Below are 57,671 nucleotides of genomic sequence, written 5' to 3'. Positions count from 1 at the left end.
CACTGTGATCTCCGTATAACTAGCAGCTTGGTTTTGGTAGATATATTTCCCAGCAGAAACACTGGCATCTGGGACCAACTCATCGGAATCATAGGTAATGGTTCCTGCTACTGAATACATATAAAGCGTATTAGGGATGGCTTTTTTCCCCTTGATAAAATCGGCTAACATCTCAGATTTGTTTTGAATATTGGTTTCCGTGAAATTATAGGGAGTTCCGATGGTCATGAGGGTCGTGAGATCCACATCATAATCTTCTAGATAATTTTCGATAAAGGCTGTATAAATCAAGCCCCCGTTAGAATGACCCAAGCCCTTGAAATTATTAAAATTGTATTTTTCTTGAAGGGCTTCAAAGGCTTGATTGAATAGTTTAGCCTGCTTTTTAATATTGCTATAGCCATCTTTGTTGTTTTCAAAACCAACCACAATCACTGGTTCATTGTCCTTGGCATCAATACTACCGCTATAGGTGATATGCCCATCATTCCATACCTTGAGCTTGAGAAGACTGTGCTTGGTGCCTTGGCGGCCTTGGTTGAGCTTGGTCACCAAGCCATCAAAGCGGTTCTCTGTTGCTGAGCTTCCTGGAATCATGATGATGGGCGACAGTTTGGAATTATAAAATTTCTCGATTTTTGAAACATTGGTTCGAGTCCAGCTATAAGAAGGAATGGCTAAACCGATCAAGAAAAGACAGACCAAAGTGAGGACGATGGCTGTTTTTTTAGAGACTTTCATCGCTTTCTCCTTTCACTTTTAGATCTTTTCGAATACGATTTCCCATGCGGACAAATGGTAGATAAAGGAGCACGTCTATCGCAAAACAAAGTATACTGACAGCTAAGGCTCTCAGACTTCCTCCCGTTCCAATGAAAGCATAGAGAAGGCTCGGAGTCCCATCTGGCACTGGATAGACGGCTGCTGGCATCAGCTTAAAGCACAAAGCCACAGCAGCGATGGCCATATTGACCAAGGGGATCAATAAGAAGGGAATCACATATAGAAGATTGAGCAGGACCGGAATCCCTACCATGAAGGGGGCACCGTTATTAAAGAGGCCTGGAAAAATACTGAGGAGACTGACTTTCTTGTCCTTTCGACTGTGGGAGACCAGTAAGATCGCTACCAAAAGTGCTAGGACAGCGCCAATTCCAGCTACCATGCCAAAACTCCGATACAAATTGGTCAAAGTATAGAGATGAGGAATCCCCGTCGTTGTATGATGGGTCACAGCGTAATTCAGATTTTCTAAAGCAAAACTGTCATCCACAATTGAGTTTAGGGCAAAAGCCTGACTGTTGCCGACCCAAGCTGATAAGCCACTGAAGAGTCCCATAACAAAAGTGGACAGGAGATGATGACTGCTTATAGTCAGAGAGCTAAAGAATTGACCGATCATTTGAAAAATACGGTACTGATTGCCAAGAAGGAGAAGAATATTCAGGCTAACCCCCAGAACCAAGGACAAGAAAATGGGACGCACAGTCTTGGGCTGATAGATAAAGTCTTTGTCCACAATCTGGTCGTCACTAGCCTTGGATAGTCGAAAGATCTGTCCGATTAGATAGCCTAAAACAATGGCTAAGAGGATATTGGTCGTCGCAGGTAAGTTAATTCTTGTCAGTTGCCCATCATTGAGTGGTCCCACCAACAATTCCTGAGACCCTACAATCAAGCTGACCAAAAGAGCAGTCACGCCGGCTGTCCCCGTACTTCTACCATAGTGCCCAGCTGTATATTTCCCAGCGAAGTAGGTTGCTAAAGGCCCTGCTAGACCTCCTAGAAAGTTGGAAAAATTAATAAGAACCTGGCTGATAGCTTGATTCCATGGCAACCAACTGTCCATCGAAAAGAGCTGATGGATATAGCCTCGATCAGAAAAGACCGATAAGGCAATCACTCGAATGATTCCTGAAAATAAGAAAAAAGGAAATAAGGAAACCAGGGTTTTCTGGGAAATTTGAATCAAACTTTTTTCTCGTAACCAGAAAAACTTCTGGACTAAATACTTGGTCATGGGGCCTCCTGTTCGAGTTGATTGACTTATTCACATTGTTTACTTTTCTATTATTATACCATACTGGCGAGCCTTTCCTTTCGTTTGTAGAGACGTCATCAGTTGAGAATGCTATTATTTTCATAACTTTTCAAAAACTCTTTGACAGGGGTCTTCATTTCCTCTATACTATTTGTTAGCTAACAAAACGATGAATCAGGTTACCGTTGGTCTTGCTATGCTCATAGCGATTGGAGCTGACGGAAAATCAGATCGTAACCATGAATTTTCATCCGATTTTATACCAAATTCCATATCTTTAGGAAGATTTAGGAGGAATCAGACACCGATGTCACAAGAAAAAATTTCAGCCAAGGTCCTGTATGCTATTTTTGCAACAGGGATCCTTTCCTTTTGCGGGGTGGCTGGAGAAACTGCCATGAATATCACCTTCCCAATATTGATGAAGGAATTTGAGATCAATACCGCAACCGTCCAGTGGGTCACCACCATCTATCTTCTAGTGGTTGCCTGTGTGGTCCCCTTGTCTGCTTATCTCAAACGCTCTTTTAAAATGAAGTCCATCTTTTTAGTTGGAAATCTCCTATCTGTTTTAGGTGTTCTCATTGACTTCCTAGCTCCAAGTTTTGGCTTTGTGGTTTTGGGTCGATTGGTCCAAGGAATGGGGGTTGGTTTTGCCCTTCCTCTGATGTTTAATATCATTTTAGAGCAGGTCCCAAAACGCAAGATCGGTCTCATGATGGGAGTGGGTACCCTGATAACAGCCATCGCTCCCGCTATTGGGCCTACTGTCGGTGGTCTCTTGACGGCTAACTTCGGTTGGCGGTCCATCTTTTTGGTTCAATTCCCGATCCTTCTAGCTTCTCTGGTTGCAGGACTTCGCTCCATTAAACAAATCAGTACAGTCAAGCGAGAAAGGCTTGATATCATGAGTCTTCTCGCCATTATTGCTTTATTTTTAGGCTTGATTCTAGGCATTCACGGACTCTCTGACCATGCTTTCTTTAGTTTTTCTGTCCTTGGTTGGCTGGTGATCGGATTCTTGGGACTGGTTCTCTTAGTCTGGCGGTCTAATCGCTTGGAGACTCCCATTATCAACCTTGCCATCTTAAAGAACCATCTCCTCACTGGCCATGTTCTTGCCTTTTTCACCTTCCAATTAGGTTCTCTGGCCATGAGTTTCCTCTTGCCCAATTATGTCCAATTGGTCAACCACTCGAGCACCACGCTTGCGGCCTTGATGCTGCTTCCAGGAGCCATCATTGGAGCAGGTTTTGCTCCTTTCTCCGGTCTCATTCTAGATAAGTTGGGCGCCCGTAAACCGATTCTCCTTGGAGCTGCTTTAATCCTTCTGGCCCATTTCCACTTCACCCTTTTTGCCCTGAAGCTGACAAATGGCTTGATTCTTATCTTTTACATGATCTTTATGACTGGTATGGGACTGGCCTTTGGCAATATCATGACCAACGGACAAAAACAACTCTCTCTGGAAGAGCAACCCGATGCGAACGCGATCTTTAACACCCTGCAACAATTTGCAGGCGCTGTCGGAACAACCCTGGCTTCGCTGATCGTTGCCATGAGCCAAGCTAATCAAAAGATGGACTTTACTCAAGCCACTGCTAAAGGAAGTCGCAACGGTTTTATGGTCTTATTTGCCTTGGGCATCTTCCAACTCCTTCTCTTATTTTGGGTTGTTGGGAAAGAACAAGATACGAATTAATTTTTCTCATCAGAAAACAGCAATTTGCTGTTTTTTTGTTATCCTTTTCTGACCCGTGTGACAATGCCATCAGGATCTTCAATGGTAAGACCACTTCCGCTAAATAAACCTTGCTAGAATAGGCGTATGCCCTATTCTTTCTTTTTTGCTTGCAATGTCAAAGATTATAACTTAAATTTCATTAAATTGTCGAACTTTTATCATTTGAGTTAAAATCCTTGCTTTCTTTTTGTATTTTATTTATAATCATTCTAAATAAGACAAAGGAGATATTGTATGACTGAAATAAAACATGGAGTAGATGAATCATTTAACGACCGATTGAATATCTTGAGAGCTGCTGTTCTCGGGGCCAATGATGGAATCATTTCTATTGCTGGGGTGGTGATCGGGGTGGCCAGTGCCACACCAAACATCTGGATCATTTTCCTATCTGGCTTATCGGCGATTCTGGCAGGTGCCTTTTCGATGGCAGGCGGTGAGTATGTCTCTGTTTCCACACAAAAAGACACGGAAGAAGCCGCTGTGAACCGCGAACAAGCCTTGTTGGATCGCGATCCAAAGTTAGCAAGAGACTCTCTCTACAATGCTTATCTTCAAAATGGAGAATGCGAAACTTCCGCAAAGATTTTGACAGAACGGGCCTTTCTGAAATATCCCCTCAAAGCCCTGGTCGAAGAGAAATATGGTATCGAATACGAGGAGTTTACCAATCCTTGGCATGCTGCTGCATCTAGCTTCCTTGCTTTTTCTGTTGGTTCCCTTCCTCCAATGCTCTCGATCATTCTCTTTCCAACTGCCTATCGCATTCCGGTGACAGTCTTCGTTGTTGGACTATCCTTGATCTTCACTGGCTATACCAGTGCGAAACTGGGAAAAGCACCAACCAAGCCAGCCATGCTTCGCAACCTCATCATTGGCCTTCTCACCATGGGTGTGACATACTTCTTCGGGCAACTCTTTAGTATCTAAAAAGCTGAGACTTCTGTCTCAGCTTTTCTTATGCTTCTAATAAGGCTTGTACTTGTTTTTCCAGTCCTGCGACCGCTTCATCTGTCAAGACTAATTCACCTGTTTCCCAGGCTTCTGGGTTAACGGTTGTTCCAGTAAACTCTCCAACCACTTGAGTCCGAACGAATGGCAAGAGCGCTTGATAAGCCGCAAACATTGGTTCGTGTCCGGCATTAGCTACTGAAGAAACCGTTACGATCTTATCTTGAAGGGCAGATGGACCACGAGTTTCTGACAGGTCAAGGGCACGGCTAAGCCAGTCGATCAGGTTTTTCACTACGCCTGGAATCGCAAAGTTATAAACTGGCGAGAAGATCCAGATGGCATCCGCAGCAAGAACCGCATCACGCGCTGCCTGCACAGCAGGCAGGGTTGGTGTTTCCAAATCTTGGTTCATCATTGGAATGTCCTTGTAGTCCAAGTAAGTCACCGTTGCTTTTCCTTCCAGAAGGCTTTCTGCTTTCTTAGCCATTTGGTGGTTAAAAGATCCTTGACGAAGAGATCCGACGATAAATAAAATGTTTTTCATAGTTGTTTCCTCTTTCTGTTGTAAGATTTTTTGTTACAATAGCTATTATACAAGATCACAATGTAACGTCAAGGATTACAACTCGGACATTTTAAACTTTTATTCCATTTCACTAAGGATGGGCCAATAAGAACGAGAAAAAAGGTTGGACAAAAGTGTCCAACCTTCAATAAATCATAACCGTATAAATCTGTAGAGGATCACCATCCAATAAAAACGAGCCCTAGACGATCTTTACAATCCATTTTAGAACTACTTTTTTCTCAGCAAGGTAATTCTCGAAGTTTCATTGTTCCCAAAATTCTGTTCGTGCTACTACTCCTCATTAGACAAATCAGTAGCCAACATTTTTTTGATGGATTCGCTGGATAAATCCGTCATTTCAGCAATCATCTCGATACTCATCCCCTTCAAAGATAGTTTTTGAATCAGAGACTGCTGACCAGCTTGAACTCCCAACTCCATGCCTTCTTGTCTGCCTTGTTCCAATCCCTGTTCGAGACCACGCTCGAGTCCTTGTTCGAGACCTTGTTCTAAACCTTGTTCTAAACCTTGTTCAAGACCTTGTTCGAGTCCCTGTTCGAGTCCCTGTTCAAGACCTTGTTTCAACCCTTTCTGAAAACCGGCTTCCAGTTGTTCTTTCCGAAAGGTATCCATGCTCATTTCCCAATTTTCTCTGATACGAATCCGTTCATCAATCATTTCTTTTTCCTCCCTTGTCCAATTTGATGGGATCAGGAGCGATTCTGCCTGCTCGATCACTTGATCTGGTTGATGACTGAATGGGCGATTGCCAAAAAATTCAAGCCATTGTCTCCAGTGAGCATTCAACTCCGTATCTCTACTTTCATTATACTTATCCAACTCTAAAAAGGCAACCTTTAACATATTATGAGCTACTCCATCCTTTCGAGGGCTATAAAGAGGTGTCCCATCTACTGTATGGCGCATTTCATAGACATTGACAGGTGAATCTAAATGAGGAAAAATACTTCGCTCCAGGATAGCGATCCCATAGACCGGCTCCAGCTCCTGGTACATAGAATGGGTTGCCCCTTTCTTTCGCTTGCGTTGGACATTTTCTACCAGTTGATTGGCTAAATAATAGTGAAAACGATTCAAGAAATACTCTTGCTTCAAAACTTGAATCTCAATGATGACTTCAAGCCCACTATCTAGTCTTGCTCTCACATCAACAGATGTTTCAAAAGGAAGATCTCCTAAAAACCCCTGCTCATGGATCTGGTCTCCTTCTAAAATCTCAACGGACTCTACTGGCAGATCCAATACTTCGCGGATGAATTTCGCTGTCACATCCGGCAGACTAAAAATCTTTTTCGCCATTAAATCCAAGGTGGGCGATACATACTCGTGTCGTTTCTTCATAGCAACCTCCAATGATTTCGTGTAGGGAATCCCCTCACTTATACCATTCGAAAAAATTGCAGAAAAAGAGGCTGGGACAAAAGTCCTAGCCTCTCAATTATTTTTGGATTGTCGAGCAAGACGCAGTGGTTGAGTGGGCTCTACTACGCTGATTTCATCAGCTTTTACAGCCCTACTCAACTGTGCGGAGGTGGGACGACGAAATCAAATTCTAACGAATTACCGATTTCTGTCCCACTCTCTTTGCTTTTATGCATGCTCCAATCCCTTTCGTGTATTTTCCTTGATGGTTTCGGCTGAATGGAGTAATTTTTCTTTTTCTTCTTCTGTCAAATGCAAGTCCAATCGTTCAATAATTCCTTTTCGACCTACAATCGCCGGGTAGCCAAGATAGGTTCCATATTCTGGACGATAGTTAGACACAGGCATTTCCTCGTGGCTATCATTTATCACAGCTTCTGCTAAGCGTTGGGCTGCTGCTGCAATCCCAAAATTGGTATAGAATTTGCCAAAGAAAACCGTGTGGCCGCCTCGCAAGGACTCGTAGTTGATGGCGTCAAGCTCTTCTTGAGAGAAGAGATCGGTAATGGCATGTCCTTTGACACGGACCTGACTCCAAGCAACAAATTGAGAATTTCCGTGCTCACCGAGGTTGTAGCCTGATACACTAGCAGGAGAAACCTGCAAACGATCAGCGACTGCACGCTTCATTCGAGCTGTGTCCAGTAAGGTCCCTGTCCCAATCACCTGCTCTTTTGGAAGGCCGGTATATTGTTGATAAAGTTGAGTGACCGCATCGACCGGATTGGTCACCACTAGCAAAACACCACTAAAGCCAGAAGCTTTCAAATCACGCGCTACTTGCACCACTTGCTTGCTGGAAAAGGGAAGCTCCGCAAAACGGTCATCTGTGTTATTAGCCTGCAACTCGATATTTCCAAGAGTCGACACTACGACATCCGCATCTTTTAAAGCCGCGTAGTCATTGACCGTGATATGAACCGGATACCCGGTATTGGCAACTGTATCACAGAAATCCAAGGCATCTGCCTTGACCTTCTTCTCATTGGTATCAATCAAAACCAAATGATCACAGGTGTGTTTCAAAATCATGCTGTGGGCCAAGGTCGCACCCACATGCCCCAAACCAATAATACCAATTTTTCTTGTCATCAGAATCCTCTTTTCTAGTATCGATCACACTGTTGGTGAGGATAGCTCTTTGTTGACTCTATTCTACCACAATTCTAGAAAGGCGGATTGAAAAAATGGGAAAATTTTCAAGTTTTTTCAAAAAGAAAAGAGGCAGTGCCTCTTTTAACGACTCAAGAAAGAAGAGTCTCAATCTCTTCCAGCGATAAACCCGTCATATCTGAGATAAGCTCAGGTGTCATTCCTCGTGAGACCATTTCGCATACCAACTGTTTACGACCTTGTTCCAGACCTTCTTCGCGTGCTTCGTCTATCGCTGTCTCCAGGGTCATATCATAATTTTCTTGAATCCGAATCCGCTCGTCTATCATGGTCTTTTCCTCCTTGGTCCAGCTAGATGAATCTAATAATGAATCTGCGTGGGCTACAGCCTGACTGGGAGCTTTTGTGAAGGGAAGATTCCCAAAAAACTCCAACCACTGTCTGCCTGCATCTGTCAGGTTCTCATCTTTATTATACTTGTCTAGCTCTAAAAAGGCAACCTGCAGAAGATTTTGGTGCTTGCCATTTTTATAATAAGCCTTAAGTTGCTTCCCGGACCGGCTATTGGTCAGCCAGTATTTATTGATGGCGGCTTCTTCGTCTAGCAAGAGCGACTTCTCCAAAATTGCAATCCCATAGACGGGCTCCATCTGCTCGTACATCTTATGTGTCTGGCCTTGCTGGCGCAGTTTTTGCACATTTTCCACCAGCTGATTGGCCAAATAGTAATGGAACCGATTCAAGAAATACTGCTGCTTGCGAATCTGGATCTCGATGATCACCTCGGTCCCGTCATGGAGCTTGGCCCTCACATCCACCGCAGTGGAGAACAAATCATCCTCCTCATAGGCCATGCTGTGGGGTTGGTTTCCCTCCACAATCTGAGCATCTGCCACATCTAGCTCTAAAATGTCCCGAATAAATGCTGCCGTCACCTCCGGCAAACTAAAAATCTTCTTGACCATGATGTCCAAGGTCGGCGATACATGTGCATGTCTTTTCTGCATTCCTGCTCCTTTTCGATAAAAAATAGAGGGAAGGCCCCTCTACTTCTATCATTCGAAAAAAATTTGGGAATAGTTGAAATTTAACCTCTACTGTTTTTTCAATCCACTTATTAATAATATCCTTCATTATTAAACCCAAAATTTCTTAATAGTGAATTGATCTTTCTCTTAGGTAATTATTCTTAGTTTCATGATCAAATACCTGAGTATACTTCTACTAATGTTTGAATCTGATGTAGAACTTCTTGTTTCTTACGTTCACGAGCTCCATGTCTACGAGAAGTCGGTGGAATAATCGAATCCAAATCAGCTCCACTATTCTCAGCATAACCACGTTGAATAGAACGATCAATGAATAATTGATAATCTTTTACAAGATTTTCAGATTCTGCCAATTCACGAATAGCGACTGCTTTACGTTCTTTACCATAAGCATAGAATGCATTGATAATTTCATCATGGTCTTTCAGACTCGCTAAATCAGTATCATTGATAAAGCCAATCACCAACTCTTCCTTAGCACGAATATCAATACTTGAGCGGATGACACGGCTAACTTCAGCTTTCATTGCTTCTTTAGACTCAGAGTTCTTCGATTTTTCGACAATCAAAGCAAGTATATAGTCTAGATTAATCTCATCCGTTTTTAAGAGTTCAATCTCAAATTCAATATCTGAAAGGTCAACACCTAAATCTTTTGTTCTTTCATAGTTTTTAAGGTTTAAGAATTCATCTCGAATTTCCACGTAAGAACTTCTTAAATCTTGGAGATATCCTTCCGAGATAGGCTTATCGATTTCCTGAAACTCATCATAATTTCGGAGCACGTTATCAAGTTTCAGAAACTCACCAAATAACTTAACAAACTCTTTTTTATCATGTTCTGTTTCTATTTCTTGTGGATTAGGGAATCTTTCGAGAATTTCCTGACAGACTTCTGTATAACCTTTAACCTTGATACCCGTTATCTGATCCACGAAACCATCCATGTATTCGCTAAAACTTTTTTCTAAGATAATATCAAGTTTATTAGTATCCCCAAAGGTTTTAATAGCTTCTTGAGTAGCTTTTTCTAAATCACGGAAACATACGATATTTCCAAAAGGTTTAACCTTGTTAAAAATTCGATTGGTTCTAGAAAAAGCCTGAATCAAACCATGATAACGTAGGTTTTTATCGACAAAGAGAGTATTCATGGTCGGCGCATCAAAACCTGTCAAGAACATACCCACTACAATCAGCAAATCCACTTCCTTGGACTTAACTCGTTTAGAAAGGTCACGATAGTAATTTTGAAACTCTTTCCCATCAGTCGAAAAGTTGGTCTTGAACATTTGATTATAGTCATAGATTGCTTTAGAAAGAAACTCTTTAGATGAAAGAGGCATAGCTGTATCTTGAGGTTCTAGCTCTTCATCTTGAATTTCTCCATAAGCTGACTGTTCTTCGTTAGGCGCAAAGCTAAAGATAGTTGCGACCTTCAAACGCTTAGCTTCTGGTAATGCTGCTTGTTGTCGCTGAAGTTCTTCATAGTATAATTTCGCAGCTTCAATGCTTTGTACTGCCAGCATGGCATTAAATCCAGACAGTTGTTTTTGTTTATGAGTATAGTGTTGATTTCGGTGCGTCTTATCATTATAAACTCTCAACAGATACTCTGTGATGGTTGCAATCCGTTCTGGATGTAAAAGGAGTTCCTTCTCCATCTTTTTGAGTTTCTTTTCATCAAGCTCTCGGCCGACTGCCTTTTCCGCTTCTCTATACTTATTGATTTCAGGCTTGATATAGTTATAGTCAACCTTGAACTTCAGCACTTTTTTATCTCGAATAGCATCTGTGATAACGTAGTTATGAAGTTGCTCTCCAAAAACCTCTTGTGTTGTTTCTCCAGTCAAGCTATTTTCTGGAAAAATTGGGGTCCCTGTAAATCCAAATAAAGCATACTGCTTAAAGGCTTTTTTGATACGTTTTTGAGCCTTTCCAAACTGGGAACGGTGGCATTCATCAAAGATTAGAACACATTTTTTACTATAGATTTCATGGTTTGGATTTGCTGTTATAAATTTATTTAACTTTTGAATCGTTGTGACAACAATTCGATCATCATTTTCTTCAATACTACGTTGGAGTTCTTTTGTATTGTTGCTACCATTGACTGAATTCGGTTGGAATTTTTGATATTCCTTCATGGTTTGATAGTCTAGGTCTTTTCTATCAACCACAAAAATCACTTTGTCAATATAGTCCAACTCTGTTGCTAAACGAGCAGTCTTAAAACTAGTTAAAGTTTTCCCAGAACCAGTAGTGTGCCAGATATAGCCACAGGCATTGATCGTACCGAAATTCCTCATTTCATTTGTGGAATGAATCTTTCGTAAAATACTCTCTGTTGCAGCTATCTGATATGGGCGCATGATGAGTAATGTATTATCAGCATCAAAGACACAATACTTGGTTAAAACTTCTAAAAGAACTCGTTTGCTCAAAAAGGTAATGGTAAAGTCCTCCAGGTCGTGAATCGTTTTATTTTTTCGGTCTGCCCATTCACAGGTGAACTCATAATGATTTTTATTTTGAGCTGTCGTATTGGCAAAGTAGCGTGTATAAGTCCCATTAGAAATGACAAAAATTTGAATGTATTTGTATAAAGAATTTTCTCTATTGAAGCTTTCCTTGCTATATCTATGGATTTGCTCAAAAGCTTCTTTAAGACTAACCCCTCGTCTCTTTAATTCAATCTGAACTAAAGGAAGTCCATTTACCAAGATGGTGACATCATAACGGTTGGTATGACTACCCACTTGGGTCACCTGGTTGATGACTTGCATGCTGTTGTTGTGAATGTTTTTCTTATCAAGAATGAAAATATTTTTAATCCGTCCATCATCAAAGACAAAATCATAGATATAATTCTCTTGGATTTTTCGAGTTTTTTCAACTAATCCTTCATTGGGGCAGTCTAAATACTCTACTACAAATCGATTCCACTCAGCATTCGTAAACGTTACCTTATTAAGTTTTTCAATTTGCACCTTAGCATTTGCTAAGAGCTCTTCAGGTGTATGAATATTTAAGCGTTCATAGTTGAGATGATTTACCAAATCAGAAATCAACTGATTTTCTAAATCAGCCTCTGACTGATACTCCCTATCTGTACGATACTCTGGTTGATACTCAGCCAAGAGAATCCCTTCATTTGTTTCCGCAATTACTTCATGTATTTTTGAATAATCAACCATAGTATGTTCCTTTTTTATTTTAATTGAGATTCTTTCTCAAAATGATTAAAGACTTTATCTAGTAAAGTTTAATAATTGTTCTCGCCAGTATTCATACTGTTTCTGTCTTAGTTCGATTTCTTTTGGGAGGCCCTCAGAAAGAGAGTTAGTTAAAGTGTTGAAACGGTCAAGAATGGAGACAATTCTTTCTTGTTCTGTAATGGATGGAACTACAATTTGAAATTTTTCCATATCCTTCGAATTGATTCTAACAACTTTTGTCCCAGTCACTTTTCTTTCCTTTTGAGATTGAAACGAAATCGATCTTAGCCAATAATTCAAGTACCGTGAATTTTGACTTGTACGAATGATATAACTATCTCCAGAGATTCCAATCTCTTCTTTTCCTTCCCAAACAATTGCTTTCCCGACATCTTCAACATTCTCAGATGTAGTTGCCATTACCAAATCATTTGGTTGGGCTTTTTTTAACTTTTTAAACACCATTTCACTAGTTTTGGAGAAAGTGTAAACTACTGTAAAATCATATTTAGTGTAAATTTGTCCATAGTGGATAACAGATCTTCCAGCTTGGGTAAAATCTTTCTTCTGAAGACCATTTCCTCTTACAAATTCACAAATACTACCCAACTCCACTCGAATTGGTCCAAATACCCAATTTAAGAGCCTAATGATGTCTTGTCTGTACTGTACTGTACTGTACTGTCAGTGTACTCGCCTTCGGCGACGAATGTCAAGAGTTTTTCTCGGAAATATTCGTACTGTTTTTGACGCAGTTCAATCTCCTTAGGCAGTCCGATATTTAAGTCGTTACAAACCATATCAAAGTTGTCCAGAACTTGAACAATACGAGACTGGATTTCTAGAGAAGGTATTGGGATTTTTACATTTTTCAAACTATTCGCATTAAACTGGGGCTGACCTGCCTTTGAAACCAAATTATTAGCCTGTTTCCAGTACAATTCACTCTTTGAAAAGTGCCAATAGTATCTCGAATTCAATTTATCTGATGGAGTAATTTTTATTAAGAAAGAGGCATACGCGCTAGTTTCATCAGTATCAATAAATAGAGTTTTACCATATGTAGCACCCGTTCTAGCCATCAATAAGTCACCATGTTTTACTAGATAGTTTCTAGATTCTTCGGTTAAAGAAATATATTTTTTATCATTCGACTTGAGATAGCCATTTTCATCAATATCAGTAATTCGAATAAATCTAATATCTCCCGTCTCTTTTGCTTTATCAGTATATCCATAATTAAATTTAGCTACTTCCCCTAGCGTCTTCCACTCAACCTGATAAACTTCATCTTCAAATGATAAGAGTTTATCTCGATAAAAAGAATATTGCTTTTTACGTGAGGTCAATTCTGAGGTCAATTCTGTAACATACTCTGTCATTTTGTCAAGTATTTGCACGATTTTTTCCTGAATTTTTATAGGAGGGACGGGAATTAATAGTTTAGTTAATTTATCAGATTTTAACGCAGGTATACCGGCGCCGTGTTGAAAATCCATAAGATATTTTTGATTCATTTTTAAAAAATGATATACAAATCTATTTTTCACTTGAGTTTCATCGGGAAGTATATAATAGCAGTGAGCATTAGCCCAAAATTTAGTCTCTACAAAATTGACAAAACCTGCAGAAGCACCACCTTGACTTACAATAATTGTATTAGCTTCGACATTGTAATCATTAGTTCTTCCTGAATAAGTTTGTCCTCCATTATACGCAGGATATAATCCATCATCTATCAACAGATTCTTGTTTAGCTGCTTACCTTTATTAACAGAACAAACTACCCCCAACTCTTTCCACTCAACGGGGCAGTTTTGGATTTCTTCTAGGATGTTCATGATTTACCTCCTAGTTCCTCTACAATTTTATCTATCTCTGCACGCAAGTGGTCAATCTTAGCAACAGTCTCAGCGATTTCTTTATTAAGCACATCAATATCAATCTTCTCACGTGTATCTTCTTGCTCAACATAGGTTGAGACAGATAGGTTGTAATCCTGTTCTGAACCAATCACTTCATTATCAACAAGAGTTGCTTTATAGTCTACACTTTGATAATTAGTGAATAATTCAACGATATGGTCGATATTGTCATCCGTCAAGACATTGTTATTGGTCTCTTTTTTGAATTCCTTACTCGCATCGATAAAGAGTGTTTTATTTTCTAGTTTATTCTTCGCCAACACTAAAATCGTAGTCGCGATAGAGGTTCCAAAGAAGAGATTATCAGGTAGAGCAATCACTGCTTCAATAAAGTTATTATCTACTAGATACTGACGAATGGTCTTCTCAGCACCACCACGATAGAAAATACCTGGGAAACAAACAATGGCTGCTCGACCTCTGTTAGACAAATGGTTGAGACTATGCATGATAAAGGCAAAGTCAGCTTTTGACTTAGGAGCTAGCTTCCCTGCTGGCGCAAAACGGTCATCGTTTATGAGAGTTGGGTCTCCATCTCCCACCCATTTGACAGAGTAAGGAGGGTTTGAAACAATCGCATCAAACGGTTTTTCTTCCAAATGTTGAGGATTTAAAAGGGTGTCTCCTCGCTTGATATCGAAGTTATTGTAGTTGATATTGTGCAAGAACATATTCATACGAGCCAAGTTATAGTTAGTCATATTAATTTCTTGACCAAAGAAACCATCTTCTAGGATATGGTCTTCGTATTGTTTTTTCATTTGAAGCAAGAGCGAACCCGAACCACATGTTGGGTCATAGACCTTGTTAATCTTGTCCTTACCAACCATTACCAAACGAGCAAGTAATTTAGAAACTGTCTGTGGAGTGAAAAATTCACCACCACTTTTACCAGCATTACTCGCATAGTTTGAAATCAAGAACTCATAGGCATCCCCAAAGGCATCAATGTCATTTTCCTCAAAGTTGCCAAAGTTAATACTATTGATACCATTAATAATATCAGAAAGACGTTTATTTTTTTCTGGAACAGTTCCACCAAGTATGTTGCTTCGTGTGTCCAAGTTATCAAACAAGCCTTTGATATCATCTTCTGATTTGAACCCAATTGCTGATTTTTCAATATCTTGGAAAATATTGGCTAAATCTTCGTTTAAATTTTCATTTTGTGAAGCATTCTTGACGACATTTTCAAATAGTTGACTAGGAAAAATAAAGAATCCCTTATCCTCAACTGTCCCTGGTTTGAAATCTCGCTCAGCTTCTTGATCACTCAGGTTAGCATAACGAAATTCTAAATCTCCAGCCTCGTGCTCAGCATGATCAAAATAGTCAGCCATGTGCTCAGAAATAAAGCGATAGAATAGGATTCCTAGGATATACTGCTTAAAATCCCAACCGTCAACAGCCCCACGAACATCGTCCGCAATCGCCCAAATTTTACGGTGAAGTTCCTTGCGCTCTGCATTTTCTTTACTTGCCATTTTTACTTTCCTTAATTAATGTATTATCCTTTTTATTTTATCATATTTTAGATACTAAAAACCATTCGTAATAATTGATTACGAATGGTTTAGCTTACATTTTTACTTAATCAATGATTAATCTAAATGAATCCCTTTTTCTGCTAGATTCTCCAGGCATTCTTTCAGGTAACCCGCATGATGTTCTGGATAAATAGGAGTACTCAAGACTTCCTCTTCCAGCTCTGGATAGGCTGGGCAGGTCTTGCCTCGGTAGGTCGGCTCCCACCACTCTGGGCTGACCTTATAGCCACGAGCAGTCATCTCCTCCATGATCAAGCGGTGATAGGCATAGAGACGATAGGGCGAGTATTCAAAGACATAGTTGACCGTCGCGTGCTTCTTGCCCCAGCCATTGCCTCGAAGGGCGCAGCATTCCCGGTGTTGGCCCAGGAGCTGGGGACGAGGGAGTTTGGGAATCAAATCTTGGTGCCAGAGTCTCATCTATTGACCTCCTAGTAGTGTCGAGTCTTGCAAGTAGCGATTCGGGTAGCGCTCTAGGAGCGTCTGGATCCCCTTGATCAGATCTTCTTGGCTAGCTTGGCCATGCTGGTACTTCTCAAGTAGCAACATGAAGTCCGCCTTTTCCTCAGGAGTCGCCTGCTTTTTGAAATAGCCCCAGATATGCTGGAAAGCATTGGAGACCTGGCCACGATTTTCCGGCAAGGCCAGTGCTTGCTGGATCAGGTCCTCGACGTGACTGACCTCCACCTGGTCTCGCTTGAGATATTCCCGGATTTCCTTGTAGAGATTACTGGAATGACTCAGCACCAGGTATTTATTTTTCGCCCATAGGACTTGACATTGATGTTTTTGATCCACTCTTGTCTCCTTTTGATCTTCTCTATGAATAGTCCTTCCATTATACCATGGAAATGATTCATTCCATCAAAAAGAGGCCGGGACAAAAGTCCTGGCCTATCAACTGTCTTTGGATTGTCGAGCAAGACGCAGTGGTTGAGTGGGCTCTACTACGCTGATTTCATCAGCTTTTACAGCCCTACTCAACTGTGCGGAGGTGGGACGACAAAATCGAATTCTAACGAATGACCGATTTCTGTCCCACTCTCTCTTTCATTAATTACAAGGCTGTGATCGCTGTGATCAAACCAAAGATGATCCCTGGTGCATTAGCTGCAGCAAGTGGGATATCGCGTTCTTTTTTGAAGAGTCCATAATAGACCCAAAGACTACAGTTGATGGCTGCCACTAAAGGTTGAATAAAGTTTCCTTTGTGACCAGCGAGATTATCCATGATTTGTGGGAAGTAAGACACATACATCATCACAGACATAAAGGTCGCAACCCAGCCAAGGATTTTCATTTGTTTTTCATTCATTTTTATGACACCTTTCATTTTTTAAGTATGCACTATTCTAACGCTTCCCCTCTTAAAATTCAAGTACTTTTTTCAAATGTTACCGAACTGTAAAGTGTCACAATCTTGTGATTTTGCAGGAAGATGGATTTCTTTTCGAGTGGATTTTCTCTCTAGTTGCCATTTTTTGACACTTTGTCTAATTCTTTTGCAAATGTGATCGTTTTCATTTTGCGTAGCATGCAAATTAATTGCATTTTCTTCCTACTTATGCTATATTGATACACAGAGGTAAAATTTTATGAATAAACAAAAAATCAACCAAATCGTTGGCTCGATCGGTGCCTTTATTGGGATTATCGTTTTCATTGCCTACATCCCACAAATTATTGCTAATTTACAGGGAAATAAGGCCCAACCTTTCCAACCCTTGTCAGCTGCTATTTCTTGCTTGATCTGGGTCATTTATGGTTGGACAAAGGAACCTAAAAAAGACTGGATTTTGATCATTCCGAATTCGGCAGGTGTCATCCTAGGGGGATTGACTTTCCTTACATCACTTTAATAGAAAGTGAACAAAGACTGAACTCTACGGGTTCAGTCTTTTTTGTGTATCCCTTTGAAAAACAAAAACAATCGCAGTCGGTTTTCGTACAAAAAAGCCCGCTATGAGCAAGCTAAAAAAATTGACAATTCTTTTCTTTGAATAACCTATGCTGGATTATTGTGCAAAAATATCCAAATAATATCTGATTATTATTAGAGTATATTGAAACTTTCCGCTGTGAGAAAAGTGCCTGAAATAATCATGTTTCAGGCACTCGGAATTATTGAGACCTTTGGCTCAATAATTAGTCATGGAACTTCTTCGAAGTTCGCTGACGTCCGTTCTCACCTAAGGAAAGTTTCTAATTTGATTTGAGCTTCTCTTTTCTTAAATCTGCACAATCTTGCGGTAGCTCCGAGAGGTGATCCAAAAGACGATCAGGTAGGTGATGAGAAAGACAGCACAGACGCTGAGGGTCACGACGAGGACTTGGCCACTATTGATGACACCGAGGACTTTGAGAATGAGGCGGATCATATGGTAGGCAAAGGCCAGGTGGACAAAGGCAAAGATGAGAGGGAGGAAGAAGACGGTCCGCACTTGACGGTTGATGGTCCGTTTGACCTCATGTTCATCAAGCCCCACCTGTTGGAGGATGACGAAGCGATCACGGTCTTCATAGCCTTCTGAGATTTGCTTGTAGTAGATGACGATAACCGTTCCGACCATAAAGATCAGTGACAAGAAAATTCCGATAAAGAAGATGCCACCAAAGAGGCTATTCAACTCTGCCACATCGTTGGCTCGGTTACCTCCATAGATAAATGTTCCTTGGCCCTGTTGGCTGCTCAATTCATCGATCATCTTGTCATAGCTAGCTGCTAGCTTGAGTTGCTGGTCTTCATCAACATTGACATTGAAGCCACCGTAGATATTGGTATTGATAGCAAGGTTCGGAAACTGGGCGACAAAGGCTGAGAGGTCAGGCACGATCAGGTAGTTGAAATCCTCCGTCAGCATGTTAAACTGATTTGGAACATGATCGGTGATAAAATCCTTGCTCACTTCTTCCTTGACTTGGAAGTCTTGCCCGTTGATAGTGAACTGCTTTTGCCCTATCAGAGCCTTGTTATGAGCAAAGAGGATGACTTGGTTGCCGGTCAGATCGACGTGTTCTCCTGTCATCTGTTCATAACTTTCCGCATCAAAGACCATAAAGACGGTTTTAGGAGTGACGCTGCGTTCATCAGCTGGATAGACGGTGAAATCCGTGCCCTTTTGTGATTTGACCCCAAAGTTGGCATAGGTCATCAGATCGCGATTTTTGATCTCAAGATGATGCTCAGAAGCAAACTCATCAAATTTCTGATTGATTTGCTCCAGATCTACCCCTTTTCCTTGGACAGAGAAATCATGAGGAGCCATGATCTTCTTGAACATTTCGCCACCGACATAGATGTTGGTGGCAGCAGAGATCGTCACCAGCACCATGGTCGAGAGGATGGCAATGGTCGCAAGCCCCACTGCATTTTTCTTCATGCGATAGATGAGGTTAGAGACCGAGATCATGTTGTTTGGTTGGTAATAATACCCCTTCTTTTTCTTAAGCAGGTGCAAGAAGACGGTGATCCCAGCATTAAAGAGCAGGTAGGTCCCGATCATAACCAAGACAACGGCTAGAAAGAAAATCAAAATCGCAGACATGGGGTCTTTGACAGACAAAGCCAGGTAGTAGCCAAAACCGAGAGAGGCTAAGCCCAGGATGGTTTGGGGCCACAAAAAGCGGGCTTTCTTTTCGCCACTTGCTTTCTCACGAGTTAGTTGCAGGGCATTCAAACGGAGAATGCGCCAAGCATTGAGAAGGACCAAAAGGGCAAAGATGAGACCAAAGGTGACAAAGACTGCAATCACAATTCCAGGTTGGAAGGTAGATACCAGCTGGACCTTCATCTTCATCAGTTTCAAGAGAAAGGCAAAGATCAGCTTATCAAAGAGGGCTCCGATCAAGACACCGCTTGAGATAGTCACAAAACCAAAAATAAAGAGTTCTTTGAAAATCATGCTGATGAGATGCCGCTTTTCAAGACCTAGCATGCTGTAGATTCCCAGCTCTTTGGAGCGGTTTTTCATGACGAAGCTATTGGCATAGAGCACGATGATGGCTCCAGCAGCATTGACCACAAACAGTCCCAAGCCTAGGGTGAAGAGCATGGGAGATCCTCCTCGAAGCTCATGAATGTGGGGATTAAAGGTCAGGGAGTCAAAGAGGTAGGCGATGGTCACTGCGAGAATGACTGCAATCGCAAAGGGATAATAGAGCTTGCGGTTCTTGATCAGATTGGAGCAAGCTAATTTAGTGGTTAATCGAAACATCTACTCCACCTCACTTGCCATGACCGTCAAGGTATCCGAGATTTCTTGGAACATCTGACGTTCTGTTTTTTCCCCGCGGAAGATCTGATTGTAAAGGATCCCGTCCTTAATAAAGAGCACGCGCTTGGCCCGAGCTGCCGCTGCGGTTGAGTGGGTCACCATGAGGATGGTTTGTCCCATTGTATTAATATCTTCAAAGACATCGAGCAAAGCAGCCGAAGATTTGGAATCCAGCGCCCCTGTTGGCTCGTCTGCCAGGAGGATTTCCGGAGATGTGATGATAGCCCGTGCTACAGCCACCCGTTGTTTTTGCCCACCAGAGATTTCGTAAGGGTATTTCTCTAGAAGTTGGTGAATGCCTAATTCCCGACTCACGCTATCGACCTTGCTCATCATTTCCTTGACCGGCCTGCGAGAGAGGACTAGAGGCAGGAGGATATTGTCCTTGACGGATAAGGTGTCGAGCAGGTTGAAGTCTTGAAAGACAAATCCTAGTTTTTCCCGACGGAAGCTCGAGGCATCCTTGTTCTTGATAGTTGAAGTATCGGTACCGTTGAGGTAGACCCGTCCTTCGGTCGGCTGGTCCAGCATGGCTAGGATATTGAGAAGGGTCGATTTCCCGGACCCTGATTCCCCCATGATGGCGACGTATTCCCCTTTTTCCACGGTAAAATGAATGTCCTTTAGGGCTTCAACTTGCGTCCCTTGAAAGCGGGTTTTGTAGATTTTTTTGATGTGTTGAACGTCTAGCAATGACATACTTTTCTCCTTTTACTAGTAGATCAAGAAAAATTCTTGGGTTTGGTGCAGGACTTGGAGACCAAATTCCGTCTTTTCCAGATCGGTTTGCTCATTTGGTTTCTTAATCTTTTTGGGTTGTTTCATCCATTTCAAGAGTTTCATTTTCTTGACCTCCTTCATTTGATGAGACTATTGTATAAAAAATAAAAGGCGGCTACCATAACCTAACCTTTCATTTTACCGTTTATTTCTTACATTTTTGTAAGATGGAAAAAAACTAATCCATGACCAACTTCTTCTCTTCAAAGCGAATGGCGACGGTTGTGCCTTGGCCAACCTCTGAGTGGAGGCTAATCTTGTGGCCCAATTGCTCTGCAATTTTCTTAGACAGATAAAGCCCCAGCCCTGAGGATTGCTGGGTCATGTGGCCATTGTAACCGGAGAAGCCCCGCTCAAAGACGCGAAGGACATCGCTATTTTTGATTCCAATCCCGCTGTCTTTTATATAGAGAGTCTGGTCTTTAAAATAGATTTCAATTCCACCTGTGCTGGTATACTTGAGGCTATTGGACAAGAGTTGCTCGATGATGACCAAGAGCCACTTGCGATCGGTAATGACGGCGACATCCAAATCATGCAGGTTCACTGTCAAGTTCTTTTGGATAAAAAAGAGGGCATATTTGCGGACCACTTCTTTGACCAAGTCCTCTAACGACACGCGCTTTAAGACCAGATCGTCATGAAAACTCTCCAGTCGCAGGTACTGCAGAACCAGATTGGCATAGGAGTCAATCTTGAAAAGCTCCTGCTCCATCTGCTGCTTGACAATAGGTGTCTCGACATCTTGGACCAAGAGCTGGCTAGCTGCAATGGGCGTCTTAATCTGGTGAACCCAGAGGGTGTAGTAATCCATCAGGTCATTGAACTTGGCCTGGGCTACTTTGCCTTGCTCCAGGCGCGCCTGCTGTTCTTCTGTATATTTTTCATAAAGAAGATGTTCCAGTGGTGAGGCAAGCTCTATTTCCTCATACAGCAAGGCTTTGCGGTACTCCTGAAAGGTCATAGCGAAATCCCAGATCAAGATACAGAGGGTAAAAAATCCTAGCATCAGAGTTGCATAGAGGAAAACCGTCCCCGTCTCTGGAAAGAGAAAGGCAAAGACCAAATCGACCATCAAAAAGATGACCACTAGATAGAGCAGGCGCCTGCGGGATACCACATACTGCCAAAAGATATTTCCATATTTATTCATGGACCAACCCATAACCGATGCCTTTCTTGGTTTCGATGAAGTTTGACAAGCCAGCCTCTTCTAATTTCTTGCGAAGGCGGGCCACATTGACAGACAAGGTATTATCATCAATAAAGAAGTCGCTATTCCAGAGCTCTTTCATCATATCATCACGCGCCACGATACTGCCCGCATGTTCAAATAGGACGCGCAGGATCTGAAATTCATTCTTGGTCAACTTGATGACTTCCCCTTCATACACCAAGTCCGTAGACTTGAGATTGAGGATGGCTCCCCGGTGCTCCAGCAGATTTTGATCTGTCCCAAATTCGTAGGAGCGGCGCAAGAGCCCTTGGACCTTGGCAAGGAGGACATTTTGGTCAAAGGGCTTGGTGACAAAGTCGTCTCCACCCATATTGATGGCCATGACAATATCCATGGCTTGATCCCGTGAAGAAAGAAACATGATCGGAACCTTTGAAACCTTGCGAATCTCTTGGCACCAGTGGTAACCATTGTAGAGAGGCAGGCCAATATCCATGAGAATCAAATGAGGGTCGCTTTCGACAAAGATCCCGAGGACATCCATAAAATCCTCTACTGCAACCACTTCATAGCCCCATTGTTCCAATAATTGTTTGACCTGTTGGCGGATAATTTCATCGTCTTCCACTAAGAGAATTTTATGCATGGCTGTCTTTCCTTCTTTTTTCTTCTTCCTATTATAACAGATTAAGAAGCAGAGAAAAAGATCGAGCGTAGCCTTCTTAACAGTAAGAGCTTTTTCTACTCCCATTTTTGTGCTATACTGAAAGAAATAAGACACGGGAGGCACAGATGTCGACTATTTTTGATTACCTAAAAGAAGTGACTTATGATTCCATATATGACCGCCCCTTCAAAGAACTGGATGTTCTCGCATTGACAGAGCTGACCTATCTGCCCTTTGGACACATTGTGCCTCAAGGAGATACAACAGGAATCCCAGTGCGCCTGTCTGATGCGATGGAACTGATCGACCGGACTACCGATTTTATCGTGAGTAACCAGCACCTGCAATTAGTTGATGAGTTAGCTACTTCAAAGCGCTTTAAGAACATCAAACTCCTCAACTATGTCGATGAATACGATCCCGATGTGCAAAAACAGTTTGCGGCCATGACCTATCGGCTTAGTCTGGATACGTATTTGGTCGTTTTCAGAGGGACTGATGATACCTTGATCGGCTGGAAGGAAGATTTCCACATGACCTATATGGACCATGTACCAGCTCAGAAACGCGCAGCCAGCTACCTGCACCATGTCATGAAGGAATTTCCAAAAGGACGTTTCTTGGTGGCTGGTCACTCCAAAGGGGGAAATCTCGCAACCTATGCCTGCTCGTATCTACCTGATTCCTTATTTGAACGGGTCGACGCCATCTACAGCTACGATGCTCCTGGCCTCAACAAGGCCATCATCGAAACCGAAGGCTACCAGCGCACGTCTCCATACATTCGTCGCTTTGTCCCTCAGGGATCCATCGTTGGTATGATGTTGGAAGTGCCGGAACCGACGACCATTGTCAAGAGTCGCGCCTTGGGTGGCTTTGCCCAGCATGACGCCTTCACTTGGGAAATCAAGGACTACAGCTTTGTGACCGTTTCAGAAACCAGTCCAGATAGCCAGCAGACCGATCTGACCTTGAAGCAATGGGTTCGCGAAACATCGGCAGAGGAGCGTAAGAAGTTTTTTGACACCTTTTTTGGCATTTTTCTGGATGCCGGCATCACTTCCATCAATGACCTAACCGATCTCAAACAGCTAGCCAAGGCCAAGGAAATCCTCCAAAATGCCCAGGATTTGGATCCAACCGAGCGGGAAATGCTGGAACGCTTGGCCAAGCAGCTCATCGACACCCGCTTTCAAGCTTGGAAAAAATGGCAAACGGTCCCCCGCATCCTGGTTCAAATGGCCGCATTTTTCAAGCGAAAAAAAGCAGTCGGGCTTTCCTCCCCACTGCTCCTAGAGCACAAGGAGTGAGGCTCAACAACTGAAAAAAGAGGCCACCTCTTCTATTCACTAAAACGCAAAAAGAGAGTGGGACAGAAATCGGTAATTCGTTAGAATTCGATTTCGTCGTCCCACCTCCGCACAGTTGAGTAGGGCTGTAAAGGCTGATGAAATCAGCGTAGTAGAGCCCACTCAACCACTGCGTCTTGCTCGACAATCCAAAAATAATCGAGAGGCTAGGACTTTTGTCCCAGCCTCTTCTCTATTTTCTATTGGTTCTGAGGAGATGGAGCATCTGGCGTGCTTGCTTCTGTTACAGCTGCGCTTGCAGGCTCGGTTTCTGTCTCAGTTGTGGCAGGCTTGCTTCCTTCTGAAGCTGCTGCTTCTTTTTCCACCGGAGTTTCTGTAGCGACAGGCGTTTCAACCGTGGTAGCTGGTTTGGTCACTTCGCTTGCAGATGGCGTTGCTGCCAACTCTGCCTGAAAGGCTTGGATGGCCTGCAGTAAGGCTGCTTTATCACTCTTTGGATTAGCCAATTGGTCAAAGAGAGCTTCTAAGCGATCAAACACAGCATCACTAGCTCCCTTGTCCTGCAATTGTTGGTGAAGAGCCATCAATTGATTATAGAGCTGTTGATAAAGTGCGACATCCCCAATCTGAGGCTCTTCGGTTTGCTTTTGTTTTTGCTTTTCAATAGTATCGCTGATTTCGCGTAGAAGTGCTTCCCCACTTCTAATAGCCTTGTTTGGATCAGATTCTTTTCCAAGTTGAGTCAAGCCTGCTTCAAAAGCCGTTCGTTTGTCTTGGTTTTCGACCTGTGGCAAGAGCGACTGGATTTGCTCTAAGAGAGCTGTCAAAATCTTGTTCTGTTGACGGGCTTCTGTTGCCTTATCCAACTCTCCATACAAGCCTTTGAGGAAATCATAAACCGCTACGTTGTAGGATGGGGTTTGACTTCCTTTTTGATCCAAAACTGTTTTTTCAATAGGATAGGTTTGGCCTTTTTCTTGGGAGAAGAGCTGGTCAATAGCTTGCTTGGTTTGGTAGAGTTCCATAAAGTGAGACTTGGAATCCCAAGCTTCTTCAAAGGCTTGAGCTCGGTAGAGCTTCAAGGCTAGATCTGCTGCCTTGGTGCGGAGTTCTGGTGTCAAGCGCTCATCGCTCAAGCTTTGATAGAAATACTTAAGATAGTCGACCGAGGTCACACCCGTCCGATCTTGCATCTCCTGAACAGCTTCTAATAGCTTCCCTTCCTGCTCTAAACGCTTGCTGTCCTTGGCAGCATAAGCTTCCTGCAGTTGAGAGACCAACTCTTCCTTCTTCAATTGGAAGGCTTCTGTGTCTAGCAAGCGCACTTGTTCCAGCAATTCTTGGTAACGACGATCCAAGGCTGTCTCTTCTTTTGGCTTGACCGCTTGAGTCGCATGAATGTACTGCGCATCAACCTGTTTGAGACTTGCAAGATAGCCCTCTGTTGAGTTACTTGGGAAACTCTTGACATTTTCCAAGAAGTGACCCAAGATGAGCTCAATCCGTCTTTGTTGCAATGGATCAGAAGCATAGAGGCTGCGGCTTTCTACTAAGAGTTGGTTGACCTTTTCTTCTACTGCTTTTTTGTCCAAGTCTCCTTTTTTATAAGGCGATTGGATGGTAGGAAGGCGATGGGCTAAGTAGTCTGCTAGACCTGCTGAGCGCACCTTGATGTAGTGGTTATGATCGCCATGCGGGATGACAAACTGGCCATTTTCAATCTGGAGGCTATAAGGAGAAATCCCCGAACGAAGCGCTGTTGCATAGAGTTCATTGATAAAGTCTAGTTCAGGATTGCCAGTTTCGAGTGGGATCCGGACATGTTCCTTACGAACAGCATAAGGATGGATGTGGGTCGGATCGTATTCTTGGTCTGGATTGTTAAAGACAAAGAAACCCTTGGAAATCTTTATGGCCTCGCGAGGGACACCGTAGGTCTTGCTGATGTACTGGATCTTTTCCTCATCTGAGGCATCACGAGAATAGGTCGCAACGTCATCTGTCAGGGGCTGACCCTTGTCCTCTTCTTTCTTACCAGCTAGAGTTGCCTCTGCTGCTGCAATCTCTTGAGGAGAGAGGTCCTTTTTATAGAAATAATGGGCATGGTTGCCATGAGCGACCATATAGCCTTCCTCGTCCTTGCTGATGACCTTGTCAGCGTGGAAGCCATGATCGTGCTCCTCTTTGTGATCGTGACTGTCGCCATGCTCATGATCATGCTCATGGTCAATTGGTTTTGTGCTTGGATTTGAAGGCAAGCTTGGACTTACTTCTGTTGGACTACTAGATCCTTGAGTACGAAGCAATTGGAATTGCCGTGCCAACTCACGCTCTAAAGGCGATAGGGAGCTGTAAGGGATAAAGTGGAAATGATCCCCATGAGGGTAGACAATCCCTTGATCGGTCCACTTGGTAATCTTACTTGGATCAAAGACAGAACCATCAGACTCCACATGACGAGAAGACAACGGGGCTTTCTGCAATTCTTCGATCAAGTTGGTCAGGGTTGGACTCGGTTTGGAGGCAGTCGGTTTAGACGTCGTTGGGGTTGTCTGTGTATTGGTTGGACCGGCTGACGGCTGGTTGCTCTCTTGTTTCCCTATGCTTGGAGAGGCTTGATCTGGAGTTCCTTGCCCTTGTTCTGTACTTGCTCCAGCTAGGCGTGAGTTTCCAGCCTGATGGCCAGCTTGACCACCTAAGACAGAGAGGGCTGCTGCTAACTCTCCAGCAGATAAGGCACTCTTTGGAATATAATGGAAATGGCCGCCATGGGGTACAATAAAGCCGTCCCCTGTATCTGAAATGACATCTCCAGGGCTAAAGACATAACCATCGTCCGTACGGTAGCCACCAGCTGTATGGTTCTTAGCCGTCAGCATCTCAAGAGTCTTTCCTTCTTTCAGCGCTTGACTCGGTTGACGGAAATCACGGGTCTTGCCTGCCTTGTGCGAGGAGCTCGCTTGCACCGATCCCGTCTCCCCTTCTTCTTTTGCGCCTCCATTTTGCTGTTGAGCGATCTCTTCGATCGAGCGCACATTGACTGTATGTTGGGCATCCTTTAAGTAGAGATAGTATTTCCCAGCGCGTTTGATAATATAGCCATCCTTGACCTTGCTCACGATATCCGCTTCTTGCAGCTGGTAAGTTGGATCCCGCAAAATCAACTCTTCACTAAAGATGGCATCAAATGGAACCTTGCCGCTGTAGTAATGAAAATGATCCCCATGAGAAGTGACAAAGCCTTCATCTGTAATCTTAATGACAATCTGCTCTGCCTGGGTCTTTTCCTTGGCATTGACCGCTTCGATGCTGTCTTCCTTTTTACTGGAGGCAGACGATGACGATTTCTTGTCCGCTTGCAAATACTGAATCTGATTCTTTTTCTCTTCCTTGACTTGTGGTTGCTGACTGAGCGCATAGGCACAGAGTCCTAGCCCCAAAGTCGCTACAATTCCAATCGTTCCCTTTTTCTTCATTCTTGATTTACTCCTCTAATTCCTTGGCTAAAGTCGCCATATTTTCTTCTAAATTTTCTAATAGATCCTTATCATTTTGTGGATCAGCTTCCAGTGGATCCAGAACCTTAACACGCGCCCCTGTTGCCTTGGCGATACTATCTGCCACCTTTGACGACGTGTGCTTTTCCACAAAGATCGTTTTCACCTTGTAGTCTTTGACAAACTGCTGGATCTCGGCCAATTGCCGAGCGGTCGGTTCTTGCTCTGGAGAAATCCCTGCAATCCCTAATTGCTTGAGACCAAAGCGTTTGGCCAGATAAGAAAAGGCCGTATGCTGGGTCACAAAAGTCTTTTGCTTGGCCTTGTCAAAGACAGGCTGGTAGCGAGCTACTAGTTCCTCACAGCGCTTTTCAAGCTTTTGGGCATTGGCCTGATAGAGCTCCTTGTTCTTTGGATCGATCTCTCCCAAGCGCTGGGCGATAATCTTTCCTTCCTCTGCAATTTTCGCAGGGTCCAACCAGGTATGCGGGTCATACAGTTGCTTGGCTTCTTTTCCCTGACCAGCCTCAACATCCTCTAATCCAGCCACCTTATCAAGGGTCATTCCTTGACTCCCTTCGATCACCTGTAACTTGGAACCTTGTAGATTAGGATCTAAGCGACCAGCCCATGATTCCAGGGTCTGAGAATGATAGACAAATACATCCGCATCATAGATTTGGGCCACTTCCTTGGTTGAGGGCTCGTAATCATGGATCCCTGCACCGGACTGAACCATCCAGATGTCATTTTGATCCCCAGAGATTTCCTTAACCAGAGCATAGATGGGATAAAAACTCGTGACAATTTTGAGACCTTTTTTAGAAGGGGGCTTGCCTGCATTTCCTTGACTAGCACAAGCTGCAAGCAGAAAGAAACCGAGGAACAAGAGTCCCAGCACCTTCATTTTTCTCCTTTTCATCCTTCACCTCTTTTTTATTTTTATTAACCAGTTTATTAATCAGTTAATTAACTAGTTAATAATACTGCTATTTGTTTGCTTTGTCAAGCCTTTTTTACATTTTTTTCCTTTTAATGCTAGGGACTAACCTTTTACTAGCCTCCACGACCTTTCCCTGCAGAAAAAAAGAGGCTGGGACAAAAGTCCTAGTCTCTCAATTGTCTTTGGATTGTCGAGCAAGATGCAGTGGTTGAGTGGGCTCTACTACGCTGATTTCATCAGCTTTTACAGCCCTACTCAACTTTGCAGAGGTGGGACGACGAAATCGAATTCTAACGAATGACCGATTTCTGTCCCACTCTCTTTTATTGACGGTAGAAATATTGATCAGCTGGGTAGTTTCCTGCAGATTGAGTCACCACCAGACGTGGCTTACTGGTGTCAGACTGATCTCCATCTGGATTTTGGAAGCCAATTTTCAGCAGTCCAATCGCCGCACCGGTCTCACCCATCTTCAGTTCAACATAAGGGATCTTGCTCTTCTTATCTGAGTCCGCAACGGCCTTGAGGCTGCCTTGGCCCTTGACTTTCCCATCTGCTTGGATGACGATCTCAGCACCCTTGCCATTGCGCCAGGTTCCAGCTAAGCTAGAGAAGTCGCCTCCGTTAATGGCCGCAATATCCAAGTCTTTCTCTTTTTTCGGTTGCGGGTAGGCTTTCCACCACTCTAGATGGTAATCACGGTAGGCCACGTCCCCAAAGAGAATCCGACGTTCTTGGGAAGCTACTCCATCAGGACCTGTCACACCCGCTGGGATCAAGTACAAGGTTTGCTCTTGCCCTTGGATCGCAGTCGCATTGGCCCCAGTGAAATAAACTTCATAATAGCCTTTTCGCTTCTTAGGCTCTTTTTCTTTATTGAACAAGTAACTCGCCCGAGTGCCTCCACTCCAGAAAGTCCAGCCAGTCTCCCCATTTACAATACTTGGAAAGGCATTGGTCTTGTTTTGGTAATACTCTTCTGGAGTATAGCCATAAAGTTTAAAACCAGAATCTGCGATTTCCTTTTCATAGGTATCATTGGAATAAGCACCTTCAAACGGTGAGAGATTGCCATCAAGGACGACATCATTTGGATCTGTCGATTTAAAAAAATCCTCCCGATTGGCAAAAACCATCTCGTGGTCAGGATTTTTATCAGACATGGTGACCGTAATCAAAGGTTTCTTGTCTGTCTTGTATTTGAAGACACGAACAGTGACTGTAAAGTCTGTATTGCCATCGGACTTTTTCATCTTGCCTGTCGAAACTTTGTTAGACCCTTCGACCTTCCAATCCGTACTAAATTCAGCGGATACCTTGCCGTCAGCCGTTTGGTAATCGATCTTCCAGGCCTTGCCCTTTTTCTCGATTTTGGCTTCATCCCGTTCATTAGAGACATAGTCACCACTCAAGTCAATAGCTTTTTCCTTTGGCTTGGTGACCTTCTTGCTGGTCTGCTTAAATTCCTTTTGATGGTCTGGTTGGATGTTGGAGCTAGAGTAGAGATAAACTCCTCCGATCAGAACAACTGCTCCGACAAGCCCCAAAATCGGCCCCAGGTATTTTTTCTTCCACTTAAGATTCATTTTACTACCTCCATGGAATAAGATCTTTACACTAGTATACCCTAAATCGAAAGTATAGTAAAATTCCCCTCTATGTAGTGATTTTCCAGGTTTAAACTGACTAGTTTTAGCAGAGAATACCTGTTTCTCAGAAATAATATTTTGTTTATCGTTATTTTTTTATCGTTTTTCGATACTTTTTTATTGACTAATTTTTTATAAGGAGTATACTATAAGTAAATAATAAAGAAACTTCAAGGAGGCTTGCGATGAAAAACTCGAAAACCTTAAAAAATGTCATTGAAGTCTTAACGGCTTTCATTTACTTCTGTGGCTTTATGACCGTGGCTGCATTGGTCGTCCATCTGCTTTCCCGCATAGGCCTTTTCAAAGATCTCATTCAATCAGGTCGCTTGTCCTTTGATGCGAATGGCATCCAGCTCTTCCCCAAACATCCGCAACCTCTCTGGCAGTTGCTTTTCCCACTAGCCTCAAGCGCTATCTATATTTACCTTCTCATCACCATTCGCAGCTTCCTCCAAAATCTCTACCAAGAAAAGATCTTTTCTCACTCCAACATTGATCTTTGCAACCGAGCTTGGAAGATTCTCTTGGTCTTGTCCTTTATGTCTGGCACACTTGAAACCAGTGGAAATGCTTATCTCCTCCCCTTCACTTTCCAATTTACCTTTAACACAGGGCTTCTCCTTGCCGTTCCAATCGTCTGGGTCTCTGGCAAGATTTTAGAGAGAGGTATTGAGATTGCTGAAGAAAATGAGCTAACCATTTAAGGAGGGTGCCATGATTATCGTCAATCTAGATGTCATGCTGGCCAAGCGGAAAATGAAATCCAATGAGCTAGCCGACAAAATCGGCATCACCACAGCTAACCTCTCCATCCTCAAAACCGGCAAGGCCAAAGCCATCCGCTTCACCACCCTTGAAGCCATTTGCAAAGAACTCGACTGCCAGCCAGGAGATATCTTGGAATACCGGCCAGATGAATAGGACAAGTATTTAAATATATAATTGGAGACTTACCTTGGGTGAGGACGGACGGTAGCGAATCCCTTTGGGATTCCATACCTAAGATTTGAGCCCACTGTCTCAAATCTTCCGAGAGTCTGAAACGATACCGTTTCAGACTCTTTTCTCACTGCGGAAGTCTCCATTAATATTCATTACTAATAGGACTCATATACCATCCTTGTAAAACTCAATGATGGGAACCATATCAATACAATAAAAGCACTCCCACCGGAGTGCTTTTCATATGTCTATCGTTTAGCCGATAATGCTTCCATTTGGAACAGATGGATCAACGGTTAGGACCGTTAATTGATCTCCGTGTTCTGCGGAAAGAATCATACCTTGGCTGACGTATTTTTTCATCATCTTACGTGGTTTGAGGTTGGCCACGATTTGAAGTTTCTTGCCGACCAATTCTTGTTCATTTGGATAGAATTTCGCGATACCAGAGAGGATTTGACGGTCTTCGCCATCTCCTGCGTCTAGGCGGAAGCGAAGCAGTTTGTCTGATCCTTCGACGCGTTCCACTTCTTTGACTTCTGCTACACGGATTTCAACCTTGTCAAAGTCTTCAAATTTGATCTCGTCTTTTTCAGACTTGAGTTCCACTTCTTCTGGAATCCATTCTTTTTCTTGTGGTTTTCCAGCAGTCATTTGAGATTGGATGTAGGCAATTTCTTCTTCCATGTCGAGACGTGGGAAGATTGGAGTTCCTTTGGCAACCACTGTGACATTTTCAGGGAAGCCTGCTAGGGTCAAGTTTTCAAGATCGAAGTCCAAGCCCAAGCCAAGTTGTTCCATGATGGCATTTGAGGTGTTCATCATGAATGGTTGGATCAAGTGAGCCACAACACGAAGGCTAGCCGCTAAGTGAGCCATGACCGCTGCCAATTGTTCCTTGTCCCCATCTTCTTTAGCGAGGACCCAAGGAGCAGTCTCATCGATGTACTTGTTGGTCCGAGAGATGATGTTCCATACGGCTTCCAAAGCGCGTGGGTAATCAACCGCGTTCATTTGCTTGTGGTATTCAGCGATGTTTTCTTCAACTACCTTAGCCAAATCTGCATCAAATGCAGTGACATTTTCGACATAAGCTGGAACTTGACCACCAAAGTATTTATTGATCATGGCTACCGTCCGGTTGAGGAGGTTTCCAAGGTCATTGGCCAATTCATAGTTGATGCGAGCCACGTAGTCTTCTGGTGTGAAGGTACCATCAGAACCAACTGGAAGGCTACGCATGAGGTAGTAACGAAGTGGATCCAAGCCGAAGCGCTCCACCAACATTTCTGGGTAGATGACATTCCCTTTAGACTTAGACATCTTGCCATCTTTCATGACAAACCAACCATGAGCAATCAAACGGTCTGGCAATTTGATATCCAACATCATGAGAAGGATTGGCCAGTAGATGGAGTGGAAACGAAGGATGTCTTTTCCGACCATGTGGAAGACGGTTTCGTTCCAGAACTTATCAAAGTTTTCATGATCTTCTTGACCGTAACCAAGAGCTGTCACATAGTTAAGAAGGGCATCGATCCATACATAGACCACGTGTTTTGGATTAGATGGAACTGGAACTCCCCAAGTAAAGGTTGTCCGAGATACCGCCAAATCTTCCAAACCTGGCTCGATGAAGTTTTTCAACATTTCATTAAGACGACCATCTGGCGTGATGAAATCAGGTTGGGATTTGAAAAATTCCACCAAACGGTCTTGGTATTTACTGAGGCGAAGGAAGTAAGATTCTTCAGAAACCCATTCTACTTCGTGGCCTGATGGGGCTACCCCACCGATAACCTTGCCATTCTCATCACGGTATACCTCAGCCAATTGGCTTTCTGTAAAGAACTCTTCATCAGAGACTGAATACCAACCAGAGTACTCACCCAGGTAGATGTCGTCTTGCGCAAGCAAGCGTTCAAAGACCTGAGCCACTACTTTTTCATGGTAGTCGTCTGTTGTACGGATGAATTTATCGTATGAGATATCGAGCAATTGCCAGAGTTCTTTCACTCCAACGGCCATCCCATCTACATAAGCTTGCGGTGTAATGCCAGCTTCTTCTGCTTTTTGCTGGATCTTTTGACCGTGCTCATCGAGACCAGTCAGGTAGAACACATCGTAGTTCATCATACGTTTGTAACGCGCCAAGACGTCACAGGCGATCGTTGTATAAGCTGAACCAATATGCAGTTTACCAGATGGGTAATAGATAGGGGTTGTGATGTAGAATGATTTTGTCATTTTCTTTTCCTTTCAGGGCTAATGGAACCCAATTTAGTAACACTCTATTATAACATTTTTAGGAGACCCTGAAAACCCAAAACCAGCTAGGATCTAAGGAAGACAAGCAAAAAAGCTGACCGAAGTCAGCTTTCTATGATTGATAACGAATCCTGCTAAAATTGCCTCGCTTTGGCATTTTCAGGCTCGGGATAAAAATATCCACTGGATATTTTTATTTACCAAGATAGTATTCTTTTACAACGTTCAATTTTTCGTCAAATTCGAATACCAATGGTGGGAAGTTAGGGATTTCCACATCCATGATTTCGTCATCTGACAATTGTTTGATGTGTTTAACAAGAGCACGGATTGAGTTACCGTGTGCTCCTACGAATACGTTTTTACCGTCTTTAAGAGCTGGAGCGATTTTATCTTCCCAGAATGGAAGGGCACGTTCCAAAGTAACTTTCAAGTTTTCAGCATCTGGAATCACTGAATCATCAAGTGAAGCGTAACGACGGTCAGTGTGTGCTGAGTGTTCATCATCACGGTCCATTGCAGGAGGCAATACATCGTAAGAACGACGCCAGATGTGAACTTGTTCATCACCAAATTGTTCAGCAGCTTCTGCTTTGTTTTTACCAGTCAAACCACCGTAGTGACGTTCGTTCAAGCGCCATGATTTTTCAACTGGAACCCACAATTGGTCAGAAGCTTCAAGAGCCAAGTTAGTAGTTTTGATCGCACGTTTCAATACTGAAGTGTAAGCTTGGTCAAATTCGATACCAGCTTCTTTGATCAATTTACCAGCGTCGATCGCTTGTTGTGTACCTTTTTCAGACAAATCAACATCAGCCCAACCAGTGAAAAGGTTAGCTTTGTTCCATTCAGACTCACCGTGGCGAGCAAAAACCAATTTTACCATTAGATGGATCTCCTTTTTATTCTCCGAGGTTCCCCCCGTTTATCTATTCTATTCTACTAGATTTTCAGTGAAAAATCTAGTGGCGACCATAGAAAAGTGCAATTTCTCACAAAAAAGAGCCTGACGGCTCTGGTTTGAAAATGAGGAATGTTTATTCTTACGTTGATACAGCTTATTCTTCTACTTGATTCTTTTCAGTCGAACAATTTCGTTGTTCAATCATTTTTCTGATATCTTTTAAATCACTATACATATGAACCATATAAATAAGCAGACAAAGATAAACACCAAACCCCAAATTATAATAAACTTTTTGAATCGTTAATGAAAATGCAGCATATATCAAAATCACACTACAAGATAAGTAAATCAAAAACGACTGCAGGCTAGCCAAAAATGGATACCCCTTTTTTTCAAAAGAATCATGAATAAAATAGGCTATAACAGGTAAAAGAATTAATAGTATGAGAGAAATAATAAAGTAAGAATTCACCACACCTTTAAATTCTTGCCCCCAAAATACTGAGTTGTTTTTCCGAAATAGAAAAACCTGTGAAGTATCAGAATACGAATAATAATGACCATTCAAAAATGGAAGCCCAACAATTGAAAAAATTAGAATAATATACAATACAAGCTCCCAGATTAAACTAAGATTACTTTCTTGTTTTGTTTCTGACATCTTTAACCCCTTTCCTTAATCACTCTGTCTTCAATATCGACCATATCAAAATCCGAATCTGTCATAGTCCCTAAGACATAAAGACCATTTGGTAAATTCGATTTTTTTACAATCGCTTGTAATTCATCCTTAAAACGGATATGATCCCTTTTCACACCTTTAGGTAATGTCACTTGAACATAGATGACATCATGATCTAAAGCTTCTTTTACCGGAAAACCATACCATCCTCCAAGAACAGTCCGTCCACTCTTCGCTGATTGTTTCTCGTAATCTTCAAGCCAATGTATCCCGCCAGTATAGTTAATATTACTTGAAATACCAAGTTTTAATTCAACCTTCGATCCTTTTAAGATAGAATTTTGATCTATTTTTTTCTTTAATTCCTGCTCCACCTTTTTTCTCTCAGGATTCAATTCTAGGGCTTTTTCAAGAATGGGTACATACGTGCTAGGAGGCTCACTATACATTCCTATTGAATCACCAAGCAATCCAAAACGTCTTTCTTTAGCTACAGGTGGATAATATGGCAAAATGACTTGTTCTAACATCATTTGTTTCTTCAATGGAATAGAGACGACTTTCCCATTAATCCTTTCAGAATAGGTATAATTAGCATTAATCACTAGTTTTGATTCACTTGTAAGCGAAAGGCCCGTGATCCGAACCTCTCCTGAATAATGATTATTCTTGTAGATTTCCTTGATATTTGATTCTAAATTTTTATAAAAACAAATAGTTAAAAGGATAAAAAAACCAACAATGACCAGTAAACTTTTTAGTTTTTCACTCTTTATCTTCATTTTTTATATCTTTCTATAAGTCCTTATCTCACAAACATTGTTACTCTATCCAACTATATGAGGGGCCATTTTCAAGAAAAAGAAAGACCATATAGCACCAATCATAAAAATGGTCACTGCTGCTAAGGCATAGACCTGCCACATCTTCCAAGAAAAATTCTCCAGCTTTTTCATCTCGTTCTCCTATTGTTTGATTTTAAAAGTATATTATATCATGATTTCTCCTATTTTTCCTTCACTATCCTAGTGTGGTTTTACTATACAAAAAAGAGCCTGACGGCTCTGCTTTCTCTCACATTAATTTTTCTGACAGTCGGGGCAAATGCCATAGACGGTCATCTGAGTCTTGGTGATCTGGTAACCACTTTGACTGGCTACTTCTTCGCGAAGATCTGGGACTTCAATGTCCACATCTGCGATACGACCACATTTTTCACATACCACATTCAAATGGTCATGCCCCATGAAATCAAAATAGGTCGTGGTATCATTGCGAACCTTGATCTCAGAGACAACCCCCTCATCAATTAAAACCTTGATATTGTTGTAGACAGTTGCTAGACTCATGCTTGGAAACTGAGGCAATAAATCACGATAGATCTTCTCAGCGCTTGGATGTTCATGACTCGCCACTAAATAGGAAAGAACTGCTCTACGGGTATCAGTAATCCGAATACCCTTGGCACGCAAATTTTGCAAGACTTCTTCCACGCGCTCTTCTTCATGACGATGCAATGCGTTCACTATGATTTCCCCTTTCCAATATGATTAAATCGATTCGTTACCTTTATTATAGCATGTTTCAAAATAAATCACTATTTAGAATGCTTTTAATTAAAAAAATGTCCAGTGGACATTTTTTTCACGAGCTTGAAAACGGAAAAGCGAGTTCATGTCCAGTGGACATTGATTCACGAGCCTGAAAATGGAAGAGCTAAACCCCTGGGAGACATTGAGACATTCACTAATGTCTCTATCCCCTCTCATCCGATCCAACTGGTCATCCAGCGAACGGTTCCTAGGATCATTTTGACCACGATAATCATAAAACAGAATTCCAGTGCGAACCACAGTCCTTTTAGAAGATACAAAATAGGTCGGATAAACAACAAGGCAAAGAGTCCTAAAATGAATCTCATGGTCTTTTCTCTCTCTTTCTTTTTTCCTATTATACCCTTATCCTATAGAGCTGTCCAACAAAAAAGCCACCCTAGAAATCTAGGATGGCTTTTCAAAATGCAATTATTTAACTGCTTCTTTAAGAGCTTTACCAGCTTTGAATGCTGGAACTTTAGAAGCTGCGATTTTGATTTCTTTACCAGTTTGTGGGTTGCGACCTTTACGAGCTGCACGTTCACGAACTTCGAAGTTACCGAAACCGATCAATTGAACTTTTTCACCTTTTGAAAGGTATTCTGAAACTGCTGCGAATACAGCATCAACAGCTGCTGCTGAATCTTTTTTAGTCAATTCTGTAGCTTCTGCCACTTTTGCGATCAAATCTTGTTTGTTAGCCATTTAACAAATCCTCCAAATTTTTTTAGGCTTTATGCCTTAACAGTACTATCATATCTAAAAAAAGCCTTTAGGTCAAGTACTAAACCTGTTTTTTCAAACATTTATTCAGCTTATTCGTAGCGCACCAAAACTGCAAATGCATTCTCACCTGTATGGGTTTGAATAATCGATCCAGTTTCGAGAACTGGGATAGCATTTTCAACGAACGATTGCAACTGAGCCTTCATTTCATTGGCCCACTCTGGTGTCCCTGCGTAAGAAATCCCGATCTCAGCCACCTTACTATGGGAAAGTTTCTCTACCAATTCATCCAACCATTTCTTAAAGGTCTTGTTTCCACGTCCTTTGACGATTGGTTCCAACTGATGGTCCTTCATTTGCATCACCACACGGATGTTAAGAAGCGAGCTCAAAAGTCCGGTGACACGGCCAATCCGACCACCTTTAACTAGATTTTCCAAGGTAGATACGCCGATATACAACTCTGTCTTTTCTTTGACTTCTTCAATACGACCTAAAACGGTGTCTAGATCTGCTCCTTCTTTAGCCAACTTAGCTGCCTCAACCACTTGAAACTTCATGGCTTGGTCTGTAAAGCCACTATCAATCACAGTTACTTCTGCCCCTGATAAGGTTGCTCCTTGACGAGCCGCCTCTACGGTTCCTGACAAGGCATGAGACATATGAATTGAAACGATATGAGCTCCGTCTGCTGCTAACTTTTCATACACCTCCGCAAAGACTCCAACGGGTGGTTGGCTGGTCTTTGGAAGATTTTTGCTAGACTGCATTAAGCGCAAGAAGTCCCCTTCGCCCAACTCACTGTCGGAATAAAGGACTCCATCCACCATAACAGAAAGTGGCACAATGGTAATGCCATATTCTTCAACCACTTCAGGCTCAATTGTAATAGATGAGTCTGTAACTATTTTAATATTTGCCATATATTTCTATACTCTTCCTAAGAATGTTCTGCTTTCATTATATCAAAAAACACGGGGTTTTGCAGTGAAAGATATTCATTCCTGCTTCCTCAGTCGTCTGCAGCAGAAAAACCTGTATTATGAAGGACATGGTCATGGACAATGCCTTGATCATCCAAGAGCAATCCATGGAGGACTCCTCCAAAGACAGCGCCACCATCGACGCCCATTTTCTGATCTGAAATCCAAAGATTTTCGGTGCCAACTGGCTCATTGAGCAGTCCATAGACCGGTGTATGGCCAAAGACTATCCATTTGCCTGTATGATTCTCCGCTTCATGGAATGGTTTTCGGATCCAGACTTTTTGGTAATCACTGGTTTCCCGCCAATTTTCAAGGGTTAGATCCACACCAGCGTGGACAAAGTAATAGGTCTCTGTCTCGTAGTCAAAGGGTAAACTGCGGATGAAGGCCACCAAGTCAGGAACGACATTTTCTACTGCTTGAGCATCCGCAATGCCATCTACAGGAGCATCGAGCGGCCGGCCTAACAGAGAGTTGATAGTCGTATCGCCACCATTTCTTCGGTAGTGATCATAACGCTCTTCTGGATTGTCCAACCAGGCTAAAAACATGTACTCGTGATTCCCGGAAAGGCAAACAGCTCCGTGATGGTCTACGTAGTCCTTTACGATTTCAATTGATCGTTTGCTGTTTTCGCCTCGATCTATCAAATCCCCTAAAAAGACCAATTGGGCTTTTCCATCCCACTCTGTCATGAGCTCTTCTAGCATTTGTGCTTTTCCATGAATATCTCCGACTACAAAGTATGTTGACATTGTTTCAAACCTTCTTTCTCTTAACGCTTGAGAAGTTGCTCTGCTTGTTGACGGGCAGCTTCCGTTAGATCCTCTCCTGCCAGCATCTTGGCAATTTCTTCGATTCGTTCTTCTCTATTGAGCAAACGAACAGTAGATACAGTTGAGTGTTCATCACTGATTTTCTCAATATAGAATTGATAATCTGCTGCAGCAATGACTTGAGGCAGGTGAGAAATGGCAAGCACTTGGCCATTTTGACCAATCTTGTGAATTTTCGCTGCGATGGCTTGAGCCACGCGCCCAGAGACTCCTGTATCCACCTCGTCAAAGACAATACTGGTTTTTCCTTCTTTTCGAGAAAAAGCCGACTTAATGGCCAACATCAAGCGTGACAATTCTCCGCCGGATGCTACCTTGACAAGGGGTTTAAAATCCTCACCTGGGTTGGTCGAAATGTAAAATTCGACAGCTTCATTTCCCTCACGATTAAACTTAGCCTTGCTAAAACGCACTTGAAAACGCGCCTTGTCCATGTAGAGATCTGCCAATTCTTGCTGGATTTCATTTTCCAAATCTTGAGCTAGGTCATGCCGTTGATCACTCAAATCTTGAGCCAAGGTGACCAAACTCTTTTCTAGACGTTTGAGTTCTTTTTCCAAGTCCTCAGACGAGAGATCACTTCCGGTGAGAAGGCTATATTCTTTGGTGATTTGCGCCAGGTATTCCAATACGTCCTTGACTTGGCCACCATACTTGCGCGTGATGGAGTGGATCAAATCCAAACGAGATTCCACCTGCATGAGGCGATTGCCATCAAACTCCAGACCATCGACCACATCTTCTAAGCGCTTGGTAATATCCTCAAGGGCATAGAAGGTTTCAGATAACTGGCTTGATAGCTCTTTGTAGCTGGGATCATATTCTTCAATACTTTCCAGATCATTCATGGCTGAGCGAACATTGGAGAGGCTCGAAAATTCTTCTGCATCCAGCATGGTATAGGCGTTGGTTAGGGTATCAGCAATCATCTTGTGATTGAGCAGGCGTTGGCGTTCTTGCTCCAGACGCAGGTCCTCATCCACTTCCAAGGCAGCTGCCTCAATCTCTGCAATTTGAAACTCCAACATCTCAATACGGGCCTTGTTTTCCTGCTGGTTGCGCTGAAGTTCCACTACTTGTTTGCGCAGACGTTTGTAATCTTCAAAGGTTTGACGATAAGCGTCTTTGGTTTGGAAAAAGGCTGCATCCCCAAATTCATCCAGCATAGTGATATGCAATTGAGGCCGCATGAGTTCTTCCTGATCATGCTGGCCATGGATGTCCACCAAATGTTGCCCGACCGCCTTTAAGACAGACAAATTCACCATCTGACCATTGATCCGGCTGACACTTCGTCCATTTTGCAGAATCTCTCGGCGAATGATCAATTCATCGGTCCACTCTAGTCCTTGCTCTTCAAAGAGAGCCGTCAAGTGGCGATTGCTCTCAACGGTGAAGAGCCCTTCGATTTCCGCTTTTGGGGCTCCGTGTCGGATGACATCCGTCGTTGCGCGGCTTCCCAGCATCATGTTCATGGCATCGATAATGATGGATTTCCCTGCACCTGTTTCCCCTGTCAGTACCGTCATTCCCTTTTCAAAATTTAAGGAAATCTCTTCGATAATAGCAAAGTTCTTAATCGAAATTTCTAATAGCATAGGCTCTTACCACCCAAAGATTGATTTGAGGATATTCTCTGCTTCTGGTGCGGAATAAGCAATCAGTAAAATCGTATCATCATCTGCGACAATACTAAAGATATGCTCCTTATAAATCTCCCGCAAGCGACGTTTAACTAAAGGAGCTGTCCCTGGAACCATGGTGAAATTGACATATTCTCCCATGCGACGATGAGACAAGATATTGCTTTCAATCATCCCAATCCCTTGGTGGTGCTTACGTGGCAATTCATAGACATAGGTCATGTCTTTCAGAGGGCGTTTTACGATGCCCAATTCTTTGATATCCCGTGATACTGTCGCTTGGGTTGCTGAGATGCCTTCTTCTTTCAAATGTTCGACGATCTCTTCTTGCGTCCCCACTTCATGATCGCGAATGAAGCGGCGAATTTTTTCTAATCTGATATTCTTACTCTTCATGTTTAAATTCCTTGTGTGCCAGCTCCACAACAGCCTCCAGCTGCTCTGTAGTTGGCTTTGTTTTCTCTTCTTTTTTTTCTAGATACATCAAAAATTCGATGTTGCCATGGCCTCCTTGGATAGGGGAATAATCCACTCCCATTACCGCAAAGCCATGTGTCCCTGCAAAAGCAGCGACCTTTTCAAGAACGGCTAAATGAATCTTAGGATCCTTAATAATCCCATTTTTCCCGATCTGTTCGCGTCCTGCCTCAAACTGAGGTTTGACCAAGGCCACGACTTGTCCATTTTCTGCCAAAATCCGGTGAAGGGCTGGCAGAATCAAGTCCAAGGAAATAAAGCTGACATCGATACTCGCAAAGCTCGGTGTCGCTTCAAAATCATCTGGCTCGGCATAGCGGAAATTGAACTGTTCCATCGAGACCACTCGAGGATCATTGCGCAATTTCCAGGCCAACTGATTGGTCCCGACATCCACCGAAAAGACCTGGCTGGCTCCGTTTTGCAGCATGACATCTGTAAAGCCACCTGTAGAAGCTCCGATATCAATGGCAATTTTACCCTCTACAGATAAACCAAATTGGTTCAGTGCTTTTTCTAATTTAAGACCGCCCCGGCTGACATATTTGAGCTTTTCACCCTTTAATTTCAACTCGGTTGCTTCATCAATTTTTTCACCCGGTTTATCGAAGCGCTCACCATTGATAACGGCAACGACAAGACCGGCCATCACCCCTCTTTTGGCTTGTTCGCGGGTATCAAATAGGCCTTGTTTATAGGCTAATACATCCACTCTTTCCTTAGCCATCTATTCGTAATCCTTCTATTAATTTCTTGATCGCTTGCGGATCAAACTCGCAAGTAGCTGTAATCTGATCCAACAAGTCCTCGCAAGCATCTAATTCTCTTGTCAGCAAAGCTTTTGATTCTTCCAATCCCAACAGGGCTGGATAGGTCGATTTTTCAGCCACTAAGTCCTTTTGAGGGGTCTTCCCCAAAGCCTCAAAATCAGCGATCAAATCCAAAATATCATCCCTCACTTGAAAAGCCAGGCCTAATTTTTTCCCGATTTTTTTTAAAAGCTGAGCAATGTCTGCTTGCAACTCTAAAATCAAACCAGCTGTGATGAAAGGATAGGCAAGGAGGCGTCCTGTCTTATTGGCATGGATAGTCTGCAACTCTGCTAATGTGAGCTGTTTGTGCTCCCCTTCCATATCCAGGACTTGGCCAGCTACCATTCCACGACTACCGGAAGCATCTGACAATTCAAGGATCAAAGAGACCTTGACCGCATCAGGAAGGGCACTGGCAGCAATCATCCCAAAGGGATCAAGAAAAAGCGCATCCCCTGCTAAAATCGCCAGGTCTTCTCCGAATTTCTTATGATTGGTCAATTGCCCCCGACGGTAATCATCATTGTCCATGGCTGGCAAATCATCGTGAATAAGGCTTCCTGTGTGGATCATCTCTAAAGCCCCTGCCACTTGAAAGTGAGCCTCCGTCAATTCCTGTCCAAAGGCCTCTAACAATTCTAGAAGAAGCAAGGGGCGCAGGCGTTTTCCTCCTGCCTGGATCGAATAAAGGACCGACTCCACTAAATGGGGGGCAACAGATTTTTCCTCATAAAAAGAGCGAACTGCTTGCTCTACTCTATTTCGTTTTTCTTCTTGTCTCATGCTAGATCCGCTTCAGTACCATCTGCTTGCATGACCTTGACCAGGGTTTTCTCTGCTTGATCCAAGGTATCTTGCAATTCTTTCGACAACTTCATTCCTTTTTGGAATTCTGTAATGGCTTCTTCTAAAGCCACATCACCACTCTCCAATTTTTGGACGATGGCTTCCAAATCTGCTAAATTTTCTTCAAATTTCTTTTCTTTCGACATGTTTTACCTCTACTTCTAACTGGCCATCTCTCATGATGAGTGACAGCGGGTCCCCTTCTGTTACTTTCGCAACGGAATCTAGGACCTGATCTCCTTCCTTGACCATGGCATAGCCACGCGCAATAATCCGACTGGTATCGAGCATCAAGAGGGCTTCTGATAAGCCTTTCACCTTGATCTTTTGCTCTTTTAGGACTTGTTCCATTCGGTTGGTTAAGATTCTCTTATCTTGGAGCAGGCGGTCCTGGTAGCGCTCGATGCGATGCAAAGGAGACATGGCTTCTAAGCGATGACGCAGACCTTGCAGCTGATTCGCCCCTTGTCCATAAGCATCACGCATTCCTTGTTTCAAACGCAATTGCAACTGGTCAATCTTTTGTAGGTAGCCATCATAGAGTCTTTCAGGCTGTCTAAAAATAACCGATTGACTTAATTTGGCCAAACGTTCACGATTATAGGCCAAGCGATTGGACATGGCTGTTGCCATGCGATTTTCCTGCTTTTGTAAATGGGACAAGAGATCCAATTTGGTCACTGGAGTAGCTAATTCAGCAGCTGCTGTTGGAGTAGCTGCTCGTCGGTCTGCTACGAAATCGGCTAGAGTCGTGTCTGTCTCATGCCCAACACTGGAGATAATCGGAATCCGCGATTCAAAAATGGCTCGCACCACTGCTTCTTCATTAAAGGCCCAAAGATCTTCAATCGAACCACCCCCACGACCGATAATCAAGACATCCAAATCATCCCGTTGGTTAGCCCTTTGAATATTAGCAACCACCTCGCTAGATGCTCCTTCACCTTGAACCTTGGTCGGGTAGAGCACAATCTCTACACCAGGGAAGCGTCGGCTCACCGTTGTGATAATATCGCGAATCACGGCCCCACTTTGACTGGTGATGACCCCGATCTTTCTTGAAAATTGTGGCAGAGCTTGCTTCCATCGATCCTGAAAGAGCCCTTCTTCGGTCAACTTTTTCTTGAGTTGCTCAAATTGGATGGCCAAGGCCCCTACCCCATCTGGCTCAGCCTTTTCAATGACAATGGAATAACTCCCACTTGGCTCATAGAGCTGAATGCGACCAATGACGTTGATCTTCATGCCTTCTTCTAGCTCAAAACCAAAGCTTCGATAAACCCCAGCCCAGACCGTTGCCTGAATGACCGCTTTTTCATCTTTTAATGAAAAATACTGGTGGTTGGGACGTTTTCGGAAATTGGAGACCTGCCCTGTCAGATAAACCCTTTCCAAATAGGGATCCTTATCAAATTTTAATTTCAAATATTTGGTCAAACTTGATACGGATAAATAGTTGGACATAGGAACTCCTTTCTGCAGAATATGATCAAGTTTAATTATACCAAAAAACACCAAAAAAGGCTGGCAGACAAAGCGAAATCATGAATTTCCTTTCTCTACAAGCCTCATTTTATTCAAGTTACCCTCTACTTGTCTGTTTAACACCAGCTTCTTTATTTTTCACACTTCTCTAACCGTTCAATAAAGGAGCTAAGAAGCGCTTGGGGTTCCCCTTCATTTGGATAGGCATAACTAATATAGAAGACTGTTTTTTCCTCTTCAACCAGCGGAATTTTGACAAGATTTGGATATTCTGGGAAGAGAGTCAGATCGGTCATGAGACCAATTCCCAAATTTTCTTCGATGAACACAAATCCTATTTAGGATACAACAAAAAGACAAGTCATAGGACTTGTCTTTTATTCTTTAGGAGGCTATTGATTTTCTATTTTTGATAGGTTTTCACGACCCAATCAACCCCTTCATCTGCCGTGAGAGTATAGACGGGATTCTCAGTCGTTTCATAAAAAGTCATCGAGAGAGTTTTGCCATCCACGAATACTTCGATGGAGTTGGTATCGCGAATGATCGAAAAATGATGATCCTTTTCAGTATCCAACTGAATCCATCTCGATTGAAATGCTGGATTTTCTTTTCCAGAAATGGGGTGCCCAAATTGGTCTCGACTTAAGCTAAAGCGTTTTTGAGAGGCGTCGTAAATCAATTGCAAGACACTATCAGGATCAGTTTCATCACCATAACCTAAGATAAAGGAGCAACCCCGTTTGGTATCTAGCTCAAACAAGGTTTGTTTCCCTCTAGCTGGAATCGTGATCTGATTGCCCTTAACAATGGTTTCTGAGGCATGCTCTACAAGAAAGTGTTCGTTCACTGACTCAGGTAACTCCTGAACCAATCGTCCGTCTTTCAAGGACAATTTTCTTGGAAGAGTCATACTACCTGCCCACCCATGAGCTAAATCATGACTGGGGATAGACCGGTGCCACATTTGCATCCAGGCAACCATGAATCGTTCGCCATTTGGTCCTTGACAAGTTTGAGGGGCATAGAAATCCAAACCACCATCCATTTCATCATAGGAATCGACACGAAAGTGCCCCGTTTCCCAATTCATGTCACCGATAAAGGCAACCGTCGAATTTAAATTCCAGTATTTTTCTTGCTGCCTTTCCATTTCAATGGGAGACAGGATCAAGACCCATTTGCCATCTAAAGGGAAGAAATCAGGACACTCCCACATAATCCCTTGCCCTTTTTCACCTTCTAGAAGGACTGATGTAAAGTCCCAATCTACTAGATTACTTGATACAAATAGGAGAATTTGACCTCTGTCATCTGGTGTCTTAGAAGCAACGACAGCATAATATCTTCCTTGATATTCAAATACTTTAGGATCACGAAAATCTGCAATATCTGCGATCCCCTCAATATGTTGAGCATGGATCACTGGATTAGTAGGCAACTTTTCAAAGGTAATGCCATCTGTTGACACCGCAAGACACTGAGTCTCTTCCCGCTTTTCCTCATCGTCTACATGACCAGTATAAAGCAAATAGAGCTTGTCATCTTTCACAATAGCACTACCCGAGAAACAACCATCCTTATCATAGCTTTCACTTGGCGCTAATGCTACTGGCAGTTCTTCCCAATGGAGAAGATCTTTTGATTTGGCATGCCCCCAATGCATGGGACCCCAAACACTATCATAGGGATAGAATTGGTAAAACAAATGGTATTCCCCACGAAAATAAACAAAGCCATTTGGATCGTTCATCCAGCCGATTGGAGGTAGCAAATGAAATGCTCCTCTATATTGCTGGTTCACCCTCTCCCTGTTTTCATTGATATACTGATTTGCTTTCCGAATGCTTTCCTTCATACTGATCACCTACTTAATACCTGTACCAGATCCACCTAGACCTTGAATAATATATTTTTGTGCTACGATATATACTAGAATAAGTGGAATTGTAGAAATTGTCAAAACAGCCATTACTTGATTGATATAAACTGGTTGAGTTGTATTAATGGTTGTAATTGCCACCTGCATTGAAAATTTTGACGAATCGGTTAAAACCATCAACGGCCAGATATAATCATTCCAACTAGAAATAAAGGAAAGAACACCTACTGTTGCAACCGCTGGTTTCGACATCGGCAACATAATCTTGAAAAAGATCCGTAAGATACTTGCACCATCTATTTTTGCAGATTCGATAATTTCTTCTGGAATGGCAATAAAGAAGTTTCGGAAAAGATAAATATTAAAGACACTAGCTAATCCAGGGATAATAACCGCTAAACGATTATTAACTAAGCCAAGTGAATTAATAATTGTAAATTGTGGAATCAACACTGTTTCCATCGGAATGATTAACAAGGCCAATAAAAAGCCAAACAGAATTTTTTTACCTGTAAAATTAATTTTTGCAAATGCAAATCCCGCTAAGGCGTTTACTATAATAGACCCAAGTGCAAATGTTCCTGCATAAAAAATACTGTTCCCTAGATATGTTAGAATACTAAAACGGGCAAGAACCTCTTGGTAGGGTTTAAACCAATCAGCTGGATTAAAACTAGGTAAGAATGCTTTCCAACTTGTTAAATTCTTATACACATCTGCTTCTGGCTTCATTGCTGAAACCACCATCCAGATCATAGGAAATAGAAAGAGGCCTGCTAATAGAATTAATAAAACATATTCTAAAATAATAGTCGGTTTTAAACGTTTCATCCTAATCATCCTCCTTCAAAACTCGCCGTTGTACAAGACTAATCATACCAATCAATGTTGTAAATACTAAGGCAATCGAACTTGAGTAACCAACAAGACGGTCAGTGAAACCTTGTTGATAAATGTAATATACCATAGTGATTGTTGAGTTCAATGGACCACCTTGAGTCATGACCATTGGTTGCACAATCAATTTAAATGCTGAAATCAATGTTGTCAAGAGTACAAACAAGGCAGTTGGTTTCAATAAAGGCATCGTGATATATCTAAATTGAGCCCATTTTGAAAATCCATCCAACTCTGCCGCCTCATAAATATCTTGTGGAATATTTTGCATTCCTCCAAGGAATAACAACATTTGATAACCTGCACCCTGCCATGCAGAAACAAATACAATGGCATACATGGCTTGTTTTGGACTTGTCAAGAATGGTTGTGAAGAAATACCAATTTTATTCAGTAGAGCATTGAGCAAACCATTATTTGGATTTAACAAGTATAACCAGAGGATAGAGATAACGACAAGAGACATCACAACAGGAGCAAAAAATGCTACCTTAAAGAACATATTTCCTTTACGTTTCTTATTAACAATTAAGGCCATCCCGAGAGCCGCACCAAGTTGCACTGGAATAATCCAAACTACAAATTTCAAGGTATTCAAGAAGCTTTTTATAAAGATTGGATCTTGTGCTAAGCGCATAAAATTTTGTAGTCCTACAAATTTTCTATCCTCAGGCGTTAATAGGTAATAATCTGTAAAGGCATAATAGATCACCATACCAACAGGTATCACTAAAAAGATGAAAAGTAATATTAAAGCTGGAGCTAAAAAGCTATAGCCCATAATATTTTCTTTAAGGCGTTCTTTCTTTTTTGTTTCGACTTTATTTTTTTCGCTCATTGTTCGTCTCCTAAGATGAAACTATTAAATAAAATAAGGTGGAAGGTACATTCCATAACTTACCTTCCACCTTTTTGAATGTCAACTATTTATTTAAAGATTGGTCGATTGCTGTTTGCATTTCTTTCGCACGAGCATCTAATACTTTTTGTACATCTGGATTATCTTTATAATAGCTGATATCTTGCATTGCTTGTTGGAAAGCGCGTGAAACTTGTGGATAAGCTACTACAACTGGACGAGCATGAGCCGTTTTAGCATTTTGTTCCATCAAGAAACGCATTGGCTCAGATACTTTGTCCTTAATATTTTTAATTGTTGATTTTCTGATTGGAAGAACACTGTTACCTAAGCTTAGAATTTCACTAGATTCAGTATTTGTAGCAAACTTAACAAATTCAGCGGCTGCTTCTTTTTTATCAGATTTTGTTGTAACGGCTAATTGCCAACTACCTGAAGGTGATACCAATTTCTTCGTTTTATCTGAAACTGGATAAGGAAGAATACCAAAATCAATATCTTTGTAATTTGTTTGTAGGTCTGCAATCGTCCAAGAACCGCTCAGAACCATAGGATATTCACCGGTTTCAAAACCTTTTTCAACAGGACTAACTGTCGTATATCCATCCTTCACAAGATCTTGAATAAATTGAACAGCTTCAACACTTTCTTTGCTATTGAAGTAGCCTTCCGCTTTTGTTCCTTTAGAATTCACAACAGATCCACCATTTGACCAAATAAGAGGCATGTAAGCATATGGCAACATCTCATCGTTTGAATTCAAACGGAAATCAATTGCTGGTTTGTTAAAATGATCTTTTAATTTCTTAGCAATGGCATTAAACTCAGACCATGTCCATGGTTTTTCTAGGGTTGGCAAACTAGCTTCATCAATCCCTGCTTCCTTAAACATTTTCTTATTATAGTAAACACCTACATTGGATTCTGAATAACCAAATGCATAAAATTTACCATCATAAGTTCCCTGTTGTTTAATACTGTCCAGTACATCATCCATATTATCGTCTTTTAGATAATCATCCAAAGGAGCAATCACTTTTGATTTTGCATAGGCTGCAGTATTAGGACCATCTAGTGTAATGACATCTGGTAAACTATTTGTCGTAACAGCGGCGTTAACCTTATCTTCATATCCACCACCACTACCGCTACGTGGAATAAATTCTGTCACAACCTTATATTTCGTTTTCTTTGATTTGTTGAAATTATCAACAACTTGTTGCCAAGCTTTTCCCTCAGCTGTTTCATCTGAGAACTGAACCCAGACTTTAATCTCATTTGAAGAACTTGCAGTTTTGGATTTTGATCCCCCACCACATCCTGCAAGCAATCCTAATGATAGTGCTGCAACTACAGATAACTTAATACCTTTACGCATAGCGTCCTCCTTTTTGAAACGTTTCATTTTTTGGTTATATTTTCAACTCAAGCTAAAATAGTTGAGTTTTTTGAAACGTTTCATTTTATAGCTAAATTATAACAGCGCTTTCATAATTTGTCAAGCACTTTTTATAATTTTTTTGTAGTGTTCCCTTCAAAGAAATGTACGGGTAAACTAATCACATTCTTTTCTATTTTTTCTTTACGAATCAATTTAAGTAATAATTCTACTGCCGCTTGGGCCATCTGAGCTATTTCTTGAACAATGGTCGAAAGTAAGTACGGTTGATCAAAAGCAGGTCTTAACCCATCAAAACCAATAATTTGATAGTCCTCTAGAGGAGTTTTTCCCATCTCCGTCAAAACTTTTATAACACGTAGAGCCATAAAATCATTTACTGTAAAAATCCCATCAATCTGAGGATGAGCTTCAAAAAAGGACTTAATTTGTCTTTCTGCTTGATCTAACGGTTCTGGCATTTCAAGACTACAGAGTTTTGTATTTTGCTGCTTAGCTTCATCTTTAAACCCCCTTCCCCGTTCCGTTGTTTCATTCAAATGTTTGTTCACATCACTAATGTAAGCTAAATTTTGGCAACCTCGTTTGACTAACTCTCGGCAAGCTAGTTGACCACCATGATAATTTTCAGAGGTTACGTAATAGACATTTTCAGAAAAATGACGGTCAATACTAACAAAAGGTAAATTAGAGGAGATATACTTATCGATATCTGAATAGGTGATCCCAATGATCCCATCTACCTTATTTTTTTCAAGTAATTTTATGTACTCTATCTCGTTTTGAGCATCTTTATCTGCATTACAAATCAATAATTTACATTGATTTTTCAACAATTCCTTTTCTACATGATATGCAAACTCAGAAAAGAATGGATGCCAAATGGTTGGAATAAGTAAAGCGATAATATTACTACGATTCGTTTTTAATCCTCTCGCATATTCATCTGGCACATAAGACAATTTTTCAATCGCTTGTTGAACTTTTTTTAATGTCACCTCTTTAATGCCTTTTTCGTTATTGATAACACGAGAGACTGTCCCAACACTAACCCCAGCTTCTGCTGCAACATCTTTCATCGTAATCGATTTTTTTTGCTCATTCATTTTCTCACCTCCTTTCATCCATACTATCATGAAAACGTTTCATTTTCAACATTTTCGTTTGAATTGTCACTCCACTTCTTCATCCATTTGGGGATTTCTTGGCTAATGGTCGTCGGTAGAACCACATAAGCCTCCTTGCTCAAGTCCTCAGCAATGGCTGAATGGAGATAGGTCGCAACCACCACGCGCTCATAGAGACTGACCTGTGGGAATTGACCCGCAAATCCTGCGATCATCCCTGCCAAGGTATCTCCCATACCCCCTGTTGCTTGATAGGGACCACCAACATCTAGCTGATAGCCCTCATCTTGCCCACTTGTCCAAATGCGGGTGTGTGGCCCTTTTTCTACAATGACAGTCCCTTGAGGAAAGTTCTGTACTGCTCTTCGACTCTTGCCTTCTGTCTGGCTGGCTAGATCAAGCCCTGATAGTTTTTCCCATTCTTTTTGATGGGGGGTAAAGACCAACTGAGCCTCTGGCAGGTCAAACTGAGAGGCTGCAAAAAGACTAATAGCTCCGCCATCTAATATCAAGACCTGCTGGCTAGAGACTTGCTCAAAAATCATGTGCAAGATTGCTTGGTTTTCTCTTGCTTCCTTTAAGCCCGGTCCTACGAGAATTACGCTGGCTTTTTGGAGTTGCTCACAAAGGAGTTCGTGATCTGCCAAATCAAAGCCCATGGCTTCAGGAAGATGGCTATGAAGGGCCGTCAGATTATCAGGATCGGTTGCAACAGTGACCAGACCCGCACCACTGTGAACCGCAGCAAGCGCCGCCATAATGATGGCTCCCCCATAGGGGTAAGTCCCCCCAATCAAGAGCAGGCGACCAAAATCGCCCTTATAAGAATTCGACTCTCGCTTTGCAATGACACGCTGGATCTCTTCTTTCTGAACTGTTCTCATACCTTCCTCATTTCTAGCGAAAAAGGAGAAGCCACGACTCCCCCTCCTTCTTTTATTTTCCTCTGAATTCTGCGAAGACTTGCAAGATCTTAGCAGCCACAGCTTGCGGTTGATTTTGTTTGGCTACCAATTGATCATCCGCATAAGGCTGAAGGGCTGGAAAATCACCAATCTGAACTGCATAAAGAGCTTTTTCAAAGAGCTCAATATCATTTTGATCATTGCCAAAAGCCACGAAATTCTCTCCACAGAGTTCTTCTACTGTTGTCGCTTTATGCGTGTCTGCTGGATTGATATAGATGCATTTTTCATGCGCATGATAGCGGATATGGGCCTTATCTGTCTTTTCGATCCGCTCGATGATCTCATCCACGAGCTCCTCATGGCCACCCATATAGATCACGACCTTAATCGGATCTGTCAGCTCCTCTAATGAACGATACTGGGCTTTCTTGAGGGGATCTACATTAGCAACAAAAGGAATCTTTTCCAAAATCTGTCCGCTATAATCAAAGGTATCATCCACAAAAAATGGTAGATTGTAATGGCGGCAAAAGCCAAGGACTTCCCGATACACATCCTTGTCCAATTGTTCCTCATATACCAATTGCCCCTGGCGATAGGCCAATCCACCATTTAAGCCTATCACGAGTTGCTGACTCAATGGGTCCCCTAAAAGATCCAAGCAGTCCCGGTAAGAACGTGCAGAAGCAAAGGCAACTTCATGGCCAAATTCTTCTGCTCTCAATAAGACCTGTTTGATTTCATCATCGATTGTGACACCATCGAATGACAGGGTTCCATCTAAATCAAATACAAACTTCATCTTGTTCACACTTTCATTTTTTTAAGGCACGAACAGCTGCTTCGTAGGTCTGCTCCATCAGCATGGTGACAGTCATAGGCCCAACCCCTCCTGGTACCGGGGTAATATGACTGGCCAAAGGTACAACAGAGTCAAAATCGACATCCCCACACAATTTGCCATTCTCATCGCGATTCATTCCGACGTCAATAACAACGGCGCCTTCTTTCACGAAGTCTGCTGTTACAAATTTCGCACGACCGATCGCAACAACCAAGATATCTGCTCTTCTAGCAATTTTAGGCAGATGATGGGTCCGGGAATGGGTCAAGGTTACCGTCGCATTTTTGGCGAGGAGCAACTGCGCCATTGGTTTTCCAACGATATTGGAACGACCAATCACGACTGCTCGCTTCCCTTCTAGATCAATCCCGTACTCTTTGAACATCTCCATGATCCCAGCGGGAGTTGAAGGCACCATGAGAGGATTTCCAGCCCACAAGCGTCCCATATTCAATGGATGAAAGCCATCCACATCTTTTGTCGGATCAATGGCTAAAAGGACTGCATCCGCATCGATATGCTTAGGCAGTGGCAACTGCACTAAAATCCCATGCCAAAGGGGATCTTGATTGTAGTGTTCGATCACTTCTAATAATTCAGCTTGGCTAATGCTTTCAGGAAGTCGTCTCACTTCACTCCGAAAGCCTGCCGCAATAGCAGAACGCTCTTTATTTCTTACATAGATTTTGCTAGCTGGATTATCTCCTACCACGATGACAACAAGTCCAGGCACAGCTCCTGTCTCTTCTTTTAATCGTGCTGTTTTCTCCGCAATCTCACCCTGTAATTTTGTAGCGAGCGCCTTCCCATCAATGAGTGTCGTCATATCAATTCTCTTTCTAGTCAAGTAATGAAAATAGTCCTCTCTATTATAGCAGATTTCAACTCTCAAACCTAACTGTTCCTAATTAGAATTTCTTATAGACGAAAACTATAGCCAGATGGACAAAAAATGAGCTTGAGACCACCCCAAACTCATCCACACAGCTGCTTAGTAAAGCAATTCATAAATTTCCATTGCAATTAAATCAATGCTATCAAATGTATAGGTTTCACGCGCTTCAACATCACGAAGTGTAAAGGTTGAACCTTCTTCTTCATTGTGGTTGTATGCTACTTCAGCGACAACAACACCGTCACGTTCAAAATTACGTTTCAAGTTTCCACCGTCTTTTGTCATCGTCTCCAAACGGTTGATAATCCGTACTAAATGTGATTCCATTTTATTTCTCCTCTTTACTTTCTACTCTCCTATTTTATCATAAAAGAGAAAGCTCTTCCAATAAAAATTCACATTTTTCCATTGATTTGCTCTCTTCTTCAATCCTTAGCGACATTCCGTAGTAAATTCTTGCAAACTTCTAGAATACTGATATAATGAAACTATAAATCTTTGACTATTTTTGACCTTTTAAAAATAGGCTCGTCTCTTGATGGGAAACCATCAAAAACCTACTGTGAGGTATGTATATGCTTTGTCAAAATTGTAAAATAAATGAATCAACCATCCATTTATATACAAATGTAAATGGACGTCAGCAGCAAGTAGACCTCTGTCAAAATTGCTATAAAATTATGAAAACAGACCCTAATAACAGCTTCTTGAAAGGCATGACCCAACGTAGCCAACTCACTGGAGATCCTTTTGAAGATTTCTTCAATAACCTTGGAAACTTCCAAAGTCCGCAAGAACCTCAAACCCCTCCAACTCAATCCGGAGGCAGTTATGGAGGTGGCGGCTACGGCCAAAACAATAACCGTGGTGGTGGTCAAGACCCCCGTCAAGCACGCCCTCAAAAGCCAAAAGGACTGTTAGAAGAGTTCGGCATCAATGTCACAGAAATTGCCCGCAAAGGGGATATTGACCCTGTCATTGGCCGTGACGAGGAGATTATCCGTGTCATCGAAATCCTCAACCGTCGAACCAAGAACAATCCGGTTCTGATTGGAGAGCCTGGGGTCGGAAAAACTGCTGTTGTGGAAGGCCTGGCTCAAAAAATCGTCGATGGCGACGTTCCTCATAAATTGCAAGGAAAAGAAGTCATCCGCCTAGATGTCGTGAGCCTCGTTCAGGGCACAGGCATTCGTGGTCAATTCGAAGAACGCATGCAAAAATTAATGGATGAAATTCGTCAACGCGAAGATGTTATTCTGTTTATCGACGAAATCCATGAAATTGTTGGCGCAGGATCAGCTGGCGAAGGCAATATGGACGCTGGAAATATCCTTAAACCAGCCTTAGCGCGCGGAGAACTCCAATTAGTCGGTGCTACTACCCTCAATGAATACCGTATCATTGAAAAAGATGCGGCCTTAGAACGTCGGATGCAGCCCGTTAAGGTCGATGAACCAACGGTTGAAGAAACCATCACCATCCTCAAGGGCATCCAGAAAAAATACGAAGACTACCACCACGTCCACTATACAGACGGGGCCATTGAAGCGGCAGCTATTCTTTCAAACCGCTATATCCAAGATCGCTTCCTGCCAGACAAGGCCATTGATTTGTTGGATGAAGCAGGGTCTAAGATGAACCTAACCCTAAACTTTGTGGATCCAAAAGTGATCGACCAGCGCTTGATTGAAGCGGAAAATCTCAAAGCTCAAGCGACACGCGAAGAAGACTTTGAAAAAGCAGCCTACTTCCGCGATCAAATCGCGAAATATAAGGAAATGCAGGGTCAACATGTCACCGATCAGGAAACCCCTGTCATCAGTGAAAAAACTATTGAACACATCATTGAACAAAAGACCAATATTCCTGTTGGCGATTTGAAAGAAAAAGAACAGTCTCAATTGATCAATCTGGCTTCTGATTTGAAAGCTCATGTGATCGGTCAAGATGATGCAGTAGATAAAATCGCGAAAGCCATTCGACGCAATCGTGTCGGCCTAGGATCTCCAAATCGACCAATCGGAAGCTTCCTTTTTGTCGGACCAACCGGTGTCGGAAAGACCGAATTGTCTAAACAATTGGCGATCGAGCTCTTTGGCTCTGCAGATAATATGATCCGCTTTGATATGAGCGAATACATGGAAAAACATAGCGTAGCGAAACTAGTCGGAGCTCCTCCAGGCTATGTTGGCTACGATGAAGCTGGACAACTAACGGAAAAGGTCCGTCGCAATCCTTACTCTCTCGTGTTGTTAGATGAAGTGGAAAAAGCCCATCCAGATGTCATGCACATGTTCTTGCAAGTCTTGGATGATGGCCGTTTGACAGATGGTCAAGGCCGTACCGTTAGCTTCAAAGATACCATTATCATCATGACCTCTAATGCTGGAACTGGCAAAGCTGAGGCCAATGTTGGTTTTGGAGCCGCTCGCGAAGGTCGCACCAACTCCGTACTTGGAGAACTCGGTAACTTCTTTAGCCCTGAATTCATGAACCGTTTTGATGGCATCATTGAATTCCAACCTCTATCAAAAGAAAATCTTCTCCAAATCGTTACCCTTATGCTGGATGAAGTCAATCAACGTCTCGCACAAAATGAGATTCATCTGGATGTGACAGAGAAGGTCAAAGAAAAATTGGTCGATCTAGGATACGATCCAAAAATGGGGGCCCGCCCACTCCGTCGTACCATCCAAGACCATATCGAAGATGCTATTACCGATTATTACCTGGAACATCCAAGTGAGAAACAACTCAAAGCCGTCATGACCAGCAATGGGAATATTAGCATCAAAGCTGTTCACAAGACGGCTGAAAAGAAGTCAGAAGAATAATCAGTAAAGGTACATTCAGAGAGTGGGACAGAAATCGGTAATTCGTTAGAATTCGATTTCGTCGTCCCACCTCCGCACAGTTGAGTAGGGCTGTAAAAGCTGATGAAATCAGCGTAGTAGAGCCCACTCAACCACTGCGTCTTGCTCGACAATCCAAAAATAATTGAGAGGCTAGGACTTTTGTCCCACTCTCTTTCTTTTTTCCCTCCAGATTTTTGCTAAAAAATATGATATAATGATGAAAAAATAAGAAAAGAGAAAACCATGACCATTCCAAGTTTTGGTGAAAAAAAACAAGATGTGACCTACGTCAATCGCTATGGTGTCTACGCTGTTATTCCCAATAAGGACAAGGATCAGATCATCCTCGTTCAAGCTCCAAATGGGGCTTGGTTCTTACCTGGCGGGGAAATCGAGGCAGGTGAAGATCACTTGCAAGCTCTGAAACGGGAACTGATCGAAGAATTAGGTTTTACCGCTGTTTTAGGACAATACTATGGCCAAGCAGATGAGTATTTCTATTCCAGTCATCGCGACACCTACTACTACAATCCTGCCTATATTTATGAAGTGGTAGACTATACAGAGGCTCAAAAACCACTGGAAGATTTTAACAGTCTTGCTTGGTTTCCTGTAGATGAAGCTATTGAAAAACTCAAACGTGGCAGTCACAAATGGGGCATTGAACAGTGGAAAAATACCCACAAAAAATAAAGGAATTCTTTCACAAATAATAAAAAAGTGCTATAATAAATGAAGATAGAGGTTAGGAGGAACTCATATGAAGCTCATTAATACCACAAATAGTCATGCTGTACTGGTCAAAAGCCAACTTGCCAGCACTGACGCCTTGCTTGTCGAGGTTTATTCCGCGGGCAATACCGATGTCGTTTTTACACAGGCCCCAACACACTATGAATTATTGATCAGTAACAAACACCGAGCTATTCGTGAAACTGAAGTAGAAAAAATTCGTGAGTTCTTTTTAAAACGTAAGATTGATCTTCAAATCATTGACCAATCCGCTATTAAAACCCTCTACTCCGATAAACTAATTGAAATTTCCTTTCCAATTACAAAGTAAGGCCAATTTGCCTTACTTTTTTTATTTCCTTAATTCATGAATCTCTACACTATTCTAGCCATTAAAAAAGAAGTTCCTTTATGGAACTTCTTTTAATGGCTTTTATTTAGCTTCAAATCCTTCTGCGACTGCGTCCGCAAAGTTCTCTTCGACGATGCTTGCACAGTGATCACAGATGGTTGCATGATAGTGGCGTTCAGCCGTTGTTGGGTCGATACGACGGCAACGATCACAAACTTCACCAGTGGCACGTTCAACTGTGAAGGCTACATCTTCAAAGGTCACTGCACCTTCTGGAGCTGAGCCTTCTGCGATGGTCAATTCAGAAACAATCAAGAGTTGAGCAACATTGCTATCTACAGCTCCAAGAAGTGTTTTCACAACTTCGTTTGGATAAACTGTCAAATGAGCTTCCAGTGATTTACCAATCACTTTTTCATTCCGTGCTTCTTCCAAGGCTTTTTGAGCTTGACCACGGAAGTCCATGAAGGCTGACCAGGTATCCAAGATTTCTTCTTGGTTGGCAAACGTTTCTGCTTCTGGCAATTCTGACAATTGAACGAAGTCTTCTGCTTCAAACTCAAGATAAGACCAGATTTCTTCAGCAGTGTGAGGAAGAATTGGAGTCAAGAGTTTCGTGATTTTCACAAGGATATCATAGAAAACTGTTTGCATTTGACGGCGTTCAAGGGATTTAGCTCCTTCGATGTAAACAACATCCTTGGCAAAATCTAGGTAGAAGGCAGACAGGTCAACGTTGATAAAGTTGACTAGCGCTTTGTAGATCGTCAAGAACTCAAAGTTTTCATAAGCGTCACGGATGGTCTTGACAAGC

Annotated in this window: 57 protein-coding genes (2 of these 57 cut by a window edge); 9 read left to right on the top strand and 48 right to left on the bottom strand. The window is 42.3% G+C overall.

The genetic code is table 11. The features are described from left to right. Positions 1 to 741: the 5' portion of an alpha/beta hydrolase gene (locus RIN70_RS03490; protein ID WP_272143777.1), read on the bottom strand. It extends 117 nt beyond the left edge of the window; the window shows 741 of its 858 coding nt (coding positions 1-741); the start codon lies at positions 739 to 741; its stop codon lies off the left edge, out of view. Next, the gene (locus tag RIN70_RS03485) at positions 728 to 2,020 is read right to left on the bottom strand and encodes a PTS transporter subunit EIIC (protein ID WP_272143780.1); all 1,293 of its coding nucleotides are present in this window, start codon (positions 2,018 to 2,020) and stop codon (positions 728 to 730) included. Before RIN70_RS03485 ends, RIN70_RS03490 begins: the two co-directional genes overlap by 14 nt. Before the next feature lie 328 nt (positions 2,021 to 2,348). Between RIN70_RS03485 and RIN70_RS03480 the strand changes: the two genes are divergently transcribed. Both RIN70_RS03480 and RIN70_RS03475 read left to right on the top strand, forming a co-directional pair. Continuing rightward, positions 2,349 to 3,743: an MFS transporter gene (locus RIN70_RS03480; protein WP_118396945.1), complete on the top strand. Its 1,395-nt coding sequence runs from the start codon at positions 2,349 to 2,351 to the stop codon at positions 3,741 to 3,743. A 276-nt stretch (positions 3,744 to 4,019) separates the two neighbouring features. Further along, positions 4,020 to 4,715, top strand: coding sequence for a VIT1/CCC1 transporter family protein (locus RIN70_RS03475; protein ID WP_049473149.1), 696 nt, complete (start codon positions 4,020 to 4,022; stop codon positions 4,713 to 4,715). A gap of 28 nt (positions 4,716 to 4,743) precedes the next feature. Here RIN70_RS03475 and RIN70_RS03470 read toward each other — a convergent pair whose 3' ends face one another. From RIN70_RS03470 to RIN70_RS03420, 11 genes are all read right to left on the bottom strand, one after another. Then, positions 4,744 to 5,283: an NADPH-dependent FMN reductase gene (locus RIN70_RS03470; protein ID WP_272143787.1), complete on the bottom strand. Its 540-nt coding sequence runs from the start codon at positions 5,281 to 5,283 to the stop codon at positions 4,744 to 4,746. Between the two features lie 315 nt (positions 5,284 to 5,598). Continuing rightward, positions 5,599 to 6,669, bottom strand: a complete 1,071-nt coding sequence (locus RIN70_RS03465) for an Rpn family recombination-promoting nuclease/putative transposase (RefSeq protein ID WP_272143789.1) — start codon at positions 6,667 to 6,669, stop codon at positions 5,599 to 5,601. A 249-nt stretch (positions 6,670 to 6,918) separates the two neighbouring features. After that, on the bottom strand, positions 6,919 to 7,842 hold the full coding sequence (locus tag RIN70_RS03460) for an L-lactate dehydrogenase (RefSeq protein WP_313790679.1): 924 nt from the start codon (positions 7,840 to 7,842) through the stop codon (positions 6,919 to 6,921). A 152-nt stretch (positions 7,843 to 7,994) separates the two neighbouring features. Then, positions 7,995 to 8,870 (bottom strand): Rpn family recombination-promoting nuclease/putative transposase, encoded by an 876-nt coding sequence (locus tag RIN70_RS03455; protein WP_313790678.1) that lies wholly within the window; start codon positions 8,868 to 8,870, stop codon positions 7,995 to 7,997. Positions 8,871 to 9,064: 194 nt separating this feature from the next. Continuing rightward, the gene (locus RIN70_RS03450) at positions 9,065 to 12,109 is read right to left on the bottom strand and encodes a type I restriction endonuclease subunit R (RefSeq protein ID WP_313790677.1); all 3,045 of its coding nucleotides are present in this window, start codon (positions 12,107 to 12,109) and stop codon (positions 9,065 to 9,067) included. 54 nt (positions 12,110 to 12,163) lie between these two features. Next, positions 12,164 to 12,745 carry a restriction endonuclease subunit S gene (locus RIN70_RS03445; protein WP_313790676.1) on the bottom strand — a complete coding sequence of 194 codons (582 nt, stop codon included), beginning with the start codon at positions 12,743 to 12,745 and terminating at the stop codon, positions 12,164 to 12,166. Positions 12,746 to 12,768: 23 nt separating this feature from the next. Further along, the gene (locus RIN70_RS03440) at positions 12,769 to 13,971 is read right to left on the bottom strand and encodes a restriction endonuclease subunit S (protein ID WP_313790675.1); all 1,203 of its coding nucleotides are present in this window, start codon (positions 13,969 to 13,971) and stop codon (positions 12,769 to 12,771) included. Beyond that, positions 13,968 to 15,539 carry a type I restriction-modification system subunit M gene (locus tag RIN70_RS03435; protein ID WP_313790674.1) on the bottom strand — a complete coding sequence of 524 codons (1,572 nt, stop codon included), beginning with the start codon at positions 15,537 to 15,539 and terminating at the stop codon, positions 13,968 to 13,970. Before RIN70_RS03435 ends, RIN70_RS03440 begins: the two co-directional genes overlap by 4 nt. Positions 15,540 to 15,656: 117 nt before the next feature. Next, positions 15,657 to 16,022 (bottom strand): TIGR02328 family protein, encoded by a 366-nt coding sequence (locus RIN70_RS03430; protein ID WP_313790673.1) that lies wholly within the window; start codon positions 16,020 to 16,022, stop codon positions 15,657 to 15,659. Next, positions 16,023 to 16,400, bottom strand: a complete 378-nt coding sequence (locus RIN70_RS03425) for a YbgA family protein (protein WP_313790672.1) — start codon at positions 16,398 to 16,400, stop codon at positions 16,023 to 16,025. It abuts the gene before it with no gap. 259 nt (positions 16,401 to 16,659) lie between these two features. Continuing rightward, on the bottom strand, positions 16,660 to 16,917 hold the full coding sequence (locus RIN70_RS03420; protein WP_003011864.1) for a SemiSWEET family transporter: 258 nt from the start codon (positions 16,915 to 16,917) through the stop codon (positions 16,660 to 16,662). Between the two features lie 280 nt (positions 16,918 to 17,197). On the opposite strand from RIN70_RS03420, the gene RIN70_RS03415 reads away from it, so the two are divergent. Then, positions 17,198 to 17,461: a SemiSWEET family transporter gene (locus RIN70_RS03415; RefSeq protein WP_003012241.1), complete on the top strand. Its 264-nt coding sequence runs from the start codon at positions 17,198 to 17,200 to the stop codon at positions 17,459 to 17,461. A gap of 369 nt (positions 17,462 to 17,830) precedes the next feature. Here the strand turns inward: RIN70_RS03415 and RIN70_RS03410 are convergent, their stop codons facing one another. The 5 genes from RIN70_RS03410 to RIN70_RS03390 all read right to left on the bottom strand — a co-directional run bounded on the left by RIN70_RS03410 (position 17,831) and on the right by RIN70_RS03390 (position 22,479). Next, positions 17,831 to 19,816 (bottom strand): FtsX-like permease family protein, encoded by a 1,986-nt coding sequence (locus RIN70_RS03410; RefSeq protein ID WP_313790671.1) that lies wholly within the window; start codon positions 19,814 to 19,816, stop codon positions 17,831 to 17,833. Next, entirely contained in the window at positions 19,817 to 20,575 is a 759-nt protein-coding gene (locus tag RIN70_RS03405) for an ABC transporter ATP-binding protein (protein WP_006596750.1), read from the bottom strand. Between the two features lie 15 nt (positions 20,576 to 20,590). After that, complete coding sequence (locus RIN70_RS03400; RefSeq protein WP_256263012.1) at positions 20,591 to 20,719, bottom strand: hypothetical protein; 129 nt, start codon at positions 20,717 to 20,719, stop codon at positions 20,591 to 20,593. Positions 20,720 to 20,834: 115 nt separating this feature from the next. After that, on the bottom strand, positions 20,835 to 21,809 hold the full coding sequence (locus RIN70_RS03395; RefSeq protein ID WP_155125275.1) for a sensor histidine kinase: 975 nt from the start codon (positions 21,807 to 21,809) through the stop codon (positions 20,835 to 20,837). Then, positions 21,802 to 22,479, bottom strand: a complete 678-nt coding sequence (locus RIN70_RS03390) for a response regulator transcription factor (protein ID WP_045759189.1) — start codon at positions 22,477 to 22,479, stop codon at positions 21,802 to 21,804. The genes RIN70_RS03395 and RIN70_RS03390 overlap by 8 nt, the downstream gene beginning before the upstream one ends. A 146-nt stretch (positions 22,480 to 22,625) precedes the next feature. Here RIN70_RS03390 and RIN70_RS03385 point away from each other — a divergent pair, with 146 nt between their 5' ends. Continuing rightward, the gene (locus RIN70_RS03385) at positions 22,626 to 23,810 is read left to right on the top strand and encodes a DUF2974 domain-containing protein (protein WP_313790670.1); all 1,185 of its coding nucleotides are present in this window, start codon (positions 22,626 to 22,628) and stop codon (positions 23,808 to 23,810) included. A gap of 239 nt (positions 23,811 to 24,049) precedes the next feature. Here RIN70_RS03385 and RIN70_RS03380 read toward each other — a convergent pair whose 3' ends face one another. From RIN70_RS03380 to RIN70_RS03370, 3 genes are all read right to left on the bottom strand, one after another. Then, on the bottom strand, positions 24,050 to 27,286 hold the full coding sequence (locus RIN70_RS03380; RefSeq protein ID WP_313790669.1) for a pneumococcal-type histidine triad protein: 3,237 nt from the start codon (positions 27,284 to 27,286) through the stop codon (positions 24,050 to 24,052). 7 nt (positions 27,287 to 27,293) lie between these two features. Further along, a complete protein-coding gene (locus RIN70_RS03375; RefSeq protein ID WP_272144693.1) occupies positions 27,294 to 28,229 on the bottom strand; it encodes a metal ABC transporter solute-binding protein, Zn/Mn family in 936 nt (311 codons plus the stop codon). 344 nt (positions 28,230 to 28,573) lie between these two features. After that, positions 28,574 to 29,836: a DUF6287 domain-containing protein gene (locus RIN70_RS03370; protein WP_313790668.1), complete on the bottom strand. Its 1,263-nt coding sequence runs from the start codon at positions 29,834 to 29,836 to the stop codon at positions 28,574 to 28,576. 248 nt (positions 29,837 to 30,084) lie between these two features. Here RIN70_RS03370 and RIN70_RS03365 point away from each other — a divergent pair, with 248 nt between their 5' ends. Together RIN70_RS03365 and RIN70_RS03360 are read left to right on the top strand one after the other, a co-directional pair. Next, entirely contained in the window at positions 30,085 to 30,606 is a 522-nt protein-coding gene (locus RIN70_RS03365) for a DUF2975 domain-containing protein (RefSeq protein WP_247913784.1), read from the top strand. Positions 30,607 to 30,616: 10 nt separating this feature from the next. Beyond that, positions 30,617 to 30,823 (top strand): helix-turn-helix domain-containing protein, encoded by a 207-nt coding sequence (locus RIN70_RS03360; RefSeq protein WP_003006064.1) that lies wholly within the window; start codon positions 30,617 to 30,619, stop codon positions 30,821 to 30,823. Positions 30,824 to 31,099: 276 nt separating this feature from the next. Here RIN70_RS03360 and metG read toward each other — a convergent pair whose 3' ends face one another. The 26 genes from metG to RIN70_RS03230 all read right to left on the bottom strand — a co-directional run bounded on the left by metG (position 31,100) and on the right by RIN70_RS03230 (position 53,245). Then, entirely contained in the window at positions 31,100 to 33,091 is a 1,992-nt protein-coding gene (metG, locus tag RIN70_RS03355; protein WP_247913785.1) for a methionine--tRNA ligase, read from the bottom strand. Between the two features lie 214 nt (positions 33,092 to 33,305). After that, positions 33,306 to 33,998 carry a phosphoglycerate mutase gene (locus RIN70_RS03350; RefSeq protein WP_003012031.1) on the bottom strand — a complete coding sequence of 231 codons (693 nt, stop codon included), beginning with the start codon at positions 33,996 to 33,998 and terminating at the stop codon, positions 33,306 to 33,308. Positions 33,999 to 34,170: 172 nt separating this feature from the next. After that, on the bottom strand, positions 34,171 to 34,680 hold the full coding sequence (locus tag RIN70_RS03345) for a hypothetical protein (protein ID WP_155125269.1): 510 nt from the start codon (positions 34,678 to 34,680) through the stop codon (positions 34,171 to 34,173). 2 nt (positions 34,681 to 34,682) lie between these two features. Further along, positions 34,683 to 35,483 (bottom strand): hypothetical protein, encoded by an 801-nt coding sequence (locus RIN70_RS03340; protein ID WP_061590925.1) that lies wholly within the window; start codon positions 35,481 to 35,483, stop codon positions 34,683 to 34,685. A gap of 45 nt (positions 35,484 to 35,528) precedes the next feature. Next, positions 35,529 to 35,657 carry a hypothetical protein gene (locus RIN70_RS03335; RefSeq protein WP_275138293.1) on the bottom strand — a complete coding sequence of 43 codons (129 nt, stop codon included), beginning with the start codon at positions 35,655 to 35,657 and terminating at the stop codon, positions 35,529 to 35,531. A gap of 123 nt (positions 35,658 to 35,780) precedes the next feature. Next, positions 35,781 to 36,227: a Fur family transcriptional regulator gene (locus RIN70_RS03330; RefSeq protein WP_080934814.1), complete on the bottom strand. Its 447-nt coding sequence runs from the start codon at positions 36,225 to 36,227 to the stop codon at positions 35,781 to 35,783. 239 nt (positions 36,228 to 36,466) lie between these two features. Next, positions 36,467 to 36,622: a hypothetical protein gene (locus RIN70_RS03325; protein WP_173020162.1), complete on the bottom strand. Its 156-nt coding sequence runs from the start codon at positions 36,620 to 36,622 to the stop codon at positions 36,467 to 36,469. A gap of 103 nt (positions 36,623 to 36,725) precedes the next feature. Continuing rightward, complete coding sequence (locus RIN70_RS03320) at positions 36,726 to 37,001, bottom strand: HU family DNA-binding protein (protein WP_003006038.1); 276 nt, start codon at positions 36,999 to 37,001, stop codon at positions 36,726 to 36,728. A 110-nt stretch (positions 37,002 to 37,111) separates the two neighbouring features. Continuing rightward, positions 37,112 to 37,945 (bottom strand): DegV family protein, encoded by an 834-nt coding sequence (locus tag RIN70_RS03315; RefSeq protein ID WP_129824396.1) that lies wholly within the window; start codon positions 37,943 to 37,945, stop codon positions 37,112 to 37,114. A gap of 89 nt (positions 37,946 to 38,034) precedes the next feature. Continuing rightward, positions 38,035 to 38,763 (bottom strand): metallophosphoesterase, encoded by a 729-nt coding sequence (locus tag RIN70_RS03310; protein WP_129824397.1) that lies wholly within the window; start codon positions 38,761 to 38,763, stop codon positions 38,035 to 38,037. A gap of 20 nt (positions 38,764 to 38,783) precedes the next feature. After that, positions 38,784 to 40,442 (bottom strand): DNA repair protein RecN, encoded by a 1,659-nt coding sequence (gene recN, locus RIN70_RS03305; protein ID WP_313790667.1) that lies wholly within the window; start codon positions 40,440 to 40,442, stop codon positions 38,784 to 38,786. Positions 40,443 to 40,448: 6 nt separating this feature from the next. After that, a complete protein-coding gene (locus RIN70_RS03300; protein WP_003006022.1) occupies positions 40,449 to 40,883 on the bottom strand; it encodes an arginine repressor in 435 nt (144 codons plus the stop codon). Then, on the bottom strand, positions 40,873 to 41,691 hold the full coding sequence (locus tag RIN70_RS03295; protein ID WP_013903231.1) for a TlyA family RNA methyltransferase: 819 nt from the start codon (positions 41,689 to 41,691) through the stop codon (positions 40,873 to 40,875). Before RIN70_RS03295 ends, RIN70_RS03300 begins: the two co-directional genes overlap by 11 nt. Beyond that, complete coding sequence (locus RIN70_RS03290; RefSeq protein ID WP_272144676.1) at positions 41,684 to 42,559, bottom strand: polyprenyl synthetase family protein; 876 nt, start codon at positions 42,557 to 42,559, stop codon at positions 41,684 to 41,686. The genes RIN70_RS03295 and RIN70_RS03290 overlap by 8 nt, the downstream gene beginning before the upstream one ends. After that, positions 42,556 to 42,768: an exodeoxyribonuclease VII small subunit gene (locus RIN70_RS03285; RefSeq protein WP_003006013.1), complete on the bottom strand. Its 213-nt coding sequence runs from the start codon at positions 42,766 to 42,768 to the stop codon at positions 42,556 to 42,558. Before RIN70_RS03285 ends, RIN70_RS03290 begins: the two co-directional genes overlap by 4 nt. Next, positions 42,746 to 44,086: an exodeoxyribonuclease VII large subunit gene (gene xseA, locus RIN70_RS03280; protein ID WP_272144674.1), complete on the bottom strand. Its 1,341-nt coding sequence runs from the start codon at positions 44,084 to 44,086 to the stop codon at positions 42,746 to 42,748. Before xseA ends, RIN70_RS03285 begins: the two co-directional genes overlap by 23 nt. A gap of 152 nt (positions 44,087 to 44,238) precedes the next feature. Next, positions 44,239 to 44,436, bottom strand: a complete 198-nt coding sequence (locus tag RIN70_RS03275; protein ID WP_070589596.1) for a type 2 periplasmic-binding domain-containing protein — start codon at positions 44,434 to 44,436, stop codon at positions 44,239 to 44,241. A 74-nt stretch (positions 44,437 to 44,510) separates the two neighbouring features. Then, positions 44,511 to 45,965: a glycoside hydrolase family 32 protein gene (locus RIN70_RS03270; RefSeq protein WP_272144672.1), complete on the bottom strand. Its 1,455-nt coding sequence runs from the start codon at positions 45,963 to 45,965 to the stop codon at positions 44,511 to 44,513. 9 nt (positions 45,966 to 45,974) lie between these two features. Beyond that, positions 45,975 to 46,820: a carbohydrate ABC transporter permease gene (locus RIN70_RS03265; RefSeq protein WP_176745622.1), complete on the bottom strand. Its 846-nt coding sequence runs from the start codon at positions 46,818 to 46,820 to the stop codon at positions 45,975 to 45,977. Position 46,821: 1 nt separating this feature from the next. After that, a complete protein-coding gene (locus tag RIN70_RS03260; RefSeq protein WP_014712989.1) occupies positions 46,822 to 47,724 on the bottom strand; it encodes a carbohydrate ABC transporter permease in 903 nt (300 codons plus the stop codon). A gap of 85 nt (positions 47,725 to 47,809) precedes the next feature. Continuing rightward, on the bottom strand, positions 47,810 to 49,123 hold the full coding sequence (locus RIN70_RS03255; protein ID WP_041826251.1) for an ABC transporter substrate-binding protein: 1,314 nt from the start codon (positions 49,121 to 49,123) through the stop codon (positions 47,810 to 47,812). A 131-nt stretch (positions 49,124 to 49,254) separates the two neighbouring features. After that, positions 49,255 to 50,250, bottom strand: a complete 996-nt coding sequence (locus tag RIN70_RS03250; RefSeq protein WP_313790666.1) for a LacI family DNA-binding transcriptional regulator — start codon at positions 50,248 to 50,250, stop codon at positions 49,255 to 49,257. Between the two features lie 26 nt (positions 50,251 to 50,276). Continuing rightward, positions 50,277 to 51,155: an NAD(P)H-hydrate dehydratase gene (locus RIN70_RS03245; RefSeq protein ID WP_272157265.1), complete on the bottom strand. Its 879-nt coding sequence runs from the start codon at positions 51,153 to 51,155 to the stop codon at positions 50,277 to 50,279. 52 nt (positions 51,156 to 51,207) lie between these two features. Next, positions 51,208 to 51,981, bottom strand: coding sequence for an HAD-IIB family hydrolase (locus tag RIN70_RS03240; protein WP_155125261.1), 774 nt, complete (start codon positions 51,979 to 51,981; stop codon positions 51,208 to 51,210). 13 nt (positions 51,982 to 51,994) lie between these two features. Beyond that, positions 51,995 to 52,849, bottom strand: coding sequence for a bifunctional methylenetetrahydrofolate dehydrogenase/methenyltetrahydrofolate cyclohydrolase (locus tag RIN70_RS03235; RefSeq protein WP_155125260.1), 855 nt, complete (start codon positions 52,847 to 52,849; stop codon positions 51,995 to 51,997). Between the two features lie 165 nt (positions 52,850 to 53,014). Then, a complete protein-coding gene (locus RIN70_RS03230; RefSeq protein WP_003005989.1) occupies positions 53,015 to 53,245 on the bottom strand; it encodes a DUF1797 family protein in 231 nt (76 codons plus the stop codon). 248 nt (positions 53,246 to 53,493) lie between these two features. Here RIN70_RS03230 and RIN70_RS03225 point away from each other — a divergent pair, with 248 nt between their 5' ends. The 3 genes from RIN70_RS03225 to RIN70_RS03215 all read left to right on the top strand — a co-directional run bounded on the left by RIN70_RS03225 (position 53,494) and on the right by RIN70_RS03215 (position 56,836). Continuing rightward, positions 53,494 to 55,752, top strand: a complete 2,259-nt coding sequence (locus RIN70_RS03225) for an ATP-dependent Clp protease ATP-binding subunit (RefSeq protein ID WP_070589606.1) — start codon at positions 53,494 to 53,496, stop codon at positions 55,750 to 55,752. Between the two features lie 264 nt (positions 55,753 to 56,016). Further along, complete coding sequence (locus RIN70_RS03220; RefSeq protein ID WP_070589607.1) at positions 56,017 to 56,466, top strand: NUDIX hydrolase; 450 nt, start codon at positions 56,017 to 56,019, stop codon at positions 56,464 to 56,466. A gap of 67 nt (positions 56,467 to 56,533) precedes the next feature. Next, positions 56,534 to 56,836 carry a DUF1827 family protein gene (locus tag RIN70_RS03215; RefSeq protein WP_049485812.1) on the top strand — a complete coding sequence of 101 codons (303 nt, stop codon included), beginning with the start codon at positions 56,534 to 56,536 and terminating at the stop codon, positions 56,834 to 56,836. A gap of 102 nt (positions 56,837 to 56,938) precedes the next feature. On the opposite strand, the gene ileS is transcribed toward RIN70_RS03215, so the two are convergent. Beyond that, positions 56,939 to 57,671, bottom strand: partial view of an isoleucine--tRNA ligase gene (gene ileS, locus RIN70_RS03210; protein ID WP_049523021.1) — the end only. Its footprint extends 2,060 nt past the window's final position; the window shows 733 of its 2,793 coding nt (coding positions 2,061-2,793); its start codon lies beyond the right edge, outside the window; its stop codon occupies positions 56,939 to 56,941.

Source organism: Streptococcus parasanguinis (assembly GCF_032163505.1).
Taxonomy (GTDB): Bacteria; Bacillota; Bacilli; order Lactobacillales; family Streptococcaceae; genus Streptococcus; species Streptococcus parasanguinis_V.
Note: the sequence above shows the minus strand (reverse complement) of the source record. Positions and strands in the feature narration are given on the sequence as shown.

What these genes read in the sequence shown, in the direction of transcription:
- RIN70_RS03265 (WP_176745622.1), bottom strand. Translation starts at nt 46,820, where the DNA reads ATGAAACGTTTAAAACCGACTATTATTTTAGAATATGTTTTATTAATT.
- RIN70_RS03345 (WP_155125269.1), bottom strand. Translation starts at nt 34,680, where the DNA reads ATGTCAGAAACAAAACAAGAAAGTAATCTTAGTTTAATCTGGGAGCTT.
- RIN70_RS03270 (WP_272144672.1), bottom strand. Translation starts at nt 45,965, where the DNA reads ATGAAGGAAAGCATTCGGAAAGCAAATCAGTATATCAATGAAAACAGG.
- RIN70_RS03285 (WP_003006013.1), bottom strand. Translation starts at nt 42,768, where the DNA reads ATGTCGAAAGAAAAGAAATTTGAAGAAAATTTAGCAGATTTGGAAGCC.
- RIN70_RS03365 (WP_247913784.1), top strand. Translation starts at nt 30,085, where the DNA reads ATGAAAAACTCGAAAACCTTAAAAAATGTCATTGAAGTCTTAACGGCT.
- RIN70_RS03435 (WP_313790674.1), bottom strand. Translation starts at nt 15,539, where the DNA reads ATGGCAAGTAAAGAAAATGCAGAGCGCAAGGAACTTCACCGTAAAATT.
- RIN70_RS03430 (WP_313790673.1), bottom strand. Translation starts at nt 16,022, where the DNA reads ATGAGACTCTGGCACCAAGATTTGATTCCCAAACTCCCTCGTCCCCAG.
- RIN70_RS03340 (WP_061590925.1), bottom strand. Translation starts at nt 35,483, where the DNA reads ATGAAGATAAAGAGTGAAAAACTAAAAAGTTTACTGGTCATTGTTGGT.
- RIN70_RS03415 (WP_003012241.1), top strand. Translation starts at nt 17,198, where the DNA reads ATGAATAAACAAAAAATCAACCAAATCGTTGGCTCGATCGGTGCCTTT.
- RIN70_RS03395 (WP_155125275.1), bottom strand. Translation starts at nt 21,809, where the DNA reads ATGAATAAATATGGAAATATCTTTTGGCAGTATGTGGTATCCCGCAGG.
- metG (WP_247913785.1), bottom strand. Translation starts at nt 33,091, where the DNA reads ATGACAAAATCATTCTACATCACAACCCCTATCTATTACCCATCTGGT.
- RIN70_RS03220 (WP_070589607.1), top strand. Translation starts at nt 56,017, where the DNA reads ATGACCATTCCAAGTTTTGGTGAAAAAAAACAAGATGTGACCTACGTC.
- RIN70_RS03230 (WP_003005989.1), bottom strand. Translation starts at nt 53,245, where the DNA reads ATGGAATCACATTTAGTACGGATTATCAACCGTTTGGAGACGATGACA.
- recN (WP_313790667.1), bottom strand. Translation starts at nt 40,442, where the DNA reads ATGCTATTAGAAATTTCGATTAAGAACTTTGCTATTATCGAAGAGATT.
- RIN70_RS03240 (WP_155125261.1), bottom strand. Translation starts at nt 51,981, where the DNA reads ATGAAGTTTGTATTTGATTTAGATGGAACCCTGTCATTCGATGGTGTC.
- RIN70_RS03450 (WP_313790677.1), bottom strand. Translation starts at nt 12,109, where the DNA reads ATGGTTGATTATTCAAAAATACATGAAGTAATTGCGGAAACAAATGAA.
- RIN70_RS03480 (WP_118396945.1), top strand. Translation starts at nt 2,349, where the DNA reads ATGTCACAAGAAAAAATTTCAGCCAAGGTCCTGTATGCTATTTTTGCA.
- RIN70_RS03245 (WP_272157265.1), bottom strand. Translation starts at nt 51,155, where the DNA reads ATGAGAACAGTTCAGAAAGAAGAGATCCAGCGTGTCATTGCAAAGCGA.
- RIN70_RS03315 (WP_129824396.1), bottom strand. Translation starts at nt 37,945, where the DNA reads ATGGCAAATATTAAAATAGTTACAGACTCATCTATTACAATTGAGCCT.
- RIN70_RS03310 (WP_129824397.1), bottom strand. Translation starts at nt 38,763, where the DNA reads ATGTCAACATACTTTGTAGTCGGAGATATTCATGGAAAAGCACAAATG.
- RIN70_RS03300 (WP_003006022.1), bottom strand. Translation starts at nt 40,883, where the DNA reads ATGAAGAGTAAGAATATCAGATTAGAAAAAATTCGCCGCTTCATTCGC.
- RIN70_RS03250 (WP_313790666.1), bottom strand. Translation starts at nt 50,250, where the DNA reads ATGAATGAGCAAAAAAAATCGATTACGATGAAAGATGTTGCAGCAGAA.
- RIN70_RS03485 (WP_272143780.1), bottom strand. Translation starts at nt 2,020, where the DNA reads ATGACCAAGTATTTAGTCCAGAAGTTTTTCTGGTTACGAGAAAAAAGT.
- RIN70_RS03455 (WP_313790678.1), bottom strand. Translation starts at nt 8,870, where the DNA reads ATGCAGAAAAGACATGCACATGTATCGCCGACCTTGGACATCATGGTC.
- RIN70_RS03235 (WP_155125260.1), bottom strand. Translation starts at nt 52,849, where the DNA reads ATGACGACACTCATTGATGGGAAGGCGCTCGCTACAAAATTACAGGGT.
- RIN70_RS03460 (WP_313790679.1), bottom strand. Translation starts at nt 7,842, where the DNA reads ATGACAAGAAAAATTGGTATTATTGGTTTGGGGCATGTGGGTGCGACC.
- RIN70_RS03325 (WP_173020162.1), bottom strand. Translation starts at nt 36,622, where the DNA reads ATGAGATTCATTTTAGGACTCTTTGCCTTGTTGTTTATCCGACCTATT.
- RIN70_RS03215 (WP_049485812.1), top strand. Translation starts at nt 56,534, where the DNA reads ATGAAGCTCATTAATACCACAAATAGTCATGCTGTACTGGTCAAAAGC.
- xseA (WP_272144674.1), bottom strand. Translation starts at nt 44,086, where the DNA reads ATGTCCAACTATTTATCCGTATCAAGTTTGACCAAATATTTGAAATTA.
- RIN70_RS03465 (WP_272143789.1), bottom strand. Translation starts at nt 6,669, where the DNA reads ATGAAGAAACGACACGAGTATGTATCGCCCACCTTGGATTTAATGGCG.
- RIN70_RS03350 (WP_003012031.1), bottom strand. Translation starts at nt 33,998, where the DNA reads ATGGTAAAATTGGTTTTTGCTCGCCACGGTGAGTCTGAATGGAACAAA.
- RIN70_RS03260 (WP_014712989.1), bottom strand. Translation starts at nt 47,724, where the DNA reads ATGAGCGAAAAAAATAAAGTCGAAACAAAAAAGAAAGAACGCCTTAAA.
- RIN70_RS03290 (WP_272144676.1), bottom strand. Translation starts at nt 42,559, where the DNA reads ATGAGACAAGAAGAAAAACGAAATAGAGTAGAGCAAGCAGTTCGCTCT.
- RIN70_RS03470 (WP_272143787.1), bottom strand. Translation starts at nt 5,283, where the DNA reads ATGAAAAACATTTTATTTATCGTCGGATCTCTTCGTCAAGGATCTTTT.
- RIN70_RS03385 (WP_313790670.1), top strand. Translation starts at nt 22,626, where the DNA reads ATGTCGACTATTTTTGATTACCTAAAAGAAGTGACTTATGATTCCATA.
- RIN70_RS03390 (WP_045759189.1), bottom strand. Translation starts at nt 22,479, where the DNA reads ATGCATAAAATTCTCTTAGTGGAAGACGATGAAATTATCCGCCAACAG.
- RIN70_RS03410 (WP_313790671.1), bottom strand. Translation starts at nt 19,816, where the DNA reads ATGTTTCGATTAACCACTAAATTAGCTTGCTCCAATCTGATCAAGAAC.
- RIN70_RS03335 (WP_275138293.1), bottom strand. Translation starts at nt 35,657, where the DNA reads ATGAAAAAGCTGGAGAATTTTTCTTGGAAGATGTGGCAGGTCTATGCC.
- RIN70_RS03255 (WP_041826251.1), bottom strand. Translation starts at nt 49,123, where the DNA reads ATGCGTAAAGGTATTAAGTTATCTGTAGTTGCAGCACTATCATTAGGA.
- RIN70_RS03225 (WP_070589606.1), top strand. Translation starts at nt 53,494, where the DNA reads ATGCTTTGTCAAAATTGTAAAATAAATGAATCAACCATCCATTTATAT.
- RIN70_RS03405 (WP_006596750.1), bottom strand. Translation starts at nt 20,575, where the DNA reads ATGTCATTGCTAGACGTTCAACACATCAAAAAAATCTACAAAACCCGC.
- RIN70_RS03400 (WP_256263012.1), bottom strand. Translation starts at nt 20,719, where the DNA reads ATGAAACTCTTGAAATGGATGAAACAACCCAAAAAGATTAAGAAACCA.
- RIN70_RS03295 (WP_013903231.1), bottom strand. Translation starts at nt 41,691, where the DNA reads ATGGCTAAGGAAAGAGTGGATGTATTAGCCTATAAACAAGGCCTATTT.
- RIN70_RS03360 (WP_003006064.1), top strand. Translation starts at nt 30,617, where the DNA reads ATGATTATCGTCAATCTAGATGTCATGCTGGCCAAGCGGAAAATGAAA.
- RIN70_RS03375 (WP_272144693.1), bottom strand. Translation starts at nt 28,229, where the DNA reads ATGAAAAGGAGAAAAATGAAGGTGCTGGGACTCTTGTTCCTCGGTTTC.
- RIN70_RS03440 (WP_313790675.1), bottom strand. Translation starts at nt 13,971, where the DNA reads ATGAACATCCTAGAAGAAATCCAAAACTGCCCCGTTGAGTGGAAAGAG.
- RIN70_RS03370 (WP_313790668.1), bottom strand. Translation starts at nt 29,836, where the DNA reads ATGAATCTTAAGTGGAAGAAAAAATACCTGGGGCCGATTTTGGGGCTT.
- RIN70_RS03380 (WP_313790669.1), bottom strand. Translation starts at nt 27,286, where the DNA reads ATGAAGAAAAAGGGAACGATTGGAATTGTAGCGACTTTGGGGCTAGGA.
- RIN70_RS03320 (WP_003006038.1), bottom strand. Translation starts at nt 37,001, where the DNA reads ATGGCTAACAAACAAGATTTGATCGCAAAAGTGGCAGAAGCTACAGAA.
- RIN70_RS03475 (WP_049473149.1), top strand. Translation starts at nt 4,020, where the DNA reads ATGACTGAAATAAAACATGGAGTAGATGAATCATTTAACGACCGATTG.
- RIN70_RS03420 (WP_003011864.1), bottom strand. Translation starts at nt 16,917, where the DNA reads ATGAATGAAAAACAAATGAAAATCCTTGGCTGGGTTGCGACCTTTATG.